Source organism: Tabrizicola sp., from assembly GCF_041913445.1.
Lineage (GTDB): Bacteria > Pseudomonadota > Alphaproteobacteria > Rhodobacterales > Rhodobacteraceae > Tabrizicola.
The window spans coordinates 1-53,912 of sequence record NZ_JAYSFG010000013.1; the positions used below are offsets into that span (position 1 = coordinate 1).

Here is a 53,912-nt window from a genome sequence, read left to right on the forward strand (position 1 = left end):
CATAGCGAGCGGGGTGGGGTGGGAAGCGCTACGTTCTGCAAGGTCGGCGCTACCCCCCCCCCCCCCCGCGGGAGGGCGGCCCACCCCCCCCACGTGGGGTTGTGGGGGTGTGGTGTGTGGGGGGGGGCCCCGACGCCTGCCCAAAAGCCTAACGATTCGTCAACGGCCGCGCACAACCTGTTGATTTCAAACGGCCTGAAAATCTGTCCACCGTGGACAGCCTTCAGTGCCCCGCCAGAAACTTCTCGGCATCCAGCGCCGCCATGCAGCCCATCCCGGCGCTGGTCACCGCCTGCCGGTAGATGTGGTCCGTCAGGTCCCCCGCCGCGAAGACCCCAGGGATCGCGGTCCGGGTCGATCCCGGCTCGACCACCACATAGCCCCCCGAATGCAGCGGCAGCTGGTCCTTCACCAGCTCCGACGCCGGCGCATGCCCGATCGCCACGAAGAACCCGTCGCAGGGTATCACCCCTTCCGCGCCCGTCTTCACGTTCTGGACCCGCACGCCCGTGACGCCCAGCGGCGCCTCGGTCCCCAGAATCTCGGTCACCGCGGTGTCCCAGACCACCTCGATCTTCGGGTTCTTGAACAGCCGGTCCTGCATGATCTTCTCGGCCCGGAAGCTGTCGCGGCGGTGGATCACCGTCACCTTCGAGGCGAAGTTGGTCAGAAACAGCGCCTCTTCGACGGCGGTGTTCCCGCCGCCGATCACCACGACCTCTTTCCCGCGATAGAAGAACCCGTCACAGGTCGCGCAGGCCGACACCCCGAACCCCTTGAACTTCTCCTCACTGGGCAGCCCCAGCCACTTCGCCTGCGCGCCCGTCGCCAGGATCACCGCATCCGCCGTATAGGTCGTCCCGCTGTCCGCCGTCGCGGTGAAGGGCCGCTTCGACAGGTCCAGCGCGGTGATGTAGTCCGAGATCACCTCGGCGCCCATCGCCTTGGCATGTTCCTCCATCCGCACCATCAGGTCCGGCCCCTGCACCGAATGGTCGCCGGGCCAGTTCTCGACCTCGGTCGTGATGGTCAGCTGGCCGCCGGGCTGCAGGCCCTGCACCAGGATCGGGTTCAGCATGGCCCGCGCCGAATAGACCGCCGCAGTATAACCCGCCGGGCCGGAGCCGATGATCAGAACCTTTGTATGCCGCGTCTCGCCCATGTCGTCCCCCGATAGTCAGGCCCCCGATATATCCATGCGGCGCGGCACCGGAAAGCCCCCGCATTCCGGCCATGCAGCAAACGAATGGCATCGTTTTCTTGCGCGCCGTTGAAATATTATTGCGCAAACACCGGCTCATGCTTAAGTAAGGCGCCAGAATGGAGGCACCATGGCCGCGCACAAGCTTGATCCCATCGACCGTCAGATCCTGGCCGAGCTTCAGGCCGACGGACGCATGACGAACGTCGAGCTGGCAAGCCGCGTGGGCATCTCGGCCCCGCCCTGCCTGCGCCGCGTCCGGGGGCTGGAGGAGCAGGGCTTCATCCGTGGCTACCACGCCGACATCAACGCGCGGGAACTGGGCTTCGAGGTCCAGGTCTTCGCAATGGTCCGTCTGAACTCCCAGGCCGAGGCAGACCTCGCGGCCTTCGAGGCGCGCTGCCGGGCCTGGCCGCTCGTCCGCGAATGTCACATGCTGAACGGCGAGATCGACTTCATTTTGAAATGCGTCTCGCCCGATCTTTCGACCTTCCAAAGCTTCCTGACCGAGGAACTCCTCAAGGCCGACCACGTCGCAAACGTGAAGACCAGCCTCGTCATCCGCTGTGCGAAGGACGAGCCCGGTCTGCCGTTCGATGTCCTGGAAGCGCGGCTTGCGAAGAACGCCTGAAGCTTAGCGCGAAGCGTCCGAAACCTGGCGGGTCGCGGTCTTGAGCCGCATGGCGAAGCCCTTCTGGCCGGCGGCCATCGCAGTGCGACCCGAGGTCTGGCGCGCGGTGGCGCGGGCGACGATGCGGGTGTCTTCCCCGTCGCCAACCGTTTCGAGGATCGACAGGATCCATCGGCGCTTGGTCTTCATCTGGATGATCATCGGATCCCCCGTCGCAATACAACCTTGTGGAGTATGCTTGACGGTCGATTGCGGCAAGTCTGGGGAAGCGCGGTGCAGCAATCAGGGCTTTTTCGCGCCTCTCCTAGCCAATTCAAAGCCTTATTGTTGAAATAAGCCGCCCATAATCCGCCTCTCCGGCATGCGTTGTTCTTCGGAAAGAATAAAACCGGGCCGGATCGCGGTAGGTGCAGTGTCCGGTCCATTCGGCCTGTTTCACCCCTGCGTTGCGCAGCCGGTAAAGCCCGTAGCCGGGCAGGTCGAACAGCATCCGGTCTCCCGGACCATTGGCGAAGAAGCGGGTGCTGTCCTCGTCTTCGGCGCGGAAGCGGTCGAGGAATTCCGGCCCGACTTCGTAAGCCGCCTGGCTGATCGTCGGGCCGATGACGGCGGTGATGTTCGATCGCCGCGCACCAAGCGCCTCCATCGCGTCGATGGTCGCTTCCAGCACCCCGTCCACCGCCCCGCGCCAACCGGCATGGGCGGCGCCGACGACCTTCGCGTCAGGGTCGGCGAAAAGGACGGGCTGGCAGTCGGCGGTCAGGACGGCGAGCAGGACGCCCGGCCGGTCGGTGACCAGCGCATCCGCCTCGGGCCGGATCGAGAGCGGCCCGGTCACCGGCAGCGCCTTCGCCGAATGGACCTGGTGGACGGTCACCAGCATCTCTGGCGCAACCCCCATCGCCTCGGCCACCCGGGCGCGGTTGATCGCGACGATCTCGGTCTGGTCCGAGGACCCGGTGCCGCAGTTCAGCCCCGCGAAGATGCCTGAAGACGCCCCACCCTTCCGGGTGAAGAACCCATGCCGCGCGTCAAGCGCGTCCGAGGTGATGATTTCCAGCGTCGTGGGCATCAGGCGAATCCGGGGGGCGGAGGGGCACTGGCCGAGGTCACGGCCAGCACCTTGAACAACGAACCCATGTCCGAAGGATGGGTCAAGCGGTGATGCGCCGCCCGGTGGCTTTCCAGCGCGGCACCGGAGAGGCTACGCGCCAACCTCTCGGCCCGCGCATCGATGCCAAGGCGAGCCAGAACGGCCCCCTGCTCGTCATAGGCGAAGGCGGGTGCCAGCGCGGCCAGCGGCTCGAAATCGACATGGGCGGTCAGATCGGCCTCGCCGGGATGGGCGAGCGGATCGTCCGGCGCGTGCCGGCGCAGCGCCTGAAGCGTGTCGCCCTTGGACCGCCAGCCGCCGTAGTCGATCCAGTAGGCCACGCCGCCATGCCGGGCGATCCGCGCGGAAACCTCGGCCACGGAGATCCGGGCGGGCAGGTTGTCCTCGACCAGTGCGCCCTCGGGGGCGTTGCGGAAGGCGGGGGTGTCGGGGACCTGCGACAGGGGGGCCGAAAGACCGAAGGTCAGCGCCTCGTCCCGCAGGCCGACCAGACGCTCCTGCCAGCCCTGGGGGCCGTGCTGAAACTGGCGGATGGGCAGCGCGTCCAGGAATTCGTTGGCGATCAGGAACAGCGGACCATTGGGAAGCTCGTCGATCCGGTCGGCCCAGTTGGGGGCGTGACCAGAGAGCGTGGCCGCCTGCACCTCGCGAAGCCGGGGGGATGCCTCCACCAGCACCAGCCGCGCCGCCGCATGGAAGCCGGGCACGCCACGCGTCGCGCGCAGGATGTCGGCCATCAGTGTGCCGCGACCGGGGCCAAGCTCGGCCAGGGTGAACGGCGCAGGCGCGCCACGGTCCAGCCAGGCCTGGGCGAGGGCCAGGCCCAGAAGCTCGCCGAACATCTGGCTGATCTCGGGCGCGGTGGTGAAGTCCCCGGCCGCCCCGAAGGGCTCGCGCGTGGAGTAGTAGCCATGAACGGGGTGCAGCAGGCACTCGGCCATGTAGTCGGCCACCGTGATCGGCCCGGTCTCGCGGATGCGCTCGGCCAGAAGGCGGGCGAGCGGCGTCATGCCTTCCGGGCGCGCAGGACGAACCATACCCCCGCCGCGATCATCGGCAGCGACAGAAGCTGGCCCATCGTCAGGCCGAAGTTGCCGACCTGGACCGCCCAGCCAATCGGATTGCCGGGCGAGACGAACTGCGCGTCGGGCTGGCGCACGAACTCCACCAGGAAGCGAGCGATCCCGTAGCCGGTCAGGAACACCCCCATCAGTGCGCCGGGACGCTTGAACCAGCCGCGACGGAAGGCCAACCACAGAAGCACGGCCAGCAGCAGGAAACCCTCCAGCGCGGCCTGGTAAAGCTGGCTTGGGTGGCGGGCGCAAACGCCGGCGATCCCTTCGCAGGTCTGCGCGGCGGCACCGGGGAAGATCACGCCCCAGGGCAGGTCGGTCGGCCGGCCCCAAAGCTCGGCATTGACGAAGTTCGACAGGCGCCCCAAGGCAAGGCCCAGCGGCGTCGCGACGGCCAGAAGGTCGCCCATCGACAGCATCGGGATCCCCTCGCGCCGGCAGAAGAGGATCGCGGCCACCACCACCCCGGCAAAGCCACCGTGGAAAGACATGCCGCCCTCCCAGACGAAGGGAATGCGCCAGGGTTCGGCCAGGTAGGTGCCGGGTTCGTAGAAGAGCACATAGCCCAGCCGCCCGCCCAGGATCACGCCGACCACGACCCAGGTGAAGAAGCGCTCGACCTGTTCCGAAGTGACCGGCGGCTCGCCCGCCCAGAGCGACGGGTTGCGGATGGCGCGCAGGATGATCCACCAGCCGAACAGAAGCCCGGCGATATAGGCCAGCGCGTACCAGCGCAGCGCGATCTCGCGGCCGAAGAGTTCGAACGCGAACAGGTTGGGCGAGATGTCGGGAAACGGGATCATGCGGGCCCTCGGCAGCTACGGGACCGCTTGTCGCGGGCAGGCCGCGGGATGTCAACCGCGCCTTGCCCTGACGCCGGGGCGGGGCCATATAGGGTCAAACGCCAGGAGGCCCCCATGCAGACCCGCAACAAGTTCTTCGACGACATGAGCCAGCTCATGACCAATGCGATGGGCGTGGCCCAGGGTGCCAAGACCGAGGCCGAGACGGCAATGAAAAGCTGGATCGACCGCTGGATGGCCGACCGCGACTTCGTCACGCGTGAGGAATTCGACGCCGCCCGAGCGATGGCGCAGAAGGCGCGCGAGGAGAACGCGACGCTGGAAGCCCGGATCGCAGCTCTGGAAGCGGCGCTGGCCAAGAAGAAGTGACCCGGCGCACCGCACGCCGGTGACCTGTAGCGTTCCGTCGTCAGACCCGGATCAGCCGGAACGCCGCCGAGGCGCCCCATCCCGCCAGCGCGGCCAGGACCAGCGAGACAAGCCCGTAGATCAGCGGCTGCTCGCGTGAGAGGTTGAAGACGAAGCGCTCCAGCCCCTCCTTCCGCACGCCGATCACCCGCTCCTGGCTGTCGATCACGCGCTTGTCGCGCAGCAGGAACAGCCGCACCTTGTATTCGCCCTCGGTCAGGTTCGCCGGCAGTACGACGTCGGTGCGAAAGAGCGTCTCCTCGGTCAGCTCGACCTTGCCCTCCAGCACCCGGTAGCGCCCCTCGTTCGTCCGCACCCGCAGAAGCGCCAGCACGAACTCCCCGGCCTGGTCGGCCTCGTCGGCGATGCCGATGGCGCGGATCACGCGTTCGATGGTGATGCCGTAGCGCAGGTTTTCGACGTCTGACAGGATGTGCTTCAACGGCCCCGTCGTCGCGACCGCATAGAAGCTCGGCGCGCTGTCGACCCGTACCGAGGCGTTGTTGACCCAGATCCCCGCCACCCGGTCCTTGCGCCGTACCGCCACCGGGGTCGACGGCCCCTCGACGGTGACGATGACCTCCAGCGGTCCGCCTTCGGGCGCGGGGGCGTCGCGCTTGACCGCACCATAGATCAGGATCTCGGACCCGTCGAAATCCGCCGTGATCGAGACGCGGTTCTGGCTCATCCCGGCGACGATCACCTCCTGCGCGGCGGCGGGCAGGGCGAGAGCCAGCAGGAGGGCCAGCGCGCGGATCATGGCAGCACCCCCGCGACCGAGTAAAGCTCGGACGGCCGCACCAGAAGGTCCACCGCGATGCGGATCGAAACCGTCAGGACCAGAAGCGACAACAGGATCCGCAGCTGTTCCGCCTTCAGCCTGACGCCCACCCGGGTACCAAGCTGCGCGCCGACGACCCCCCCCAGGATAAGGAGCAGCGCCAGCATCATGTCGACGGTCTGGCTGTTCACTGCATGCATCACCGTGGTGAAGCCAGTGACGAAGATGATCTGGAACAGCGAGGTCCCGATCACGACCTTCGTGGGCATCCCCAGAAGATAGATCATCGCCGGCACCAGGATGAAGCCGCCGCCGACGCCCATGATCGCCGACAGAAAGCCCACCGACGCCCCGATCAGGGCCGGGGGGATGACACTGATGTAAAGCCCGCTCGCCCGGAACTTCATCTTGAACGGAAGCCCGTGGACCCAGGAATGCACATGCGCCCGCCGGATCGGGGCACCGCCGGGTTTCCGCGCCCGCAAGAGGCTCCGCAGGCTTTCCTGGAACATCATCGCGCCGATCAGGCCCAGGAAGATCACGTAGGACAGCTGGACGAAAAGGTCGATCTGCCCGAGCCGCGTCATCAGGGCAAAGACCCAGACGCCAATGGCCGACCCCACAAGCCCGCCCACCAGAAGGACGCTGCCCATCGTGAAATCGACGCCCTTGCGCTTGAGCTGTGCCAGCACGCCCGAGATCGACGAGGCGACGACCTGGTTCGCTCCGGTCGCCACCGCGACGGCTGGTGGGACGCCGATGAAGAACAGAAGCGGCGTGATCAGGAACCCGCCGCCCACTCCGAACATGCCGGACAGGAAGCCCACGATCCCGCCCAGCCCCAGGATGAGGAAGGCATTGACCGACACCTCGGCGATGGGAAGGTAAAGCTGCATCGAGGCGGCCAGTCAGGAAGCGAAAGCGCAGGAGTCTTCAAACGGTTGCGCGCCTTTGCCAGGGATGTCAAATCCCGATTCGCTTACCGTCGCTGTCGCAGGAATTCCCTTAGGATCCGTTCCAGTTTTGCCGCACCCAGGGGGGCCATCGCCTTGGTGTGCTCGTGGCTGATCTTCTCGTCCGACATCCCCGCGGCCATGTTGGTAATGGTCGAGATGGCGGCGACTTTCAGCCCCAGGAATCGCGCGAGGATCACCTCGGGCACGGTGGACATGCCCACGGCGTCGCCGCCCAGAAGCTTCAGCATCCGGATTTCCGCCGGGGTCTCAAAAGACGGGCCGGAATACCAGCAGTAGACGCCTTCGGGCAGGTCGATCCCCTCGGCCTGGGCAGCGGCCTTCAGCGCGGCGCGCAAGCTGGGGTCGTGGGCATCGGTCATCGGGACGAACCGCGCATCCGTCTTCTCGCCGATCAGCGGGTTCAGTCCGGAATAGTTGATGTGGTCCGACAGCAGCATCACGTTGCCCGGGGGAATGTCCGGCCGCATGGACCCCGCCGCGTTGGTCAGGATCAGGCTTTCGGCCCCCAGCGCCTTCAGCACCTGCAGGGGCAAAAGCATCGCCCGGGGATTGCCGGATTCGTAATAGTGCTCGCGTGCTCCGAAGACGGCCACGCGGACGCCCTCCAGCGTGCCGATATGCAGGTTAGGATTGTGGCCTGAAACGCCGACATGCGGGAAGCCGGGCAGGTCGGCATAGGGGATCGCCACGCCATCGACCGCATGGGCGAGATGGCCGAGGCCAGACCCCAGGATCAGCCCCACGGCCACCGGCGCGTCCCCGGCGCGGGCTCGGATCAGGGCGGACAGTTGGGTTGCATCGGTCATGGTGTCACTTCAAAGGGGCTGGAGGATCGATGCGGGAGACTTCGTACACGATCAGGCGCAGCCGGGAGCCGTCGAGTTCTACCTCCGCCTTCCCGTCCATCGCGCACGGGGATCCGCCGCCGAACATGGCGAAAACGCAGCCCTCCAGCGCCTTTCTGGCCGTGCGGCCCGCGTCGAAGATCACCGGATAGACGTTCCCTTCGGCATTCCGGAAGGACAGGGCCTCGTCACCGCCAATGTCGAGACCGGACCCGATGTGACCGGTGATTCCGACCTCGCGCCCGGTCAGACCCGTGCGAAGTTCGCCCAGCGTTTCGGCACCGACTGGGGCGCCGTTCAGAGCGAGGAGAAATGCGAGAAATCTTGTTGGCACCTCTCACCGCTCCTTCACGTAAGGCTCGCCGCCCGCGCGGGGCGGGATGGCCTTGCCGATGAAGCCAGCCAGCACGATCACGGTCAGGATGTAGGGCAGGGCGTCCAGGAATGGCACCGGAACCTTGACCTGCACCACTGCCTCGACCACGTCGGGCCGCAGGGCAAGCGCCTGGAAGAAGCCGAACAGCAGGCAGGCATACATCGCCTGGACAGGCCGCCATTTGGCGAAGATCAGCGCCGCCAGCGCGATATAGCCGCGCCCGGCCGTCATCTCCTTGCCAAAGCCCGCCTGCAGCGCCGTCGCCATGTAGGCCCCGGCAAGGCCGCAGAGGATCCCGGTAATCATCACCGCCGAGAACCTCAGCCCCTTCACGCTGACCCCTGCCGTATCCACGGCCGCCGGGTTCTCGCCCACCGCCCTCAGCCGCAGGCCATAGCGGGTGCGGTAAAGCACCCACCAGGTCAGGGCCACGATGGCGAAGGCCGCGTAGACCAGGATCGAATGGCCCGAGATGACCTCGTGGTAGAATGGCCCGATGATAGGCACTTCCCGCAGCGCGTCCGCAAAGGGCAGGTCGATCGGGTTGAAGCGGGCGGCACCCTCCAGCGGCGGGGTGCGGCCGCCTTGGCCGAACAGCGACTGCGCCACCAGCACCGTCATCCCCGAGGCGAGGAAGTTCAGCGCCACCCCGGCGATCAGCTGGTTGCCGCGGAAGGTGATCGAGGTCACCCCGTGGATCAGGGCGAAGATCAGCGACCCCGCGATGCCGGCAATCGCGCCGACCCAGGCGTTGCCGGTGTAGAAGGCCACCGCGCCCGCGCACATCGCGGCGGTCAGCATCTTGCCCTCAAGCCCGATGTCAAAGACGCCCGAGCGTTCGGAGTAGAGGCCCGCAAGGCAGGCCAGCAGCAGCGGCGTCGCGAGCCGCAGCGTGGAGTCGAGGATCTGCAGAAGCGTGCCGTAATCCATCACGCGGCCTCCAGTCTGCGGGCGCGGAAAACCGCGAAAATGCGCACCAAGAGCATCCGAACCATCATGTCCAGCGCGCCGGTGAACAGGATCACCAGCCCCTGCACCACGGTCCGCAGCTCAATCGGGATCTTCGTCCAGAGACCAAGCTCCGCCCCGCCCTGGAACAGGAAGCCAAACAGCAGCGCCGCCAGCACCACGCCCACCGGATGGTTCCGCCCCATCAGCGCCACGGCGATGCCGATGAACCCCGCGCCGGAGGCGGAGTTCCCCAGAAGCCGTTCCGCCTCACCCATCACGTTGTTGATCGCCATCAGGCCCGCAAGGCCCCCGGAAATCAGCATCGCGATCATGATGATCTTCGTCGGGTTGATCCCGGCATAGCGCGCGGCGGGTTCCGACTTGCCGAAAGCGCGGATCTGGTAGCCCAGCCGCGTCTGCCAGAGGAGGAGCCACACCACCACCGCCATCGCCAGCGCGATGAAGAAGGTGACGTTGGCGGGCACTCCGCTGGTGAAGATCAGGTTCAGGCCCGGGATTTCGTTGAAACTCGGCAGATGTGTAGCTTCGGGGAAGTTGGCCGTGGCCGGGTCCATCTTGCCCGGCGGGCGCAGCACATCGACCAGCATGAAGATCATCAGGCTGGCGGCGATGTAGTTGAACATGATCGTGGTGATCACGATATGGCTGCCGCGCTTCGCCTGCAGATAGGCCGGGATCGCCGCCCAGGCCGCCCCGAACAGCGCCGCCCCGCAGGCTGCCGCGACCAGCGCAATCGTCCAGTGCGGCCAGGGGATGAACAGAAGCGCCAGCGCGACGCCCAGGCCCCCCAATTGCGCCTGCCCCTCACCGCCGATGTTGAAGAGGCCCGCATGGAAGGCCACCGTCACGGCCAACCCGGTGAAGATGAAGCTCGTGGCATAATACAGCGTATAGCCCCAGCCATAGGCGTTCATCACGCTGCCCTGGACCATCACCGTGATCGCCTCCCACGGGTCTTGCCCGATGGCGATGATGACCAGCGCCGAGATGATCGCGGCGAGCGTCAGCGAGACAAGGGGCACAAGGGCCACATCGGCCCAGCGTGGCAAGCGGTCCATCAGGCGGCCCTCCCAATTCCTTCGGGGTTTGCCCCCCCACCCCAGCCCTCCCCCACGCCGGGGGGAGGGAGGTACCCGGCCGGCCCGTCGGACTTTCCACGCAACGGTGCGGAAATAGCGCCTCCCCTCCCCCGACGTGGGGAGGGGATGGGGGTGGGGGGCTGGTCCAGGCTCATGCCGCTTCCCCTTTCCCGGTCACCCCGGCCATCATCAGGCCAAGCTCACGCTCGTCGGTCTTTTCCGGGTCGCGGAAGCCCATGATCTTGCCGTCGAACATCACCGCGATGCGGTCGGACAGGCTCATGATCTCGTCCAGTTCGACGCTGACCAGCAGGATCGCCGCGCCCGCATCGCGCAGCGCGATGATCTGGTTGTGGATGAACTCGATCGCGCCGATGTCCACGCCGCGCGTCGGCTGGCCGACAAGCAGCAGCGCCGGGTTCTGCTCCATCTCGCGCGCCACCACGATCTTCTGCTGGTTCCCGCCCGAGAACGACTTGGCCGCCAGCGTCGGGATCGGAGGCCGCACGTCGAACTTGGCCATCTTCTTCTCGGTGTCGGCGCGGATCGCGTCGTTGTCCATGAACAGCGCGTTCTTCTGGTAGTCCGGATCGTTGAAATAGCCGAAGGCCACGTTTTCCCAGGCCGTGAAGTCCAGGATCAGGCCATAGTGGTGCCGGTCCTCGGGCACATGGGCAATGCCGGAAGCGCGGCGGCTCTGACCGTCCGACCCCGCGCCGGACAGCGGCAAGGGTGCGCCCTTCAGCGTGGCCGTCCCGGTGGCCGGCTGCATCCCTCCCAGCGCGGCCAGAAGTTCGGACTGGCCGTTCCCCGCGACGCCGGCGATCCCCAGGATCTCGCCCGCGCGGATGTCGAAACTGACGCCCTTCAGCCGTTCCACCTTGTGCTCGTCGCGGACCCGCAGATCCTTGACCGACAGGACCACGTCACCTGGCTTGGCCGGGGCCTTCTCGACCTCCAGGAGCACCTTGCGGCCCACCATCAGCTCGGCCAGCTGCTCCGGGCTGGTCTCGGCGGTCTTGACCGTGGCGACCATCGTGCCACGACGCATGACGCTGACGTTGTCGGTGGCCTCCATGATCTCGCGCAGCTTGTGGGTGATCAGGATGACCGTCTTCCCCTGCTCCTTCAGCCCCTTCAGGATGCGGAACAGGTGGTCGGCCTCATCGGGGGTCAGAACGCCCGTGGGTTCGTCCAGGATCAGGATGTCGGCCTGCCGGTAAAGTGCCTTCAGGATTTCCACCCGCTGCTGGTGACCGACCGAGAGGTCCTCGATCAGCGCGTCGGGGTCGACCTCCAGGTCATAGTCCCGCGCCAGCCGCTCAAGCTCCTTCCGCGCCTTGGACAAGGAGGTGTTCAGCATCTGGCCTTCCTCGGCGCCAAGGATGATGTTCTCCAGCACGGTGAAGTTCTGCACCAGTTTGAAATGCTGGAAGACCATCCCGATGCCGGCGCGGATCGCGCTCTGGCTGTCAGGGATCGCAGTCAGCCGGCCGTCGACCAGGATCTCGCCCGCATCGGCCTTGTAGAACCCGTACAGGATCGACATCAGGGTGGACTTGCCCGCGCCGTTCTCGCCGATGATCCCGTGGATCGTGCCCTTCGGCACCGCGATGTTGATGTCCTTGTTCGCCTGGACCGGACCGAAGGCCTTTGAAATGCCTTTCAGCTCGATGGCGTAGGCCGCATCAGCCCCGTTCTGGATTGCCATGTCTACCCCCTGTCGCGGGACCCTGCCGCTTGTCACGCGGCTTCTGGACCCACCCCTTGCAAAGATGCCGCGCCAAGCGATTGGCGCGGCATCATCCCTATCAGGTTGTCAGCCGATCAGAACGTGGCGGCCGGGCAGGTGTTGTCCGACATGTAGTCGTGGACCACGAGCTCGCCCGACTTGATCTTGGCGGCGGCCTCGTCGACCTTGGCCTGCATTTCGGGCGTGACGAGCGAGGCGTTGTTCTCGTCCATCGCATAGCCCACGCCGTCGTTCGCCAGACCCATGACGTTGATGCCGGGGGTCAGGTTCTCGCCTTCCTTGAAGGCCTCGTAGACGGCATTGTCCACGCGCTTCAGCATCGAGGTCAGCACGGAGCCGGGGTGCAAATGGTTCTGGTTCTTGTCGACGCCAATGGACAAAATGCCCTCATCTGCTGCGGCTTGCAGCACGCCAACTCCCGTGTTTCCGGCAGCGGCATAGATCACGTCTGCGCCCTGTGCCTTCTGTCCCTTAGCGAGTTCCGCACCCTTTACAGGGTCATTCCAAGCGGCAGGGGTTGAACCGGTGAAATTGTTGATGATGGTTGCATCGGGTTTAACCGCCTTCACTCCTTGGGCGTAACCACAGCCAAACTTGCGGATCAGCGGGATGTCCATGCCGCCGATGAAGCCGACAGTGCCGGTCTTGGTGGCAAGACCCGCCATCATGCCAACCAGATAGGACCCTTCATGCTCGCTATAGACGACCGACTTCACGTTCGGCTGTTCCACGACCATGTCGATGATCGCGAACTTGGTATCCGGAAAGTCGGGAGCGACTTTGTTCAGCACGTCGCCGAAGGCGAAGCCGGTCATGACGACGGGGTTGGCGCCCGCTTCGGCCAGGCGACGCAGCGCCTGCTCACGCTGGGCCTCGTCCTGCATTTCCAGTTCCTTGAACGTCCCGCCGGTTTCCTCGGCCCAACGGGTCGCACCGTTGAAGGCGGCCTCGTTGAAGGATTTGTCGAACTTGCCGCCAAGGTCGAAGATGATCGCAGGTTCCGCCGACGCGACGCCCGCGAAAAGGGCAAATGCGCAGGTGGCCCCGGCAAGGGATTTCATAAGAGTCATGGGTTATCTCCCGGTTGATAAAGACCCTGCCGCCCTGTCCGCCGGTCATCCCGGTCGCGGGCGGTTACATGACCTGATTAGTGGCGAAGGCCGCATGGGGGTCAAGCCGGATTCTGTTCCGCCCTTGCGGCAACTTGACCCTTTGGTCAAACTTTTTCACTGCGACGGTGCGGCTGCCAGTTCCCGCGCCAGAACCAGCGCATCGGTGCGGCTGCCGTCCTGCCCAAGGTAGTAGCCCCGCCTGCGACCGGCCGCGGCAAAGCCCGCTGATTCGTAAAGTGCAATGGCCGGGTCATTGTCCGCGCGGACCTCCAGGAAGGCCCGAACGGCCCCCCGAAGCTGCGCCTGGTAAAGAAACCGGGCGACCAGCTTGCGCCCAAGACCCAGCCGACGCGCCTCGGGGGCGACGGCAAGGGTCAGAAGCTCCGCCTCCCCGGCAACGGCGCGGCCCAGAAGGAACCCGGCATCGCCCTCGACCAGCAGGAAGACCAGTGGATCGGACAGGAGGCCGGCGAAGTCCGCAGCGCTCCACGGTGGCGGCGCGCGGAAGCATCGGGCGTGGAGCGCGGCAAGCGCCTCGGGCGTCACGGCAGGATCACCGGCGGCGGATCCGAGGGCGGGGCGGCATCTGCCCCGCGCAGGTAGAACGGGGCCGGGCGGGGCTGCGGCGTTCCCGCCCGGTCCGCGCCGATGCGCGCGATGGCTTCGGCGAGCGGCACGGCCGGGGGCAGGGCCGCATCGCCCGCGGCCGAGCCGGTGGCCGCGCAGGCCGGGACGACGCGATCCGCCAGATGCGCCGTACCGGGACCCTGGTGCGTGAAAAGCTGGACATAGACCTGCCCGCGCTTGGCGTCCTCGATCACCACCAGGGGCCGTGGCAACCCGTAGGCCAGGGCCTCAAGCCGCGTGACACCCACCGCCGGGATGCCCAGGCCCAAGGCCAGCCCCCGCGCTGCCGCCACCGAGATCCGGACGCCGGTGAAGTTCCCCGGCCCCGTCCCCACCGCCAGCGCCTTCAGATCAGCCCAGCCGATGCCGCCCTCGGCGAGCAGCTCTTCCAGAAGCGGGATCAGTCGCTCGGCCTGGCCCTTCTCCATCTGCTCGACCCGCTGGATCACGCGGCCGGGCAGAAGCAAAGCGGCCGCGCAATGCGCGGCCGAAGTGTCGAAGGCCAGGATCGGCAGCAGCACGAAAGATCAGGCCGCGACGGGCCGGACTTCCAGCACTTCCGGGATGTAGTGCCGCAGAAGGTTCTCGATCCCCATCTTCAAGGTCAGGGTCGAGGACGGGCAGCCCGCGCAGGCGCCCTGCATGTGCAGGTAGACGACCCCACGGTCGAAACCGTGGAACGTGATGTCGCCGCCATCCTGAGCCACGGCGGGCCGGACGCGGGTGTCCAGAAGCTCCTTTATCTGGCGGACGATGTCGCCATCTTCGCCGGTGTGCTCGGCATGGCCGCCACCCGTTGCGCCCTCGCCCTCGATCACCGGCGCGCCCGACTGGTAATGCTCCATGATCGCGCCCAGGATCTGCGGCTTGATATGGGCCCAGTCGACGTCGTCGGCCTTGGTGACGGTGACGAAATCGGTGCCGAAGAAGACGCCGGTCACGCCGCCCGCCGCGAAGATGCGCTTGGCCAGCGGCGACTTGGCCGCGGCCTCGGCCGAGGGGAAATCGGCGGTGCCAAGCTCCAGCACGGTCTGGCCGGGCAGGAATTTCAGCGTCGCGGGGTTCGGCGTGGATTCGGTCTGGATGAACATCTGAAGTCTCCGACTATTCCACTCGGATATGCGCCTTCGGGGCGACGACGTCAAGTCTGGAACGGTTCTAAACTGGGCGCGGAAGGAGGGTGGGCGAAACCGCCCACCTTACGGTCAGGCGCGGTCGGACCCCCAGTAGGCGTACATCTGCTCCAGCGCCGTCAGCGGACGCAGACGCGGGGCAGGGGAGGCCGGCTCGGCCTGGAAATAGGGCTCGATCGGGCCGGAAGATTGCGGCTTGCGGTTCAGGAACGGATGCACGGACATGGATCTGGGGCCTTTCGGAAGAAGTCCTCCCGACCCCCAAGATAGAGGCGACCGCAGCCCGCCCCAACGCCTATAGCCGCATGGCGGCAATGCAGCCGCAGCATGGGCTACCAGATCAGGACGACGGCCGCATAGGTCAAGAGGACCCCGATGGTGCAGGCCACCGCCAGCGAACCAAGGTCCTTGGCTTCCTTGGCAAACTGCGACCACCCCGGCGACAGATGATCGACCAGCACCTCGAGCGCGGTGTTCAGCGCCTCGACCGCGATCAGCGCCAGACCCAGCGCCAGCAGCCCCAGAAGCTCGGGGACCGAAGCCCCGAAAACCACCAGCACGACCAGTAGCCCCGCGATCAGCGCCAACTCCTGCCGGAAAGCGCTTTCCCGCGACAGGCGCTGCAATCCGCCCAGCGAATAGCCCGCGGCGGCGAAGAAATGCGCTACCCCCGACTTGCGCGGCGGTTTTTCCTGCACCGTCATCCTCAGCCCGTCGCCGTCTGACGGCAGGTCCCCGCCAGGTCCAGCGTCGCATCCACCGCCGTCGTCGTCACATCCACCATTCCCAGCACCGTCGAGAACATGTTGTCATGGCTGACCGGGTCTGCCGCCCTGGCTCTCAGGCAGTCCCGGTCAAGGCCCAGACTGGCACGGAACCGCTCCGACATCCAGAACAGCATCGGGACATGCGTCTGCTCGCGCGGGGCCATGAAGTCCGGGGCGCCGTGCAGGTAGATGCCGTTCTCGCCAAGGCTTTCGCCATGGTCCGAGGCGTAGAACATCGCCGGGATCACCCGGTCCTGCGCGTCGAGCCGGTCGATGATCGTGGCCAGCATGAGATCGGTGAACGCGATGGTATTGTCATAGGCGTTGACGATCTCTTCGTCGGAGCAGTCGCCCAGCTGCGGGGTCTTGCAGGCCGGCGCGAAAACCTCGCGCTCCGCCGGGTAACGCAGATAGTAGCTTGGTCCGTGGCTGCCGATCTGGTGCAGCACGATCACGGTGTTGCGGGTGATCGTCGCGGCCTTTTCCTCCAGTCCCTTCAGGAAGACCTCGTCGGTGCATTCCGGATCGCAGAACTCTGGCCCGTCCGCCGCGACCATCTTGCGCGCAGTAAGCCGCGTGGCGATGTCCTTGTCGCCGGTGTTGTTGTCCCACCATTCGACGTCGAAGCCAGCGCGGGCCAGCACATCCAGCAGGTTCTCGTTCTCGAGCCCGCCCTGATAGGAGTATTCGGCCTTCGTCAGCGGCGAGAACATGCAGGGCAGCGAGGTCGCCGTGGCCGTGCCGCAGCTTGTGGTGTCGGTGAAATAGACGATGTCCCGCTTGGCCAGCTCGGGGTTCGTCGGGCGCGCGTAGCCGCCCAGCGACCAGTTCGCCGCGCGCGAGGTCTCGCCCGCGACGATCACCATCAGCACCGGCTTGTCCACGGCGGCAAGGAACCTGCCCGGCGCAGCGTCGGTGCCGGTCGGGGTCACGACGATCGTCGTCGATTTCAGCATCATCTTCGCATAGCGCAGCCCGCCCGCGATCGGTGCCAGCGGCTGGACCGAGGCCAGAAGCTCTTTCTGCTCACGGAAGACCGGCATGAAGGTCTGCAGGTCGATGTAAAGAAGGCCGACCACCAGCGCGACGGAACCGACGATGGACAGGGCCCAGACGCCGATGCCCCGCAAGAGGCTCTGCCGGCGAACCCGCACCCAAAGCACCAGCACCGAGGGCAGAAGGCCGTAGAGCCCCATATGCGTCAGGAAATCGGCGGTGATCAGGTGACGCGATTCCGCGAAGGTCGTCGTCATCGCGTTCTGGATCATCTCGCGGTCGACGATCACGCCCAGCTTGTCGGCATAGTACGAGCTTGCGGCCGCGATCATCAGAAGGGCGACCAGCGCCGGCTTTTGCACCCATCGCACCGCAAGCAGCGAGACCACCAGGAACAGAAGCGCAAAGATCGCCCCGGCGCAGACGATGCCCAGAAGCATACGGCCTTCGAAGATGCGCAGAAGGTGCCCCCAGAAGGTGGCGTTGCACAGCGCGAAGAGGAAGGTCGTCACCGCCAGGTTCAGCACCAGAGGGGTCAGGCCCGGGCGGCTGCTGCTCGGCGGGGTGGTCGGTGTGTCGGTCATGAGAAGGTCCGTGTCGCACCGGACGGGCGCGGCCCGGCCCCGCCCACATATACGTGCGGCACAGGTCTGGCTGTAAGCAGCGGCTTAATGCGGTCAGGCTCAGCCTGCGCGTGCCGGCACCCGGGCCGGGCTTGCGGCGATCAGGTAATGCTCTCCAGCCGTTCCTTGGACATGTCGCCGGGGACGATCGTGATCGGGATCGGCAGGTTGCCCGAGTTCCGGCTCAGCGCCGTAACCAGGGGTCCTGGGCCGGACTTGTCGGTGCCCGCGCCCAGGACGAGGACGCCGATCTCCGGATCCTGGTTCACCTGGGCCAGGATCTCGACCACCGGGTCGCCCTCGCGGATCACGAGTTCCGGGTTCACCCCCTGCTTGTCGCGCATCCATTTGGCGAAGACCTCGAAATGCGCCTCGATCCGTTCGCGCGCCTCGGCCCGCATCAGGTCGGCCACGCCCACCCAGGTCTGGAACTCGTCCGGCGGGACGATGGACAGGATCGTGACCCCGCCCCCGGTATGGGCCGCCCGCAGCGCCGCGAAGCGCATCGCGTTCAGGCATTCGCGGCTGTCGTCCAGCACGACCAGGAATTTCCGCATGTCTCTCCCCTTTGGTCGCGCAATATCGCCCGGCCCGCACCGGGAAGGCAAGCCTCACGCAAGCGCTGCGACCTTCGGACTGTTCCGGTGCATCAGCACGCTTCGCACGGCGAAGAGGACCATCATCGCCGCCCAAAGCCCGTGGTTTCCCAAGGGCCAGGTGACCCCCAGCGCCACCACGTAGGCCCCCGCCGCGATCAGCATCAGCCGCCGCATCTCCTGCGTCAGAAGCGCGCCGATATAGATGCCGTCATAGGCCCAGGCCAGCGCGCCGAAGATCGGGGCCGCGACGATCCAGGGCAGGTAATGCCGCGCCTCGGCCCTCACGTCGGGGGCCGTCGCCATCAGGTCGATCAGCCAGGGCCCCGCCAGCCAGAAGCCAAGCCCCAGGACCACCCCGCTCCAGAACGTCCACATCAGCGCCAGCCGCACCGCCTGCCGCACCTCCCGCGCGGCCTTCGCCCCGATGGCCTGGCCGACCAGAGTCTCGGCGGCGAAGGCGAACCCGTCCAGCGCATAGGACAGGATCCCCAGGAACTGCAGCAGCACCTGGTTCGCCGCCAGCGTGACGTCCCCGTGCCGCGCGCCCAGGAAGACGAAGGCGGTGAAGCACAGCTGCAAGGCCACGGACCGGATCATGATGTCCCGGTTCACCGCGAACATCCTGACCAGCGCCACCCGGTCCCCCAGTCGCCCCCAGGCCGCCGCCAGCACCGGGCCGAAGGCGTCGCGGCAGAACCACAGGCCAAAGGCCAGCCCCGTCCACTCGGCAATCAGCGTCGCCGCCGCCACCCCCGGGACCCCCCACCCAAGGCCCAGCACGAACCACAGGTCAAGAAGGATGTTCACGCCGTTGATCCAGAGCTGCAGCAGGAAAACCGCCCGCGTCCGCTCTACCCCCACCAGCCAGCCGGTGACGGCATACAGCGCGATGGTCGCAGGCGCGCCCCAGATGCGGATCGCGAGATACTGCCGGGTCAGGCTCTCGACCTCCGCACTCGCCGGGGCCAGCGTGAAGGCCCCCGCCACCAGCGCCAGCTGCAAGAGGATCAGCGCCAACCCCGCGCCAAGCCCCACGATCAGCGCCCGCATCAGGACCGCCGCCCGTTCCGCCCCGTCGCCCGCGCCTTGCGCCTGTGCGGCCAGCCCGCTCGTCCCCATCCGCAGGAAGCCGAAGACCCAGTAGACCGTCGCCAGGATCACCGCGCCCAGGCCCACCGCCCCAATGGGAGCCGCCTGCCCAAGCTGTCCCACCACGCCCGTATCCACCGCGCCCAGAAGCGGCACCGTGGCATTCGACAAGACGATCGGCCCGGCGATCCGCCACATCCGGGCGTGGGTGACCTCGGTCATTCCGCCTTGACCGGCGGCATCAGGAAATGGCCCGTCGCCTGCGCGAAAAGCCGCGCGCGGTTGTCCTGCCAGGCCTCGACATGCACCGACGCATAGCGCCGCCCCGACCGGTTCACCCGCGCCCGGGCATAGGCGTCCCGCGGCAACCCTGCGCGCAGGTAGTCCACGGTGAAATCGATGGTCTTCGGCAACTTCAAGGGACCTTCGGGTAGCGCCCCCTCGCTTTCCACCCCGTCCCAGAGCGTCGACCACGACAACTCGATCAGCGCTGCGATCTCCAGGAAGGCCGCCGTCGCCCCGCCGTGCAGCGCGGGCAGCCGGGGGTTCCCGATCAGGTCGTCGCGGAACGGCAGAACCGCCGTCAGCTCATCCCCCCGCCGGTCGAACTGGACACCCAGGAACTGGATGTAGGGCACGCCCTCGACCAGGCTCCGCAACAGCGCCTCGCGCCGCCGCTTGATGACATGCACGGGTTCCGGCGCCTTCATCCCTTGCGCTCCACCGTGAAGGCGCCGGTCGCCATCGCCACCGGACGGCTTTCGTCGTCGTCCGTGGCAACAGCCCGCACAAAGGCCACCGACCGGGTGACATGGTGACACTCGGCCCGAGCCCGGATCGTCTGCCCCGCCGTCGCAGGCCGCATGTAGTCGATCCGAAGATCCAGCGTCGCCGTGGAAAACCCCGCCTGCGGATGGCTCATCACCGCCGCGCCGCAGGCCGTGTCCATCAGCGCCGAGACCGCGCCCCCGTGGATCACCCCGGTCGACGGATCCCCGATCAGCCGGACGTCATAGGGCATCGAGATCGTGGCCACGCCCACGTGGATCGATTCCAGCCGCATTCCAAGGGCATGGCTGTGCGGCAGGGCCTGGATGAACTGTCGGGCGATGGTCTCGATATCGGGCATGGGGCCTCCGGACCTGCATCAAACCGCCGGTGCCGGGGGAAGGCAACCCCCGACCCTGTTGCACCAATCCCGGCTCAACCCTAGTCTGCCCGCGGGAGGTGCCGCGCATGACCGAGACCCGCCTCAGCTTCAAGGAGATGTGCGCCAGGTTCGACGTGACCCCGCGCACGCTGCGCTATTACGAATACATCGAGCTTCTGGCGCCCGAGCGGGAAGGCCGGTCCCGCTTCTACGGCCCGCGCGAGGTGGCGCGGATGAAGCTGATCCTGCGTGGGCGCAGGTTCGGCTTCTCGCTCGAGGAGATCCGCCAGTGGCTGCTGATTTATGGCAAGAAGGGCGAACGACCGCAGCTTGAGGCCTGGCTGCAGCTTGCCGACCGCCAGCTTGTCGCGCTGGACAAGCAGAAGGCCGAACTTGACGCCTCGATCGCGGACCTCCGCGCGCTGCGCGAGACGGCGGTGGCCGAGCTGGACAAGCTTTAGCGGACGGCCCGCTGGGGTCGGGCCGTCCACCTTGGGTCAGTGCGCCAGGAAAACCGGCACTTCCGACTTTTCCAGCATGTCGCGGGTCGCTCCGCCCAGGATCGCCTCGCGGAACCGGCTGTGGCCGTAGGCGCCCATGACCAGCATGTCCGCATCGACATCCCGTGCCTGGCGCGCAAGGACGTCCGAGATGCGGGGCAGGGTGCGGGCCAGGACCGAGACCTCGGCCTTCACGCCGTGGCGGACCAGAAGCTGGCAGAGAAGCCCGCCGGGGTCCGACCGTTCCGGCCCGTGGGACGGCGGGTCGATGACCACGATCTGCACCATGTCGGCGCGCTTCAGGAAGGGCATTGCCCGGCGCGCGGCGACCAGCGACTCTCGGCTCTGGTTCCAGGCCAGGATGATCCGCTTCGGCTGCGGCGTGCGCATCCCCGACGATGGAACGATCAGGACCGGGGCCATTCCCTCGAAAAGCGCGGCTTCGGTCACCGCCTCATCCTCGACACCGCGCGACTTGCCATAGGGCAAGGGCAGGACCACCAGGTCGGAATACCGGGCGCGCGCTGCGACGACATCGGTCAGTGCGCCTAGCTGCGTCACCACCGATTCCACCGACGACCGCAAGGCCGAGGTCTGGGCACCGATGGCCGCGTTCAGCGCCGCTTCGGCCTCGCGGGCCTCGGCTTCGGCGCGGTCCATCGCGGCGGCGATCACCACCGCGCCCGAGCCCACATAGGAATAGCCGATCTGGGTGCGATCCACTCCAAGGGCCAGCGCGTCCAGATGCGCGTCCATCGCCTGCGCGATTCCGGCGGCCGCAGTGACGGTCTCAAGCACGCCCTCGGTCGAGGCGGCAACGGTCAATAGGGATTTGTAGGCCATGGGGGTCTCCCTTGAAGCTGATGGCCCATCATGCGCCCCCGGCACTCCCGCGCCTTGACCGAGGTCAAAGCCCCCCTGGACAACGGTTGACCCAGATCAAGGCGGGAAAGCCCGCTGCGCCGCAGAAGTCACCCTGTCGAAAGCTGCGGCTGTCCCCCCGAATCGTCCTGGGGGCCTGACCGCCAAGACAGGACGAAGGGACGCTAACCATGTGGGATTACCTTAAACTGGCAGGGCTTGGCCTCGTCGCGGTCTGTGCCGCGATCGCGGCCAACTACGCCCATGACCTGGCGTATCAGGTCAACGCGATTACCGTGATGCTTGCCGCGGGCATCGCCTTTCTCTGGGTGGTTCGGACGGCGGGAGATCCGAAGCCGAACCTTCAGCATGAATATTTCGACGGCGTGGTGCGCGCCGGCGCGATTGCCACCGCCTTCTGGGGGGCCGTTGGCTTCCTCGTCGGGGTCGTCATCGCGCTGCAGCTTGCCTTCCCGCAGCTGAACTTCGAATTCCTGCAGGGCTACGGCAACTTCGGTCGCCTGCGTCCCCTGCACACCAGCGCGGTGATCTTCGCCTTTGGCGGCAACGCGCTGATCATGTCGTCCTTCTACATCGTCCAGCGCACCAGCGCGGCACGCCTTTTCGGCGGCTCCTTGGGCTGGTTCGTGTTCTGGGGCTGGCAGCTGGTGATCGTGCTGGCCGCGACCGGCTATGTCCTCGGCGCAAGCCAGGGCAAGGAATATGCCGAACCCGTCTGGTACGTCGACATCCTGATCACCGTGGTCTGGGTCGCCTTCCTGATCGCCTTCATGGGCACCCTCTTCAAGCGGAAAGAGCCCCACATCTACGTGGCGAACTGGTTCCTTCTCTCGATGATCCTGACCGTGGCGATGCTTCACCTGGTGAACAACGCCGCGATCCCGGTGTCGATCTTCGGCTCGGCCCAGGTCCAGCTCTACTCGGGCGTGCAGGACGCGATGGTGCAGTGGTGGTACGGCCACAACGCCGTGGGCTTCTTCCTGACCGCAGGCTTCCTGGGGATGATGTACTACTTCGTCCCGAAACAGGCAGAACGTCCCGTCTTCAGCTACAAGCTGTCGATCATCCACTTCTGGGCGCTGATCTTCCTCTACATCTGGGCGGGTCCGCACCACCTGCACTACACCGCGCTGCCGGACTGGGCCTCGACCCTGGGCATGGTCTTCTCGGTGATCCTGTGGATGCCTTCCTGGGGCGGGATGATCAACGGTCTGATGACCCTGTCCGGCGCCTGGGACAAGCTGAGGACCGACCCGATCATCCGGATGATGGTCGTCTCCATCGGCTTCTACGGCATGTCGACCTTCGAAGGCCCGATGATGTCGATCAAGGCCGTCAACTCGCTGAGCCACTACACCGACTGGACCATCGGCCACGTCCACTCCGGCGCCTTGGGCTGGAACGGCATGATCACCTTCGGCGTCCTCTACTACCTGGTCCCGCGCCTTTGGAACCGCGAGGGGCTCTACTCCCTCAAACTCGTCAGCTGGCACTTCTGGCTCGCGACCATCGGGATCGTCCTCTACGCCTCGGCCATGTGGGTCACGGGCATCATGGAAGGCCTGATGTGGCGTGAAGTCGACGCGAACGGCTTCCTCGTGAACGCCTTCGCCGACACGGTGGCCGCGAAGTTCCCGATGTACGTGGTGCGGGCTGCCGGTGGCGGGCTGTTCCTGACGGGCGCGCTGATCATGTGCTGGAACCTCTGGATGACCGTCCGGGCGCAACCCGCCCGGGCCACCCAGAACTCTGCCGTTCCGGCTGAATAAGGACCAAGACAATGGCTTTTCTCGACAAGCACAAGGTCATCGAGACCAACGCGACGCTGCTGATGATCCTCAGCCTCCTCGTCGTGACCATCGGCGGGATCGTGCAGATCGTTCCCCTGTTCTACCTGGAAAACACCATCGAGAAGGTGGAGGGCGTCCGCCCCTACACCCCCCTCGAACTCGCCGGCCGGAACATCTACATCCGCGAAGGCTGCTACGGCTGCCATAGCCAGATGATCCGCCCGATGCGGGACGAGGTCGAACGCTACGGCCACTACTCCCTCGCGGCGGAATCCATGTACGACCGGCCCTTCCAGTGGGGCTCCAAGCGCACCGGCCCGGACCTCGCCCGCGTCGGCGGCCGCTACTCGGACGAATGGCACCAGGACCACTTCACCAACGCCAAGTCCGTCGTCCCGGAATCGGTGATGCCGCCCTACGGCTTCCTTGCGAACAACATCATCGACGGGAAGTACATCCAGGACGTCGTCGCGACGAACCGGATGACCGGCGTGCCCTACACCGACGAGATGGTGGAAAGCGCCCTTGCCGACTTCACCGCGCAGGCCGACCCGCTGGGAGACGCCTCGGGACTTGAAGAACGCTACGGCGAGACCGCCTTCGGCACCCCGGTCAACGTCCGCAACTTCGACGGCCAGCCCGAACTGACCGAGATGGACGCGCTCATCGCCTACATGCAGGTCCTGGGCACGATGGTCGACTTCTCGACCTACACCCCCGTGGCGAACCGCTAAGGAGACAAAGATGGAAACCTATTCCTTCCTCCGGCACATCGCGGACAGCTGGTTCCTCCTGGCCATGACGCTTGGGTTCCTCGGGCTCTGCCTCTGGGCCTTCCGTCCGGGCTCGCGCGCCGAGCACCAGGAAATCGCCACCTCGATCTTCCGCAACGACGACCGTCCTGCGGCAGATCGCCCTGCCCACTCGCGCAAGGAGGCCTGAGTCATGGCCAAGCCAATCAAGAAAGAACAGCGGCAGGTGGAAACGACCGGCCATTCCTGGGACGGGATCGAGGAATACAACAACCCGCTCCCGCGCTGGTGGGTCTGGGTGTTCTACGCCACCATCGTCTGGGGCATCGGCTACACCATCGCCTACCCGGCCTGGCCGCTGATCACCCAGGCGACGCCCGGCCTTCTGGCCGCCTCGACCCGCGCCGACGTCGCGGTCGAGATCGCGGCGGTGGATGCGGCCAATGCTCCGATCAAGGAAAAGCTCGTGGCCGCCGACCTGACGGCCATCGGCGCCGACCCGGATCTGGCGAACTATGCCGAGCGCGCCGGGGCCGCCGTCTTCAAGACCAACTGCGCGCAATGCCACGGCTCGGGCGCGGCGGGGGTTGAAGGCAAGGGCTACCCGAACCTTCTCGACGACGACTGGCTCTGGGGTGGCACGATGGAGGACATCCATCTGACCATCACCCATGGCATCCGCAACACCACCGATCCGGACGCCCGCTATTCGCAGATGCCGGCCTTCGGGACGGACGGTATCTTGGACGAAACCCAGATCGCCCAGGTGGCGGAACATGTCCTGGCCATCTCGGGGCAAGAGCACGACGCAGCGCTGGCGGCAGACGGGGCAACCCTCTTCGCCGACAACTGCGCCGCCTGTCACATGGAAGACGGCTCGGGCGACCGCACGCAGGGCGCGCCCAAGCTGACCGACGCGATCTGGCTTTATGGCGGGTCGCGCGAAAAGATCATCGAGACGGTGACCAAGGCCCGCTTCGGCGTCATGCCGAACTGGAACGAACGCCTGTCCGAAGACGAAATCCGCGCTGTGGCCTACTACGTCCACAGTCGCGGCGGCGGGGAATGACGTCCCCGGTTCCCTTGAACCTGAAAGGGGCCTTCGGGCCCCTTCTTTTTTGTCGGCTGCGGGTCCGTGGCATCTGCTGGAACCCGCTTTTCCTGCCCGCGTTGCTCCCGGCCCGTGGAGCATCAGATGGATCAGATAACTCCCTTCGACCTTGAACGCATGATCTTCGGGACTCACCCGGCGCTCTTCTACCTCGAGATCGCGGTCCGGGTGGTCATCATCTGGCTCTGGACCGTCGTGCTCTTGCGCTGGGTCGGTGGTCGCGGCATCTCGCAGATGTCCGTTGTCGAGTTCCTTCTGGTCATCGCCCTGGGCTCGGCGGTGGGCGACGCGATGTTCTATCCGGACGTGCCGCTCCTCCAGGCAATGCTGGTGATCCTGTTGGTCGTCCTTGCGGACAAGGGCATCGACATCGCCTTCCGCAAGTGGAGCCGGGCCAAGCGTCTCGTCGACGGCACGCCGACCGAGGTGCTGCGGGACGGACACCTTCGACAGGCGGGCCTTGCATCGCAGGGCATCGGTCCAACCGAGGTCAAGGAACACCTGCGGATGAAGGGGATCCGGAACCTCGGCCAGGTCGAATATGCCTTCATGGAGCCGTCCGGGGAGCTGTCGGTCTTCCCCTTTCCCCAAGCCCGCCCGGGCCTTCCCATCGTTCCTCCGCAGGAACTTGCCCCTCCTGCGGCATTGAATGCGGCTTCGGTGACCTGCTGCGCAAACTGTGGCCTGATCCGCGACCCGTCAGAGCGCACATGCCCGGAATGCCACGCCACCGAACTGGCGGCCGCCCGAAAGGAAGATGACGGCGCACCACCCGAACAGTGACCCAGGCACCTAGCCCATTGCGCTGCCGCGGACCGCGCGATCCTTGGCGCGGCGGCGGTCCACGCCATTGACCCAGACCACAAGCGCAATGCCCGCGCTGATGTAGACGGCCCCCGCGATCAGCACCACCTCGCCCGGCAGGGGGCCGATGTCTGCCCGGTTGACGAACTCCGAAAAGGACGGGACCGCGACGGGATGCACGATCAGCTTCCCCGCATAGGCCAGGCTCTGGATCAGCAGAATCCACAGGTAATTCGCCCTGACCCGCCGCGCGACGGCGATGGGCAGGCTGATGTGATACTTCGGATTGCGATAGTCCTCGGCCAGGGTCGAGCGCCATTCCTGCCCGATCTCGACCTCGCTGTCTGTCAGCATCGGGACGTAGAAATGCCGCTCGATCCACCGCGCCCGCGCGCGCCAGACATTGAAGAACCGGTAGCGCCGTGCCTCCAGCGTCAGGAACAGCAGGATCAGCACGCCCACAAGAAGAAGCGGCAGGGGAGAGGCATCGGGCGCGGAATAGGTCAGCGACAGCGCCACCCCCAGTGTGACCACGGCCCAATTCGTCGTGGTGTCCAGCCGAGTGCGCCAGACCGTGCTGCGATAGACCTCGCCCCGGTAAAGATGCGCCAGAGCGCCCAGTTCTGCCGCCGACAGCTCTTCGACCTTGCGCGGTTGGGTCGGTGTCTCCTCCATCCGCTGCAAACCCCGGTCGAAGGGCACGGTTCCACGCTGTGGATGGTGCCGCGCGGGCGGTGCATGTGATGGGTTTCTAGAAGGCCAACGCCAGCCAGTGCAATCAGCGGACCGACGCGAACCGTGCTGGCCGCTTGAATCTGGCCCCGCTCCCGATCACGAAACAGCGAGTTCGCGCTGCAATGCCGCATTCAACCTGTCAGGCGCTGCGCGGTATTGATGCAGGTCAAGGCCCTGACCGCGCAAATGCCCGATTGCAGGACCAGCCCCAGCGCCCAAGGAGCCTTCGTTGGATACCCCCGATTCCCCGCCCAGCCTTTATGCCGCGCGCGAGCCCGTCTTCCCGCGCCGGGTGAAGGGCACGTTCCGCACGCTGAAGTGGTGGATCATGGGGATCACCCTCGGCATCTACTACATCACCCCCTGGCTGCGCTGGGACCGGGGTCCCTCGCTGCCCGACCAGGCCGTTCTCGTAGACCTCGCCAACCGCCGCTTCTTCTTCTTCATGATCGAGATCTGGCCCCACGAATTCTACTTCGTCGCGGGCCTTCTCATCATGGCGGGCCTCGGCCTCTTCCTCTTCACCAGCGCGGCGGGAAGGGTCTGGTGCGGCTACGCCTGCCCGCAGACCGTCTGGACCGATCTCTTCATCCTTGTGGAACGTTGGATCGAGGGCGACCGCAACGCCCGCGTCCGGCTGCACAAGCAGGCTTGGAACGGCGAAAAGATCCGCAAGCGCGCGATCAAGTGGACGGTCTGGTTCCTCATCGGCCTCGCGACCGGCGGCGCCTGGATTTTCTACTTCACCGACGCACCCACGCTTCTGGGCGACCTCGTCACCGGCGAGGCCCACCCCATCGCCTACATCACCATGCTGATCCTCACGCTCACCACCTTCTTCTTCGGTGGCTTCGCGCGTGAGCAGATCTGCATCTACGCCTGCCCCTGGCCCCGCATCCAGGCCGCGATGATGGACGAGGACACGCTGACCATCGCCTACCGCGACTGGCGGGGCGAACCTCGCGGCAAGCAGAACGTCGAAGGGAACGGCGACTGCATCGATTGCATGGCCTGCGTCAACGTCTGCCCGATGGGCATCGACATCCGCAACGGCCAGCAGATGGCCTGCATCACCTGCGGCCTCTGCATCGACGCCTGCAACGACGTGATGGACAAGATCGGCAAGCCCCGCGACCTGATCGGCTATCTCGCGCTGACGGACGAGACCCGCGAGCGCGCCGGCCAGCCGCCGAAATCCGTCTGGTCCCACGTCTTCCGCGTCCGGACCATGCTCTACACCGTCCTCTGGGCCGGCATCGGCATCGGCCTCATCGTCGCGCTCTTCCTGCGCTCGCCCATCGACCTGAACGTCACCCCGGTCCGCAACCCGACCTTCGTCACCCTCTCCGACGGCTCGATCCGCAACGCCTACGACATCCGCCTGCGCAACATGCACGGCGAAGACGCCCAGTTCACCATCGCCGTGACCTCCGACGCCTTCGTCACCCTGGCGCTTGAAGGCCGCGACGGCCTTACCGTGACCGTCCCCGCGAACGAGACCATGTCCCAGCGCGTCTACCTGACCGCCGCCCCCGGCACCCGCGCCGCGGTCGAGGACCGGACCGACGTCCGCCTCTGGGTCGAGGAGTTGGGGACGACGAACCGCGTGCACCATGATACGATCTTCAACGGCAAGGAAGAGGAAGACGACGATGACTGAACTGACCGGCAAGCACGTCCTGGCCATCACCGTCTCGGCCTTCGCCGTCATCATCGGGGTCAACGTCGTTCTGGCCGTGAAGGCCGTCAGCACCTTCCCGGGGCTGGAGGTCGACAACTCCTACGTCGCCTCCCAGGGCTTCAACGCCCGCAAGGCCGCGCAAGAGGCCTTGGGCTGGTCGCTCACCCCGGCCTATGAAAACGGCCGCATGACGCTTGCGTTCCATGGTGCCGACGGTCTGCCGGTCGAAGTCAACGACCTGCAGGTCCTTGTCGGCCGCACCACCGAGACGAAGTTCGACACCTACCCCGTCTTCCAGCGCCAGGGCGACCTTTACGCAGTCGACCTGCCGCTTGGCAAAGGCAAGTGGATGGTGAAGGTCACCGCCACCGCCGCCGACGGCACTCTTTTCGAACAGCGGTCCGAGCTCTTCGTGAAAGGTTGACATGACCCTCGCCGACGACTTCGCCAACCGCAGCGCCCCGGCCTCCGCCTGCCCGGCCTGCGTCGTCGTGCCCGCCGCCGAGCGCATCGCCGCGCTCCGCGCCGAACGGGCAGGCCGCATCGTCCTGTCGCTGCCCAATGCCGGCGGCGCGCAGTCGATCTCCACCGTCGAGGCCGCCCTCCAGGCGATCCCCGGCGTCCAGTCCGCCCGCGTCAACCTCACCCTCAAGCGCGTCTCAGTCGAAGCCGACGGCCACGTCACCGCCGCGCAACTGATCGAGGTCCTCGGCGCCCAGGGCCAGGAAGCCCACGAACTCGACCCAGGCCTCCTCTCGGTCACCGAGACCGACCGTCAGGGCCGCGAGCTTCTCATGCGCCTCGGCGTCGCCTTCTTCAGCATGATGAACGTCATGCTCCTCTCCGTCGCCGTCTGGTCCGGGGCCGAGGACGCCACAAGGGACCTCTTCCACTGGATCTCCGGCGCCATCGCGCTCCCCACCGTCATCTTCGCGGGCCAACCCTTCTTCAAATCCGCCTGGGCCTCGCTGCGGCAGGGCAAGCTCGGCATGGATGTCCCGATCAGCCTCGCCCTGATCCTCGCCTCCTCGATTTCGGTCTTCGAGACCTGGAACTCCGGCCATCACGCCTATTTCGACGCCGCCGTGATGCTGGCCTTCTTCCTTCTCCTCGGCCGCTACCTCGACCACCGCACCCGCGCTATCGCCCGCTCGGCGGCTGAGGAACTGGCCGCCCTCGAAGTCGCCCGCGCGATCCTTCTGATCGACGGGCAGGAAGTCGAAACCCCCATCGCCGCCGTCGCTGCCGGGGACATCGTCCTCGTCCGCCCCGGCGCGCGGATGCCCGTCGACGGCATCGTCCTCCACGGCGCCTCCGAACTCGACCGCAGCCTCCTCACCGGCGAAAGCCTGCCCGTCCCGGCAGGGCAGGGCACCGTGGTCAGCGCGGGCGAGGTCAACCTGACCGGCCCCCTGACCGTGCAAGTCACCGCCGCGGGGAAAGAGTCCAGCCTCCACCGCATGGCCGACCTCGTCGCAGTCGCCGAAGGCACCAAGACCCGCTACACCAGCCTCGCCGACCGCGCCTCGCGCCTCTACTCGCCCCTCGTCCACATCCTCTCGTTCAGCGCCTTCGGCTACTGGATGTGGGCCACCGGCGGCGACGTGCGCTATGCGATCAACATCTCTGCCGCCGTCCTGATCATCACCTGCCCCTGCGCCCTTGGTCTGGCCGTTCCGGCGGTCATCACCTCCGCCTCCGGTCGCCTCTTCCGCAAGGGGCTCCTCATCAAGCACGGCACCGCACTGGAGCGTCTGGCCGAGGTCGACACCGTCGTCTTCGACAAGACCGGCACCCTGACCCTCGGCACCCCCGAACCCGTCGCCCTGACCGACCACCCGACGGAAGCCGTGGCCCTCGCCGCTGCCCTCGCCGCTGGTTCCTCCCACCCCCTCGCTCGCGCACTGGCCGACGGGGCGAAAGCCGCAGGCATCGCCCCCGCGCAAGTCACCGACATCCGCGAAGTCCCCGGCCACGGCATCGAGGGCGAATACCACGGCACCCGCGTCCGCCTCGGCCGCGCCGGCTGGTGCGGAGCCGATCCCCTGCCGATGACCGCCACCTACCTCTCCATCGCCGGGACCCCCGCGCCCGGCCTCCAGTCCCGCGCACCCGCAACCCCAAGCGCCTCCCCTCCCCCCCGTGGGGAGGGGATGGGGGTGGGGGGCACCCGGCCCGACACGCAGACTCACGCCTTCGCCTTCACCGACCGCCTGCGCCCCGGCGCCGACAAGGCCGTGGCCGCGCTCAAGGCCGCCGGGATGCAGGTCGAACTCCTGTCGGGAGACGCCGAGGCCCCCGTCCGCGACCTGGCCGACCGTCTTGGCATCCCAAGCTGGCAGGCCGGGGTCCTCCCGGCCGAGAAAGCCGCCCGCGTCGCCCAACTCTCCTCCGAGGGCCGCAAGGTCCTCATGGTCGGCGACGGCCTCAACGACACCGCCGCGCTTGCCGCTGCCCATGTCTCGATCTCCCCCGCCTCGGCGCTCGACGCCGCCCGCGTCGCCTCGGACATCGTGCTCCTGGGCCAGGACATCGCCCCCATCGCCGATGCCGCCCGTATCAGCCGTCAGGCCACCCGCCGCATGATCGAGAACTTCCTGATCTCCGGCGGCTACAACATCATCGCCGTGCCGCTGGCGCTGATCGGCCACGCCACGCCGCTCGCCGCCGCGCTCGCCATGTCCCTCTCGTCGATCACCGTCTCCCTCAACGCGATGAGATTAAAGTGACGGGGAGGCTGAAGTAATGGAGATCTTGGCGATCCTCATCCCGGTCTCGCTGTTCCTTGGTGGGATCGGCCTTGCGGCCTTCTTCTGGGCCATGCGCACGAAGCAGTTCGACGACCCCGAGGGCGACGCGAACCGCATCCTGATCAAGGACTGGGACGACCGTCCAAGGCCCTGAAATCAAAAGTTAACACCAGCCTAACGGAAATCGCCAAGGCCTTGATTTCATTGCTTTCGCGGCGCTTGTCCACCGTGGACACGCTCAGGCAATCGTCACCGTCGCCGACTGCAGCCCCTCGATTTCCACCTTGCAGGTGTCCCCGCGACCCAGCGGCCCGACCCCCGCAGGGGTCCCCGTGAAGATCAGGTCCCCCGGCGACAGGCTGACCATCTGGGACAGCGCCGCGATGATCGCCGCCGGAGACCAGACCATCTCCGACAGCATCGCCTCCTGCCGCACCGCCCCGTTTACGAGGCAGCGCAGCTTCCCGTCAGCCAGCGGACCGGGCTTCACCGGCCCCACCACCGCGGACTTGTCGAACCCCTTCGCCATGTCCCAGGGCCGCCGCCGTTCCTTCGCCTCGGCCTGCAGGTCGCGCCGGGTCAGGTCATTCCCCGCGGCGTGCCCCCAGATCATCGCGGCCGCCGCCTCTTCCGAGACCATCGCGCCCCCCTTGCCGATGGCCACCACCAGCTCTCCCTCGTGGTGGAGATTGCTGGTCGCGGGAGGGTAGGGGATGCGGGACCCGCTCTCGACCACCGCATCGGCGGGCTTCGTGAAGAAGAACGGCGCCTCCTTCTCGGGATCGCCCCCCATCTCGCGGGTGTGCTCGGCATAGTTCCGGCCCACGCAGAAGATGCGGCGGACCGGGAAGCGTTCGGCGCGGCCGGTGACAGGCAGGGTCACCGTGGGCAGCGCGGGGAAGACCAGAGCAACCATGTCAGCCTCCCACCGTCTCGCAGGGGATCGCGCGGGCCGTGAGGCGGCGGCAGGCAAGCTCCGCCTGCTCTTCGGTCAGCCCCATGAAGCTCGCCCGCCAGGCCCCGCCCGACTGGGTCGTCTTGCGCAGTCCCTCGTTCAGGGTCGCGCTCTCGGCCAGCGCGGTCTTCAGAAGCGCCTTCTCGGCATCGTAACGCGAGGCGAACTCGCCCACGTTCACCCCGAAGTGCCGGCCGCCGGAGGTCGACATCACCACGACGACCTCCTGGCTTTCTTCGGCGGCGACCTCTTCTTCCGTCTCGGTCACCGCGTCGAAGATCGGGGCCTGCCGCTTCGGGGCGGCAGTGATCGTCGCGGCGGCAAGTTCCGTCGGAGCCGGCGCAACCATGGCCGCGCCCGAGACCGTCTCGACCTCGGTAACCTCGGCCAGAAGCGGGGCCGCGTCGTCCGCAGGCATCGCCTCGGTTCCCGGATCGGTCACCACGAGCTCCGGCTCGGCGACCGCCTCGGCGACCACAACCTCTTCGACGGGAAGGGCGGTCTCTGCTTCGGCAAGGGCAACCTCGGTTGCGGCAAGCTCTTCGGGGCGAGATTTCGGCTTCAGATCGGCCAGGGCCGGGTCCGCCGGGACCTCGGGCAGGGCCTCGGCCTCGGGCAGCGCGGCAAGTGCTGTCTCGGCCGGGGCGGCGCCAGTCTCAAGCGCGACGGCCTGCGCCTCGAGCGTTCCGGGTTCCACCGGCGCAGCGGTGGCCGCGTCCGCCGCAGCCAAGGTGACGTCCTCGGCAACCGGAGCCGCTTCAGCGGCGGCAGCCAGTTCCGTCTCTGACACGGCGGGGGCTTCGCCTTCGACCATTGCCTCGGCCTGGAATTCCAGCGTGCCCTCGGGGGCAGGCTCCGCCGTGGCCTGCGCCAGCGCGTCTGCGATCCCCTCGTTCATCGCGACCACGACCTCGTCCGGGACGGCCGGAATCGTCGGCCGGGCCCTGGGACGCGGCGATACCTTCACTTCGCCCGAGACGCGGACGACCTTGCCGGCACCGCCCTCGGCGTCGATCTCGTCGATGCCGGTCTCAAGGGCGGCGACCAGCGCATCCTCGACCGCTGCGGCGACCGGGGGCTGTTCCTTCACGTTGTTCTTCGAGCGGTCGAAGCCGATGTCCATCAGCTCGCGCATCTTGGCGTTGCGGTTGGCGGTCGAGGTCCCGCCGAAGACCGTGGCGATGACGTGCTTGTTGCCGCGGTGGGCCGAGGCGGTCAGGTTGAAGCCTGCAGCCACGGTGTAGCCGGTCTTGATCCCGTCGGCGCCTTCGTAGGCGTCCAGGAAGCGGGTGTTGGTGTTGTTCACCTGGGCGACCCCGGCGTCTGCCGTCCGGCGCGAGAAGATGTGATAATACTGCGGGAAGTCGTAGAAGAGGTGCCGCCCCAGAATGTTCATGTCCCGCGCGGTCGACAGGTGGCCCTCGGCGGTCAGGCCGTTGGCGTTCTTGAACGTCGTGTTGTGCATCCCCAGCTGCCGGGCCGTCCGGGTCATCCGCTTCGCGAAGGTCGCGGCATCCCCACCGATGTGGTCACCCAGCGCCGAGGCCGCGTCGTTCGCGGATTTGATGGCGGCAGCGCGAATCAGATAACGCACGGCGATCTTCTGGCCCGGCTTCAGACCCAGGCGCGAGGGCGGTTGCGAGGCCGCGTATTTCGTCACGGTGACCTTGGTGTCCAGCGTCAGGCGACCTGCCTCGATCTCCTGGAAGGTGATGTAGAGCGTCATCATCTTGGTCAGCGACGCCGGATGCAGCCTTGTATCGGCATTCTTTTCGTACAGGACTTCGCCGGTTCGGCCGTCCATGACGATGGCCGCGAAGGGCGCGGCCTGCAGCGGAGAGGTGATGACCACCGCGCTGACAACAAATGCCAAGAATATAGCGTGATAAATCCGCCCGAGAAGCGATGCCACGTCGCCCACCCTTTGCCTGCTGGCCCGGATTTTCCGGTGCCTTTTTCTGCCTCGAGACGAACGCTAGCACAGGTGTACGAAACCGAAAACCCAAAAATTCCAATGGCTTTCAAGGATTAGTTCATTCAGTTGCAGTCTGGCAGCACAAACTTGCCGATGAGGGCACATATTGGGGGTGATGCCGCCTGCGCCGCAAAGTGTGGGGGTCAGATTGCCAGCGTCCGCACCAGGTCGGGCAATTCCCCCAGATGGCTCAGCAAATGGAACCGATGGTGGTCGGTCGGGGCCGCAGCAGCCTCGAACGCCCATTCATGTTCATGGGGGACATGCACGCCCCATGCCCCGGCCTGCAACGCCGGAATGACGTCGGACTTCAGCGAATTGCCGACCATCAGGGCCTGGTCCGCGCCGGTCCCATGCCGGGCGAAGATCGTGCGATAGGTGGCCTCGGTCTTGTCCGACACGATCTCGACCCCGTCGAAGAGGTCTCCCAAACCCGACTGCGCCAGCTTGCGTTCCTGGTGAAGGAGGTCTCCCTTCGTGATCAGGACCAGCCGGTAGTCATCGGCCAGCGCCGTGACCGTGGCGCGGGCGTGGGGCAGAAGTTCCATCGGGTGTTCCAGCAGGTCCCGCCCCATCGCCACGAGGTCCCCGATCACCGCAGCAGGGACGCGACCCTCGGTCACCTCGACCGCGGTCTCGATCATCGACAGGGTGAAGCCCTTCACGCCGAAGCCATAGTAGTCGAGGTTCCGCCGCTCGGCCGCCTCCAGCCGCGCGCGCAGGTCTTGCGGGTCGGCATGGTCGCGCAGGACCTGCAGAAACCGGTCCTGGGTCAGGCGGAAGAACGTTTCGTTCTGCCACAATGTGTCGTCCGCATCGAAGCCGATGGTGGTCAGCATGCCCGCCCCTTTTCGTTCCGGCAAAAGAGGCTATATTTCCAACGTCAGTTGCAACCCCGAATCCAAGTCTCCGGAGCCCGCATCCCGTGTCAGTCCGCCCATTGACCATGTCCGACAAGACGGATGGCCCGGGGAATGACACCTCGATCCTGACCAAGACCAAGTCGAAGACCCAGCGCCCGCCCTTGTACAAGGTGCTGCTCCTGAACGACGACTACACGCCGATGGAGTTCGTGGTCCATGTGCTGGAGCGTTTCTTCGGCCTGAACCATGCCCAGGCGTTCGAGATCATGCTGACGGTCCACAAGAAGGGCCTTGCGGTCGTGGGCGTGTTCAGCTTCGAGGTGGCCGAGACGAAGGTGGCACAGGTGATGGACTTCTCGCGCCGGCACCAGCATCCGCTGCAATGCACGATGGAAAAGGAATGATCCGTCGCGCCCTCAGATGGGGACCAGGGGCCTGACGGCCCCGCCCATGCGATCCGCCCGACTGTCCCTGGCGCTGGAGACCGGCGCGCTGGACCTGCCGTCCGAAGGCAGGATCGCGGTCTATCGCCCGCGGATCGGCGACGATCTCTCGGACCTGCCGCGCGACCGCGTAACGGTGCTCACCGGGTTCAAGCCCGACCACGACCATTTCGCAGCGCGCTATTCCGTAACTTCCGAACCGCCCTATGCGGCGGCAATCGTCTGCCTGCCACGGTCGCGCGAGGCGGCGAGGGGGTTGATCGCTCGGGCAGCAGCGGAGGTGGCGCCGGGTGGCTGGATTGCGGTGGATGGACAGAAGACGGACGGGATCGACACGGCGCTGAAGGATCTGCGGGGCCGGGTGGACTTGTCGGAGAGCCTCTCGAAGGCCCATGGCAAGCTGGCCTCCTTCGTCGCGGGTCCGGACCTATCCGACTGGGCAGCGACCCCGCATCAGGTGGAGGGGTTCCAGACGGTGCCGGGCATCTTCTCGGCCGATGGTCCGGACCGTGGCTCTGTCCTGCTCGCGGCTGCGCTGCCGGCGAAGCTGGGCGGCAAGGTTGCCGATCTGGGGGCCGGCTGGGGGTTCCTTGCGGCCGAGGTGCTGAAGCGACCCGGAGTGAAGCGGCTTGACCTGGTGGAGGCCGAAGCCGATGCCCTGGACTGCGCCCACATCAATGTCACCGACCCCCGCGCGCGGTTCCACTGGGCGGATGCGACGACCTGGCGGCCCGAGGCGCTTCTCGACGTCGTGGTGATGAACCCGCCCTTCCACACCGGGCGCGAGGCCGATCCGGCCCTTGGCGCCGCCTTCATCCGCGCGGCCCGGCGGATGCTGGCCCCAAGTGGCGAGCTGTGGCTCGTCGCGAACCGGCACCTGCCTTACGATGCGGTCCTGGCGGAGTGCTTCCTGGAAGCCAGGGACGTGGCGGGGGACAGTGCCTTCCGCGTGATCCATGCCATCAAGCCCCGTCGTGACCCGCTTCGGGCAAAACCCTAGAGGTTCTTCATGTCCTTTTCCGTCTCCGGCAAGACCGCCATCGTCACCGGCTCGGCCTCGGGCATCGGGCTCGCCATCGCGCGGCACCTGGTGGACAAGGGCGCGAACGTGATGTTCGCCGATGTCGATGAGGACCGGCTGGAAGCCGAGGTTGGCGAGGAAGCCCGGGCCGAGGGACCGATCCGCATGTTTTCGGGCGACCTGACCGAGAAGCTGACGATCGCGAACCTTCTGTCCGCAACCGTCGATGCCTTTGAACGGGTGGACATCCTGGTCAACGCCAACCGCCGCACCGCCGTCTCGGAGATCCTGAACCCCGAAGCCGACGGGGTCGAGGAGCTGTGGCGGCACAACGTGCTGTCGGCGTTGCGGATTTCGCAGATGACGGCGAAGCGTATGATCCAGCACGCCCAACGGGCCGAGGTCGAACCAGGGACGATGCTGGGCTCGATCATCAACCTGTCGTCCATCGCCTCGCAGGCGACCAGGCCCGAGCTTCTGGCCTATTCGATGGCCTCGGCTGCGATGGACCAGATGACCCGGTCCTTGGCGGTGGCGCTTGCGCCGAAGGGGATCCGGGTCAACGCGGTCGCCTTCGGCAGCGTGATGAGCGCCAGCCTGCAGGCTGCGCTGAAGGAAAACCCGGACTTCCGCGACGAGATCACCGAGGCCACGCCGCTGGGCCGCATCGCCGCCCCGGCGGAACTGGCCGAGGCGGTGCAGTTCCTCGCCTCGGACGCATCCGGCTTCATCACCGGGCAGGTGCTGACGGTGGACGGCGGGCGGGGGCTCCTGGACGTGGTCTGCGCCCCGGCGCATTGATCATTCGGGATACTGCGCCTTGCAGGCCGCGATCACCTTTTCGGCCTGACGGGCCAGGCTTTTCCGCTTTTCCTTCAGGCTTGCCAGCTTCCGCGCCTCTTCGTTCAGGTCGATGGCCTTGGGTCGCCGTTCGGTCACCGGGCGTTCGTCGAGGCAAAGCCGCGGTGGCGGCACGGGCTGGCCCTCGGCCACGGGGGGTTGCGGGCAGTAGACCCATTCATCCTCGTAGACGGTGACCGTCTCGAACGCATACCCGCGGGCGAGGTTGCCCTCCGACTCCTTGATCAGCCTGTCGACGGTGCGCAGGTCCCGCGTGTTCTGGCTGATGCACTGTTCCTGCGGGGTGCCGCAGGCCGCGAGGGTGGCAAGTGTCAGAAAAACCAGCCGTCTCATGGGTCCCTCCTCAAACAGTGGAAAGCGGCGCGCGGGGGTGCTAGGCATTCGGCTGTCAACATCGAAGGACACCAGCATGACCGATCCCATTGACAGTCGCAACGCCGTCGCAGCCGCGTGGTTCCGGACGTTGCGCGACCGGATCGTCGCCGCGTTCGAGGGGTTGGAAGACAAGTACGCCAAGGGCAAACCCGGCCGGTTCGAGGTGACGCCCACCTCCCGCGCGGATGGCGGCGGCGGCATCATGAGCGTGATGCGCGGCGGCGAGGTCTTCGAGAAGGTCGGCGTCAACTGGTCCGAAGTGCACGGGCAGCTGGGCGAGAAGGCGCAGCGCGCGATGGCCGCGCGGGGCGTGCCGGGGATGGACAAGGACCCGCGGTTCTGGGCTTCGGGCATTTCCCTCGTCGCCCACATGGTCAACCCGCATGCGCCGGCGGTCCACATGAATACCCGCATGTTCTGGACCCCCGGCGCCTGGTGGTTCGGGGGCGGGTCGGACCTCAATCCCTGCATCGAATATGCCGAGGACACCGCCCATTTCCACGGCGAGATGCAAAAGGCCTGCGACGCGCACAACCCGGACTACTACGCGAAGTTCAAGGCCTGGGCCGACGAGTATTTCTTCGTTCCCCATCGCGGCCGCGCGCGGGGTGTGGGGGGGATCTTCTACGACGACCTGAACACCGGCGACTGGCACCGCGACTTCGCCTTCACCCGGTCGGTGGGCGAGCATTTCCTGCCGGCCTTCCTGCCCGTCACCGAACGCCGGGTTGAGACGCCCTGGACCGAGGCCGACCGCGAGACCCAGTTGCAGCACCGGGGTCTCTACGCCGAGTACAACCTGGTCTACGACCGGGGCACGAAGTTCGGGCTGGAGACCGGGCACGACGCCAACGCCGTGCTGATGAGCCTGCCGCCTGTGGCCAAGTGGTACTGAGCCTATGGCCGATATCACGGTGAAGGCGGCTTACGGGTCCGTTGTCGAGGATGAGGGGAACCTCTTCGTCGGTTTCGCCGAGGGTGAGGACGAGGCGGACGGCTATGTCCTCTTCCGGCAACCCGTGGGCGGCGGCCCGGTCTGGTTCGAGGCGAGCGATGAGACCTTCGGGGCCGAGGATGCGATTGAAAGCGTCGTCGCCGGGCCGAAGGGGTTTGAGGTGACCATCCGCCCGGACAAGTGCGCGGCCTTGGGGTTCGCGGCGACGGTGGCGGTGCGGGTCGGGCCTTCCTGTGAGGATGGGACGGAGGCGCTTGAGGCGCTCAAGGGGATGCTGGGCGATCTCTGGCGGTAGGCTCGTCGTGCGTCTTCGACTTCTCCTCGCGAGGCGCAGCGACGAGTGACGAAGTCATCGAGGAGCGTTGGCGTGGCTCCACACCGCGTGGCGGATGCGGGCGGTCTTGTAGGCGTCGAGAATCGCCATCGCCCAGACGAAGAGGCCCCCGGCCATCTTGCCGACGAAGGACACATCCGGGGCGGCGGTCTTCAGGGTGAACCCGCCCAGAAGGATCGCGAAGCAGACGAAGATCAGGCCCCGCACCGGCTGGCGGTTCAGGACCTGGCCGACCCCAGGCAGGATCACGGCGACGGCGAGGACGAGGTAGGGGTTCAGCGGCTGTTTCATGGCATGTCCTTCAGGGCCAGCACATCCTTTCGGATCGCCGCCAGTCTGTCGAGCAGCGGCTCCAGCCGGGATGGGGGCAGCGGGGTCCTGCCCATCTCGGCATCGCGGAAGATCAGGTAGCGGCCACGGTCGGCTTCCTCGGCCAGGATCACGATGCGGAGGCCTTTGGGGGAGAGGACGAGCTCCTTGACGCGGGGATCCTGGAACAGGTCGGCATGGGCGGCGATCAGGTCCGGCGGCGGGATGCGGGTGGCATCGTCCGTGCGCACCGCGATCTCTTTCGGCAGGTCCGGCGGGGTGGGCAGCGACTGGGGCAGGGTGGCGAACCGGGTGAAGGGCTCGTTGCCCGAGGGGCGGGCCATGAGGTCGAGCGTCGCGTCAAGCGGCAGGGGTTCGGGCAGGGTGACAAGGACCCAAAGCGCCGGCAGCTTGCGGAAGGTCAGGGTATCGGGGATGGCCTGAAGGTCGAAGGTCAAGCCATCGCGGCGGCCCGTCATGCGGGGGAAGCCGGTGGGTTGCAGGCGCGTCTCGCCGCCTTGGAACAGGGGTTTCACCGCGTTGAAGTAAGCGGCGCGGCTGTTTGCGCGACGGCGGGATTCGTGGAAAAGCAGGTAGCCCAGCCAAAGGCCAAGGGCAGCGACGGCAATGCCAAGGGGAACGAGGGGTGACATGGGAAAAGGCCCGCCCTTCGGGGGGCGGGCCGCTGGTCCTCAGTAGCCCCGGGGTTTCGGCCAGGGCATGGTGAACTGCGCCCCCCGGTTCACGAAGCGGTAGCGCCAGAAGTGGAACCACAAGGACACGACGATGTAGAAGCCGATCATCGCGACAAGCTGGGTCCCGTAGCCCAGGAACACCGCGAAGAAGGTCACCGAGCAGATGGTCAGCAGGGTGATCGCCGGAACCGGGTGGAACGGGTGTTCATAGCCGCGCTTGATCGTATCCAGCGGCCACTTGCGCCGGAAGAGGATGATGTTCAGCGGCATGAAGGTATAGCCCAGAAGGCCCGAGAGGATCGAGAAGGTGATCACCTGGTCCAGGGGCGCGCCAAGGGCGAAGATCAGCGCGATCGGGACCAGAAAGACGATCGACCGGTAGGGGGTGCGGTAGCGGGGATGCACCGCGCCGAACCAGCCGGGCAGATACTTGTCGCGGCCCATCGCGAACCAGGCGCGGGACGCGTCGTTGATGCAGCCGTTGGCGGAGGCGAGCGTGGCGAACAGCGTTCCGAAGCCCAGGAGCCACAGAAGACCCGTCGACCCGGACAGTCGCGCCGTGTCGAACAGCGGTGCCACCGACCCGCTTACCCCGTCGCCCAGGTATTCCCAGGGCAGCACGCCACTGCACATGTACCAGGTCAGCGTCGCCGCGATGAGCAGCGTCATGATCCCGGCCAGCGTGCCAAAGGGCAGCGACCGCGCGGGCGAGCGGACTTCCTCGGCCGCCTGCGTCGTGCCCTCGATGCCAAGAAAGTACCAGAGGCCGAAGTGCATGGCGGCAAGGACGCCGATCCAGCCGTAGGGCAGCTCATGCCCCTCGAACAGCGCCGCGTGCTCCATGATCCCGCCGCCGAAGATGCCGGAGGTCGACAGGAACAGGATGATGATGGCGCAGAAGGCGATGGCGGTGATGACCAGGTTGAAGGTCAGCGTCGCCAGCACGCCGCGGTAGTTGAGCCAGGCCAGGAACATGATGACCAGAATGATGAACGGGCGCTGGTCCAGTTCTCCGGTGTGGCCGGTCATCTGCGCCACGACCGAGAAGAGGTAGCCCGCCGTGATCGCGTTGGCGGCCTCCAGCATCGTGTAGGCGAAGACGAGGTAGAGGCCGACGTTGAAGGCCATCAGGGGCCCGATGATATGCTTGGCCTGGGTGTACTGGCCGCCCGCCGAGGCGACCGTGGAGGTGACCTCGGAATCGATCATGGCGACGCAGGAATAGAGGATCCCCGCGAACCAGCAGGCGATCAGCGCGGCATAGGCCCCGCCTTTGCCCACGGCGAAGTTCCAGCCCATGTATTCGCCGACCAGAACGATGCCGACGCCAAGCGCCCAGACGTGGGCCGGGCCAAGGACGCGGAGGAGGCCGACCTTGGTGCCATGCGGCCCCATGCCGTCCATCGTTTGCGAAGTGATGTCTACGTCGGCCATGTCAGTGCGCCTTGTGCTCTTCGGCCATCGCCTCGAGCTCGCCTTCGCGAGAAGAGGTCAGGACGTCTTCGGAATAGGTCGAGTCGGTCTTCAGCCAGTCGACCAGCATGTGCAGCCCAAGGAGGGCCGAAAGCCCCCAGGCGCCATATTCAAGCCAGTTCCACAGATCCATGTCGGTCACTCCCCGAACTTTTCAGAAATGACCTCGCGGTATTCCACTTCGGAAAACCGCAGGATCAGGAAGTAATACAGCAGGATGACCGCGATCATCGTTAGAAGCGCAGTGATCGAGAAGCTGTAGTCGAACCGTGCGAGGATGAGGTCGTGCGCGGTCTCGGGCGTGTAGCCAAGCGCTTCGTACTTGGCGGCCTGCGCCGCGTTCTGTCCCAGCGCTTCCCAGGTCGGTTCGGTCACCGGCGCCGCAACGGTCTTTGCGGCGCCAGCCATCCCCAGCCACAGCGGAACGAACAGCGCGCCGACGGTCAGGACGACCAGCACGACCACGTCGAACAGCTGGCTGGCCTTGCCCTGCTTCGGAGGTACGTAATGTGCCATCGTCAGCCCTTCCTGCCCTTGGCTTCGTCGAGGAACTTGATGTCGATGCCGTACATGAAGTCGCGGTCCTCGCGGTAATGGCGCAGCATCGCCAGGATGGCCGCCGTGTTGAACAGCAGTACCACCGCTCCGCCGATCAGAAGCAGCAGGCGGGCCGTGCTGTTCGGGGCCAGGTTCCAGGTTGCCAGCGCGACGAAGATGACGGCGAACCACAGGCCGATGACGAACGCCCATGCCACCATGACATCGCGTCGATGCATCGCCTCAATCCGCTGATTAAGGTCAGTCACAGGTTTCCTCCCTAGGGCTGTGGTTCACCGCTCCCTAGACGCAGCCCGTCGTCTTTCCCCGTGCGGCAACTTTGTTTTCCTCAGGGAAAGCCACCTGCGACACTCTGTCAAGGAAAACCGCAGATGCCTGCAGTTTAAGCAGTGATTTTCCCGACAGGTGAAAAATGTTTCTTACCAGTTGACAGGCGCAACCGGAGTGCTAGCGTCATCGCAATCACGTGAAGGAGACGAATCCATGTGTGGCATCGTTGGACTTTTTCTGAAGGACCCGAAGCTGGAACCGCAGCTCGGCGCCATGCTGACGGACATGCTCATCACCATGACCGACCGCGGCCCCGACAGCGCGGGGATCGCGATCTATGGCGGGGCCAAGGACGGTCTGGGCAAGATCACCATCCAGTCGGCAACCCCCGACAAGGATTTCAAGAATCTCGACGGCGACCTGCATGACGCCATCGGTCAGCCGGTGACCATGAAGATCAAGTCGACCCATGCGGTGCTGGAAGTGCCGCTGGCGCAGATGGACGCCGCACGCTCGGCGCTGTCGCACCTGCGCCCCGGCGTCAAGGTAATGAGCGCGGGCGACTCGATCGAGATCTTCAAGGAAGTGGGCTTGCCCAAGGACGTGGCCGCCCGCTTCGAGGTGTCGAAGATGAAGGGCACCCACGGCATCGGCCACACCCGGATGGCCACCGAATCCGCCGTCACCACGATGGGCGCGCACCCGTTCTCGACCGGGGCGGACCAGTGCCTGGTGCACAACGGGTCGCTCTCGAACCACAACGGCGTCCGGCGCGAGCTGATCCGCCAGGGCATGACCTTCGAGACCCAGAACGACACCGAGGTCGGCGCCGCCTTCATCAGCCACAAGCTGAAGACCGGCGAGACGCTGGGCAACGCGCTTGAGGCGACGCTCACGGACCTCGACGGGTTCTTCACCTTCGTCGTCGGCACCAAGAACGGCTTCGGCGTCGTCCGCGACCCCATCGCCTGCAAACCGGCCGTCATGGCCGAAACCGACCAGTACGTCGCCTTCGGGTCGGAATACCGGGCGCTCGTCAACCTGCCGGGCATCGAGGACGCCCGCGTCTGGGAACCCGAGCCCGCAACTGTGTACTTCTGGGAGCGTTGAGAGAATGCAGACCTTCGACCTGGGGAAAGAGGGCCTCCGCGCGCTCAATTCCTCGCTTCACGCCCTGAAGGGCCAGACCAACATGACGGCCTGGGAAGTCATCAACCCGAAAGGCGCGCATGCAATCGCCGCCGGGGTGGATGCGCCGGTGGATATCACGGTGCGGGGCTCGACCGGCTACTACTGCGCCGGCATGAACAAGCAGGCGACGATCCGCATCAAGGGCTCGGCCGGGCCGGGCGTGGCCGAGAACATGATGTCGGGCACGGTGATCATCGACGGCAACGCCAGCCAGTATGCCGGGGCCACGGGCCGCGGCGGTCTTCTGGTGATCAAGGGCAATGCTTCGTCCCGCTGCGGCGTGTCGATGAAGGGCATCGACATCGTCGTCCACGGCTCCATCGGCCACATGTCGGCCTTCATGGCGCAGTCCGGGAACCTGGTGGTGCTGGGCGATGCCGGGGATGCGCTGGGCGACTCGCTTTACGAAGCGCGGCTTTTCGTGCGCGGCAACGTGAAGTCGCTGGGCGCGGACTGCATCGAGAAAGAGATGCGGCCGGAACACCTGGCACTCCTCGCCGACCTGCTGAAGCGCGGCGAAGCGGATGGCAAGGCGAAGCCGGAAGAGTTCAAGCGCTACGGCTCGGCTCGCAAACTGTACAATTTCAACATCGACAACGCGTCGTCGTACTGAGGCAGCAATGACCGATCTTCCCCGTACCCCGCCCCGTTTCTCGGCAACCTTCACCCCCGCGGTGAACGCCGAAATCCGCCGCGCGGCCGCCTCTGGCATCTACGACATCCGCGGCGGCGGCACGAAGCGGCACCTGCCGCACTTCGATGACCTGTTGTTCCTCGGCGCCTCGATTTCCCGCTACCCGCTGGAAGGCTACCGCGAGAAGTGCTCGACCGACGTCTGGCTGGGCACCCGCTTCGCCAAGAAGCCGATCCACCTGGATATCCCGATCACCATCGCTGGCATGTCCTTCGGTGCGCTGTCCGGCCCGGCCAAGGAAGCCTTGGGCCGTGGCGCTTCGGCCGCCGGGACCTCGACCACCACCGGCGACGGCGGGATGACCGAGGAAGAGCGCGGGCATTCCAAGACGCTGGTCTACCAGTACCTGCCCAGCCGCTATGGCATGAACCCCGACGACCTGCGCCGCTGCGATGCGATCGAGGTCGTGGTCGGTCAGGGTGCGAAGCCCGGCGGCGGTGGGATGCTCTTGGGTCAGAAGATCAGCGACCGCGTGGCCAACATGCGGAACCTGCCCAAGGGGATCGACCAGCGCTCGGCCTGCCGTCACCCGGACTGGACCGGCCCGGACGACCTGGAGATCAAGATCCACGAACTGCGCGAGATCACCGATTGGGAAAAGCCGATCTACGTCAAGGTCGGCGGCGCGCGGCCCTACTATGACACTGCTCTGGCGGTGAAGGCGGGCGCGGACGTGGTGGTGCTGGACGGCATGCAGGGCGGCACGGCGGCGACGCAGGACGTGTTCATCGAGCATGTCGGCATGCCGATCCTTGCTTGCATCCCGCAGGCGGTGAAGGCGCTGCAGGACCTGGGCATGCACCGCAAGGTGCAGCTGATCGTCTCGGGCGGTATCCGGTCGGGTGCGGACGTGGCCAAGGCGATGGCGCTCGGCGCCGACGCGGTGGCCATCGGGACGGCGGCGCTGATCGCGCTGGGCGACAACGATCCGAAGTGGGAAGAGGAATACCAGAAGCTCGGCACCACGGCGGATGCCTACGACGACTGGCACGAAGGCCGCGACCCGGCCGGGATCACCACGCAGGACCCCGAGCTCTTCAAGCGCTTCGACCCGGTGCTGGGTGGCCGTCGCCTGAAGAACTACCTGAAGGTGATGACGCTGGAAGCGCAGACCATCGCGCGGGCCTGCGGCAAGAACCACCTGCACAACCTGGAACCCGAGGACCTGTGTTCGCTGACCATCGAAGCAGCGGCGATGGCGGGGGTTCCGCTGGCGGGCACCAACTGGATACCGGGACGGAACGGCGGCTTCTAAGCCGCCGTTTCCCCTTCAGCAAACAAAGAAAAGACTTAGGGAGTTACAGTGATGGCTAAGGACCTTGCCAAGTGGGCAAAGGATAAAGGCGTCAAGTATTTCATGGTTTCCTACACCGATTTGTTCGGTGGACAGCGCGCGAAACTGGTGCCGACGCAGGCGATCAACGACATGGCGGTCGACGGGGCGGGCTTTGCCGGCTTTGCCACCTGGCTGGACCTGACGCCCGCGCACCCCGACATGATGGCGGTGCCTGACCCGGAAGCCGCGATCCAACTGCCCTGGAAGAAGGAAGTCGCCTGGGTCGCCTCGAACTGCGTGATGGAAGAAAAGCCCCTCGCCCAGGCCCCGCGCAACGTGCTGCGGCGCCTGATCGACGAGGCGGCGAAGGAAGGCCTGCGGGTCAAGACCGGGGTCGAGCCGGAATTCTTCCTGCTGTCCCCCGAAGGCGACAAGATCGCGGACCCCTACGACACCGCCGAGAAGCCCTGCTATGACCAGCAGGCCGTGATGCGCCAGTACGACTGCATCGCCGAGGTCTGCGACTACATGCTGGAGCTGGGCTGGGAGGCCTACCAGAACGACCACGAGGACGCGACCGGCCAGTTCGAGATGAACTGGAAATACGACGACGTCCTGCAGACCGCGGACAAGCACAGCTTCTTCAAGTTCATGATGAAGTCGGTCGCCGAAAAGCACGGCTTGCGCTGCACCTTCATGCCGAAGCCGTTCAAGGGCCTCACCGGGTCGGGCTGCCATGCCCATATCTCGGTCTGGAGCCTCGACGGCACGAAGAACGCCTTCGCGGACAAGTCGAAGGAGCTGGGGCTGTCGGACCAGGGCCGCAACTTCCTGGGCGGGATCATGAAGCACGCCTCGGCGCTGGCGGCGATCTGCAACCCGACGGTGAACAGCTACAAGCGGATCAACGCCCCCCGCACCTCCTCGGGCGCGACCTGGGCGCCGAACACGGTCACCTGGACCGGCAACAACCGGACCCACATGGTGCGCGTGCCGGGGCCGGGGCGGTTCGAACTCCGCCTGCCCGACGGCGCGGCGAACCCCTACCTGATGCAGGCGGTGATCCTGGCCGCCGGTCTGGACGGCGTCCGCACCAAGGCCGATCCGGGCCGTCGCTACGACATCGACATGTACCAGATGGGGCACACGGTGAAGAACGCGCCGAAGCTGCCGCTGAACCTGCTGGATGCGCTGCGGGAGTACGACAAGGACAAGACCCTGAAGTCGATGATGGGCGACGAGTTCAGTGCCGCCTTCCTGAAGCTGAAGCACAAGGAATGGAACGACTACTGCAGCCACTTCTCGGCCTGGGAGACGCAGAACACTCTGGATATCTGATTTCTGTCCACGGTGGACAAAAACGGGAAGCCGAGCGATTCCAATATGTTGCGGCTTTCCGTTCGGGAAATCTTAACCAATCGGGAGCCGGGCGGATTGCAGCCTGTCCGGCCCTGACGGGCGGTTTCGCCCTTTCTTGCCTACCCTGAACCCCCAACTGGCCCCGGAGCGATCCGGGGCTTTTGTTCCTTCGGCTCACTCCACCGGCGTTTCCGGCGCCGCGATGTGGACGGCCAGCAGGCAGCCATTCGGCGTGAACGAGTTGTGCTCGGTCCCGTCGCGGTAGAAGACCATGTCGCCCGCACGCAGGATGGTGCCGTCGCTTTCGTGCAGCTCGCCTTCCAGGATCAGGAACTGTTCGTGGCCGTTGTGGCGATGCCCGCGCGTCGTCATGCCGGGGGGCATCCGGTAGACATGGAAGCCCACGCCCAGTGGAGGCCCGTCGTCGAGCTGCAGGACAGCGTCGCCGAGTGCGATCCCGTCGGGGTAGACGAAGGGCGTGAAGGTGGCGCTGTGGATGTTGGCGATCCGGCGGTCCTTGGGGCTGATGGGCTGCATTGGGCGCTCCGCTTCCGTTGCCTGAAGGTAAACTTTCTTGACGCAGGTCAAGGCGGATTGTGGGGTTTGGTGGTTGGTGGTGTCCAGTAACCGAGAAGGGAATGCACATCATGACAAGCAAGATTCTCTGCCCAACTGACGGGACTGACCACGCCACTGTCGGCGTGCTCCTTGCGGCAGAGGTGGCGAAGGCCACCGGCGGCCACCTGACGATCTGCGCGGTCAACATCGCGCATGGCGGGGTCCGCGGGCCGACCATCAGCCACTGGAGACCGGAAGAGGTCCAGAAGGTGCTTGCAGACGCCGAGGCGCTGGCGAAGAGCGAGGGTGCCGCGGATATCGGCACGGTCGAGGTCGTGGCCCGTGAAGCGGCCCCCGCCATCATCGCCTATGCCGAGCAGAACGGCTACACCCACATCGTGATGGGCACCGGCGACAAGCGAGGACTGCAGCGGCTGGTCCTGGGCTCCGTCGCCAGCGAAGTCGCCACGCGGGCGCATTGCACGGTGACCATTGCCCGTTAAGTGGACTTGCGCCTAGAATTCACGCAAAAGTTGCATCTCGGACCCCGGAGCGCCCCGCTTTCGGGGTCCGACCTTGTTTACCGTGAGTAAGATTATTTGACACAGGCGCAACTTTGTCTCTAGGCTGCGCGAAAACAAGCGCGCCCGAAGCGTAAAAAAGACTCACCATCCGGAGGTTGACCCATGAAGAAGAGAGTAGCCGTCATTGGAGCGGGGCCGTCGGGCCTTGCGCAGCTGCGCGCGTTCCAGTCGGCAAAGGCGAAGGGCGAGGATATCCCCGAGATCGTCTGCTTCGAGAAGCAGTCGAACTGGGGTGGCCTGTGGAATTACACCTGGCGCACGGGGTTGGATGAACACGGCGAGCCCGTCCATTGCAGCATGTACCGCTACCTCTGGTCGAACGGCCCGAAGGAGGGCCTGGAGTTCGCCGATTATTCCTTCGAGGAGCATTTCGGCAAGCAGATCGCCAGCTACCCGCCGCGCGCGGTGCTATTCGACTACATCGAGGGCCGGGTGAAGAAGGCGGGCGTCCGCGACTGGATCCGCTTCTGCACCACGGTTCGGATGGTCAACTACAACAAGGACAAGGGCAACTTCACCGTCACGGTGCATGACCTGAAGGCCGACCGGATGTATTCCGAGGACTTCGACAACGTCATCGTCTGCTCGGGCCACTTCTCGGTGCCGAACGTGCCGGAATACCCGGGCTTCGACAAGTTCAACGGCCGCGTGCTGCACGCCCACGACTTCCGCGACGCGCGCGAGTTTGCGGGCAAGGACCTGCTGCTGCTGGGCTCCAGCTACTCGGCCGAAGACATCGGGTCGCAGTGCTGGAAGTATGGCGCGAAGTCGATCACGGTGGCCTACCGGAATGCGCCCATGGGCTTCAAGTGGCCGGACAACTGGAAGGAAGTCCCGAAGCTGGAGCGGGTGGACGAGACCACGGCCTATTTCGCGGACGGCACGTCCAAGAAGGTGGACGCGATCATCCTGTGCACCGGGTACAAGCACCACTTCCCGTTCCTGCCGGATGACCTGCGGCTGAAGACGGCGAACCGGCTGGCGACGGCGGACCTGTATAAAGGCGTGGCCTGGGTCCACAACCCGAAGCTCTTCTACGTCGGCATGCAGGACCAGTGGTTCACCTTCAACATGTTCGACGCGCAGGCCTGGTGGGTGCGCGATGCGATCATGGGCAAGATCAAGATCCCGACGGACAAGGCGGTCCTGTTGAAGGACGTCGAGGACCGGGTGGCGGGCGAGGACGCGGGCAAGGATGCCCATGACGCGATCCACTACCAGGGCGACTATGTGAAGGAGCTGATCGCCGAGACGGACTATCCGTCCTTCGACGTGGACGGCGCCTGCGAGGCCTTCTTCGAGTGGAAGGAGCACAAGAAGCAGGACATCATGGCCTTCCGCAACAACGCCTACAAATCGGTCATCACCGGCACGATGGCCCCGGTTCACCACACGCCCTGGAAGGACGCGCTGGAGGATTCGATGGAGAGCTACCTCCGGAACTGACCTCTTCGACAGATCGCGAAGGCCCCGGCAGTGTCCGGGGCCTTTTGCTTTCCGACTCACTTCTGCCGGTTTTCCGGGCAGGCGCTTCCTTTCTGTGCCTTCGGCTTGGTCAATTGCCGCCGCGCCCGCGAATCCCCGGCCCGGTTGGGGCACAAAAGCCGGAACTCTTCCGGGCGGACATTACCTCACTCCCGCCAGCTGCTCGGCACGTATCGGAGCGGCAGCACCAACCGGGAGACGATCATGGAAGAACAGATCGCGGCCTTGACCGCAGAGCTTGCCGCCATGAAGGACAGCATGGCCGGATTGAACAAGACGACGGCAGAGACCTTCTACTGGCTGACCATTCCGTTGATGGTCCTGATCCACGCGGGGTTCCTGTCCTATGAGATGGGGGCGAGCCGCGCGAAGAACGCGCTGGCTTCCGGGATCAAGAACATCCTCGCCTTCGCCTTCATCATCCCGACCTTCTACTACGCGGGCTGGTTCATCTACTGGGCCTTCCCGACGGGCTTCAGCATGGAGCCGGGGCCGATCGGCACCTCGGGCTGGGACTATGCGGTGGGGGCTGCGAATCCGGTGGGGTCGGTCATGGGGCCGAACGTGGCGGACAGCGCGACGGGGGTGTTCTTCGGGGCCTTCGCGATGTTCGCGGCCACGACGGCCAGCATCATGTCGGGCAGCCTGATCGAGCGCATTCAGATCGTGGGCTTCACCATCCTGGCCATTGTGCTGGGGAGTTTCGTCTGGATCCTGGGCGCGGCCTGGGGCTGGCATGCGGACGGCTGGCTGGTGACGAGCCTGGGCTACCATGACTTCGGTGCCTCGGGTGTCGTCCATGCCATCGCGGGGTTCTTCACGCTGGGGGTGCTGATCAACCTGGGCGCGCGGATCGGGAAGTTCAACCCGGACGGAAGCGCCAACGCCATCGCGGGCCATTCGATGCCGGCGGCGCTGGTGGGGCTGATGCTGATCATCGCGGGCTTCTGGGGGTTCCTCATGGGCTGCGTGATCTTCCCGGGCGAGCCGTGGAGCTGGGGGTCGGGCATCTTCCATTCGATCTACGGCACGCCGGTTACCCTGTCGGGGATGACCTTCAACATCCTGATGGGCTTTGCCGGGGGCGCAATTGCCGCCTGGGTGATGACGCATGACCCGTTCTGGATGATGTCCGGCGCGCTGGGCGGGATCATCTCGGTCGCGGCGGGGCTGGACCTCTACTGGCCGCCGATGGCCTTCGTCATCGCGATGATCGGCGGGGCGATCATGCCGCTGGTCGCGGGCTATGTGGAAAAGCTGCGGATCGACGACGCGGTAGGCGCGGTGGCGCTGCATGGCGTGGTGGGTCTGTGGGGCGTCGTGGCCGTGGGCATTTTTGCCAGCGGCTATCCGGCGCTGACGGCCGAGGGGGCTCCGACGATCACGCTGTATGGTCAGGTGGTCGGCGCGCTGGTGATGGCCGCGCTGGGCTTCATCCCGGGCTACTTCGTCTCGCTCGCGCTGAAGAAGCTGGGTCTGCTGCGCGTCCCGTCCTCGGCCGAGATCCTGGGTCTCGACAAGGTCAAGGTCCCGGTCGAGGCCTACCCCGAGTTCCTGGGCGCGAAACCCGCGCCTGCAACCCCTGCCGAATGAGAGGAGCACTGCAATGCTGATTGGAACCAACATCACCGACTGGGCCACCGTGGAAGGCGCCTATTACGCCGGACAGGGGACCGAGGGCATCTGGCTGGCCCTGTCGATGCTGCTTTGCGTCGTCGCCCTGGTGGCGGGTGCGCGGCACGAGAAGGCCGCCTACCGGAAGGCCGGCTGAGTCTCTGGACTTCGCGCCGGAATGACGACAGGTTCGGACCCGGGGGAATATCCTCCGGGTCCGCACAGTTTTTGACCCCATGCCCCGCCGATCGGGTCCGCTGACTGATCCTACGGGAAACAAATATTCGTCCAGATAAATTTTCTCTCGCTTTGAGTGCGAGGCCGTGCTTTTCTCGCGCCATCGGGAGTCTGGGGGGCTCTCTGATATGAGCGAGCGCCGGATGGCGACAGGTCGAGGAGCGACGAACACCTCACGACGGATCCAGTGCGCTTTTACCAAGGGCTTCCGGCAAGAAGGGCAGCGATAAGCCCAAGGTCGGTTTGCCCTTTCCAACAGGAGAGAGGGAATGACTACTGAAATCGGAATCGCCCGGGCAGAGCCCGGGTCGGGCCAGATGGTCCGGGCGCTCAGCTGGAAGGGGGCCTTCTGGGTCGCCGCCGGCGTGCCGCCGCTGGTGCTTTTCTCGATCGGCGGGATCGCCGGGACGACGGGGAAACTGGCGTTCCTCGTCTGGATGATCTCGATGGTGATGGGCTTCCTGCAAAGCTTCACCTATGCCGAGATGGCCGGGATGTTCGGCAACAAATCCGGGGGCACCTCGGTCTATGGCGCGACGGCGTGGCTGCGCTATTCCAAGCTGATCGCGCCCCTGTCGGTCTGGTGCAACTGGTTCGCCTGGTCGCCGGTGCTGTCGCTCGGCTGCGCCATCGCGGCGGGCTACATCCTGAACGCGCTCTTCCCGATCCCCCTGGCTGACAGCCAGCCCGTGATCGACTGGGTGGCCGCGAACATCGCCAACTACACGGCCGAGACGCAGTCGGTCATCGACTACATGGCCGCCAACGCGGGCACGGGTGTCGAGGACGCGATCAAGGCCGTCGCGGCCGCCGACGGGGTTTCGGCGCTGACGCCGTGGTTCCGCACCTGGGAGGCCTTCCAGATCACCATCCCGGGCCTTGGCAACCTGCACTTCAACTCGACCTTCGTGATCGGCGTGATCCTGATGCTGATCATCCTGTTCATCCAGGAACGCGGCATCGCCTCGACCGCGTCAGCGCAGAAGTATCTGGCGATCATCGTGCTTATCCCGCTGCTGCTGGTCGGCCTGGTGCCGATCCTGACCGGCTCGATCAACTGGATGAACGTGACCAACCTGGTGCCGCCCACCGCCGCCTACTCGGGCGTGGACGGCGAGTGGAACGTGGGCGGCTGGACCCTGTTCCTGGGCGGCCTCTACATCGCGGCCTGGTCGACCTACGGCTTCGAGACCGCGGTCTGCTATACCCGCGAGCTGAAGGACCCCAAGACAGACACCTTCCGGGCGATCTTCTATTCGGGCCTTCTGTGCGTGGTGTTCTTCTTCCTCATCCCCTTCTCGTTCCAGGGGGTCTACGGGGTGGAAGGGATGCTCGCGACCGGCATCGTCGACGGCACCGGCGTGGGCGAGGCCATGGGCAACATGATCGGCGGCGGGCCGGTCATCACCCAGATCTTCGTCATCCTGATGATCATGGCGCTGTTCCTGGCGATCATGACCGCGATGGCCGGGTCGTCGCGGACGCTGTACCAGGGCGCGCGGGACGGCTGGCTGCCGAAGTACCTGGGCGAGGTCAACAGCCACGGCGCACCGCGCAACGCGATGTGGACGGACTTCACCTTCAACGTGATCCTGCTGGCGCTGGCCTCGGACGTGGCGGGGTACTTCTACGTCCTCGCCATCTCGAACGTCGGCTACATCATGTTCAACTTCCTGAACCTGAACGCAGGCTGGATCCACCGCATCGACAGCGCGCACATGGAGCGTCCGTGGAAAGCGCCGACCTGGCTGATCGGACTGAACACGATCCTGGCTTTCGTCAACGCCCTGTTCCTGGGCGCGGGCGCCAAGGTCTGGGGTTACGAGAACGCGCTGTGGTCGGGGCTGATCTTCGCCTCGTTCATCCTGCCGGTGTTCTGGTTCCGCCACTACTACCAGGACGGCGGCAAGTTCCCGAAAGAAGCCTACGATGATCTCGGCCTGCCCTACGGCGAGCTGGGTGAGCGGAAGGCTGGCGTCCTGCCCTACCTGGCGCTGATCCTGGGGGCGGGCGTGGTGCTTTGGGCCAACTGGTTCTTCGTTCTGCCCGCCTGACGCAACCGCAACCGCTTTGAGAAGGCCGCCCACCATCGGGCGGCCTTTTTCTTGGGCGAATGTTTTCTGCCAAGAAAGATTTTTGCACTTCATTATTGATTTCCGTCGGGAATCGCCTAACACTCGGCGAAAATCAAGACCACAAGGGGAGGGTAACAGATGACGAATTCCTGGCGTTTCTCGGCACTGATGGACCGGCACCGGGCTTTGGGCTCGAACCTGGAAGACTGGAGCGGGATGGGCACGGCCTGGTCCTATTCCAAGGGCGATCCGAACGCCGAATACATGGCGATCCGCACCAAGGCGGGGCTGATGGACGTGTCGGGCCTGAAGAAGGTCCACATCACCGGCCATGCCGCCACCCACGTGATCGATCGCGCCACCACCCGCGACCCGGAAAAGGTCGCCCCCGGCAAGTCGGTCTATGCCTGCATGCTGAACGACGCCGGCAAGTTCATCGACGACTGCATCATCTATCGGATGGGGCCGAACAGCTACACGGTCGTCCACGGCTCGGGTCAGGGGTTCGAGCAGCTGACGATGGCCGCCACGGGGCGCGACGTCTCGATCCGCTTCGACGACAACCTGCACGACCTGTCGCTGCAGGGGCCGCTGGCGGTCGACTACCTTGAGAAGCACATCCCCGGCGTCCGCCAGCT

63 protein-coding genes (1 of these 63 running past the window's edge) are annotated in these 53,912 nt (G+C 66.1%); 27 read left to right on the forward strand and 36 right to left on the reverse strand.

Annotated features, from left to right (window positions below; genetic code table 11):
- Positions 1–223: 223 nt before the first annotated feature.
- Positions 224–1,162, reverse strand: a complete 939-nt coding sequence (gene trxB / locus ACE3Q6_RS14570) for a thioredoxin-disulfide reductase (RefSeq protein ID WP_374433783.1) — start codon at positions 1,160–1,162, stop codon at positions 224–226.
- A gap of 169 nt (positions 1,163–1,331) precedes the next feature.
- Between trxB and ACE3Q6_RS14575 the strand changes: the two genes are divergently transcribed.
- On the forward strand, positions 1,332–1,832 hold the full coding sequence (locus ACE3Q6_RS14575; RefSeq protein WP_374433786.1) for an Lrp/AsnC family transcriptional regulator: 501 nt from the start codon (positions 1,332–1,334) through the stop codon (positions 1,830–1,832).
- A gap of 3 nt (positions 1,833–1,835) precedes the next feature.
- Here ACE3Q6_RS14575 and ACE3Q6_RS14580 read toward each other — a convergent pair whose 3' ends face one another.
- From ACE3Q6_RS14580 to lgt, 4 genes are all read right to left on the reverse strand, one after another.
- Entirely contained in the window at positions 1,836–2,033 is a 198-nt protein-coding gene (locus ACE3Q6_RS14580) for a hypothetical protein (protein WP_374433788.1), read from the reverse strand.
- 112 nt (positions 2,034–2,145) lie between these two features.
- On the reverse strand, positions 2,146–2,904 hold the full coding sequence (pgeF, locus tag ACE3Q6_RS14585) for a peptidoglycan editing factor PgeF (RefSeq protein ID WP_374433791.1): 759 nt from the start codon (positions 2,902–2,904) through the stop codon (positions 2,146–2,148).
- Positions 2,904–3,956 (reverse strand): class I SAM-dependent methyltransferase, encoded by a 1,053-nt coding sequence (locus tag ACE3Q6_RS14590; RefSeq protein ID WP_374433793.1) that lies wholly within the window; start codon positions 3,954–3,956, stop codon positions 2,904–2,906. The genes pgeF and ACE3Q6_RS14590 overlap by 1 nt, the downstream gene beginning before the upstream one ends.
- On the reverse strand, positions 3,953–4,822 hold the full coding sequence (gene lgt / locus ACE3Q6_RS14595) for a prolipoprotein diacylglyceryl transferase (protein ID WP_374433796.1): 870 nt from the start codon (positions 4,820–4,822) through the stop codon (positions 3,953–3,955). The genes ACE3Q6_RS14590 and lgt overlap by 4 nt, the downstream gene beginning before the upstream one ends.
- Positions 4,823–4,936: 114 nt before the next feature.
- Between lgt and ACE3Q6_RS14600 the strand changes: the two genes are divergently transcribed.
- A complete protein-coding gene (locus tag ACE3Q6_RS14600; RefSeq protein ID WP_374433798.1) occupies positions 4,937–5,191 on the forward strand; it encodes an accessory factor UbiK family protein in 255 nt (84 codons plus the stop codon).
- Between the two features lie 40 nt (positions 5,192–5,231).
- Here the strand turns inward: ACE3Q6_RS14600 and ACE3Q6_RS14605 are convergent, their stop codons facing one another.
- The 18 genes from ACE3Q6_RS14605 to ACE3Q6_RS14690 all read right to left on the reverse strand — a co-directional run bounded on the left by ACE3Q6_RS14605 (position 5,232) and on the right by ACE3Q6_RS14690 (position 20,088).
- Positions 5,232–5,990 (reverse strand): TIGR02186 family protein, encoded by a 759-nt coding sequence (locus tag ACE3Q6_RS14605; RefSeq protein WP_374433800.1) that lies wholly within the window; start codon positions 5,988–5,990, stop codon positions 5,232–5,234.
- Positions 5,987–6,907: a sulfite exporter TauE/SafE family protein gene (locus ACE3Q6_RS14610; protein ID WP_374433802.1), complete on the reverse strand. Its 921-nt coding sequence runs from the start codon at positions 6,905–6,907 to the stop codon at positions 5,987–5,989. Before ACE3Q6_RS14610 ends, ACE3Q6_RS14605 begins: the two co-directional genes overlap by 4 nt.
- Positions 6,908–6,990: 83 nt before the next feature.
- Positions 6,991–7,794 (reverse strand): purine-nucleoside phosphorylase, encoded by an 804-nt coding sequence (locus tag ACE3Q6_RS14615; protein WP_374433804.1) that lies wholly within the window; start codon positions 7,792–7,794, stop codon positions 6,991–6,993.
- Positions 7,795–7,798: 4 nt separating this feature from the next.
- Positions 7,799–8,167 (reverse strand): hypothetical protein, encoded by a 369-nt coding sequence (locus tag ACE3Q6_RS14620; protein ID WP_374433806.1) that lies wholly within the window; start codon positions 8,165–8,167, stop codon positions 7,799–7,801.
- Between the two features lie 3 nt (positions 8,168–8,170).
- On the reverse strand, positions 8,171–9,139 hold the full coding sequence (locus ACE3Q6_RS14625; protein WP_374433809.1) for an ABC transporter permease: 969 nt from the start codon (positions 9,137–9,139) through the stop codon (positions 8,171–8,173).
- On the reverse strand, positions 9,139–10,239 hold the full coding sequence (locus ACE3Q6_RS14630; protein WP_374433811.1) for an ABC transporter permease: 1,101 nt from the start codon (positions 10,237–10,239) through the stop codon (positions 9,139–9,141). Before ACE3Q6_RS14630 ends, ACE3Q6_RS14625 begins: the two co-directional genes overlap by 1 nt.
- Before the next feature lie 172 nt (positions 10,240–10,411).
- Complete coding sequence (locus tag ACE3Q6_RS14635) at positions 10,412–11,971, reverse strand: ABC transporter ATP-binding protein (protein ID WP_374433813.1); 1,560 nt, start codon at positions 11,969–11,971, stop codon at positions 10,412–10,414.
- Between the two features lie 116 nt (positions 11,972–12,087).
- A complete protein-coding gene (locus tag ACE3Q6_RS14640; protein WP_374433815.1) occupies positions 12,088–13,083 on the reverse strand; it encodes a BMP family protein in 996 nt (331 codons plus the stop codon).
- A gap of 156 nt (positions 13,084–13,239) precedes the next feature.
- Positions 13,240–13,671 (reverse strand): GNAT family N-acetyltransferase, encoded by a 432-nt coding sequence (locus tag ACE3Q6_RS14645; RefSeq protein ID WP_374433818.1) that lies wholly within the window; start codon positions 13,669–13,671, stop codon positions 13,240–13,242.
- Positions 13,668–14,270, reverse strand: coding sequence for a tRNA (adenosine(37)-N6)-threonylcarbamoyltransferase complex dimerization subunit type 1 TsaB (tsaB, locus tag ACE3Q6_RS14650; protein WP_374434069.1), 603 nt, complete (start codon positions 14,268–14,270; stop codon positions 13,668–13,670). Before tsaB ends, ACE3Q6_RS14645 begins: the two co-directional genes overlap by 4 nt.
- A 9-nt stretch (positions 14,271–14,279) precedes the next feature.
- Positions 14,280–14,843, reverse strand: coding sequence for a NifU family protein (locus ACE3Q6_RS14655; protein WP_374433820.1), 564 nt, complete (start codon positions 14,841–14,843; stop codon positions 14,280–14,282).
- 114 nt (positions 14,844–14,957) lie between these two features.
- Entirely contained in the window at positions 14,958–15,110 is a 153-nt protein-coding gene (locus ACE3Q6_RS14660) for a hypothetical protein (protein WP_374433822.1), read from the reverse strand.
- Positions 15,111–15,217: 107 nt separating this feature from the next.
- Positions 15,218–15,589: a diacylglycerol kinase gene (locus ACE3Q6_RS14665; RefSeq protein ID WP_374433824.1), complete on the reverse strand. Its 372-nt coding sequence runs from the start codon at positions 15,587–15,589 to the stop codon at positions 15,218–15,220.
- A gap of 2 nt (positions 15,590–15,591) precedes the next feature.
- A complete protein-coding gene (locus tag ACE3Q6_RS14670) occupies positions 15,592–17,232 on the reverse strand; it encodes a phosphoethanolamine transferase (RefSeq protein WP_374433826.1) in 1,641 nt (546 codons plus the stop codon).
- Between the two features lie 140 nt (positions 17,233–17,372).
- The gene (locus tag ACE3Q6_RS14675) at positions 17,373–17,828 is read right to left on the reverse strand and encodes a universal stress protein (RefSeq protein WP_374433828.1); all 456 of its coding nucleotides are present in this window, start codon (positions 17,826–17,828) and stop codon (positions 17,373–17,375) included.
- A 54-nt stretch (positions 17,829–17,882) separates the two neighbouring features.
- Entirely contained in the window at positions 17,883–19,181 is a 1,299-nt protein-coding gene (locus ACE3Q6_RS14680) for an MATE family efflux transporter (protein ID WP_374433831.1), read from the reverse strand.
- The gene (locus ACE3Q6_RS14685; protein WP_374433833.1) at positions 19,178–19,669 is read right to left on the reverse strand and encodes a PaaI family thioesterase; all 492 of its coding nucleotides are present in this window, start codon (positions 19,667–19,669) and stop codon (positions 19,178–19,180) included. The genes ACE3Q6_RS14680 and ACE3Q6_RS14685 overlap by 4 nt, the downstream gene beginning before the upstream one ends.
- A complete protein-coding gene (locus tag ACE3Q6_RS14690) occupies positions 19,666–20,088 on the reverse strand; it encodes a PaaI family thioesterase (protein ID WP_374433835.1) in 423 nt (140 codons plus the stop codon). Before ACE3Q6_RS14690 ends, ACE3Q6_RS14685 begins: the two co-directional genes overlap by 4 nt.
- A gap of 107 nt (positions 20,089–20,195) precedes the next feature.
- On the opposite strand from ACE3Q6_RS14690, the gene ACE3Q6_RS14695 reads away from it, so the two are divergent.
- Positions 20,196–20,570, forward strand: coding sequence for a MerR family DNA-binding transcriptional regulator (locus tag ACE3Q6_RS14695; protein WP_374433837.1), 375 nt, complete (start codon positions 20,196–20,198; stop codon positions 20,568–20,570).
- Positions 20,571–20,606: 36 nt separating this feature from the next.
- Here the strand turns inward: ACE3Q6_RS14695 and ACE3Q6_RS14700 are convergent, their stop codons facing one another.
- Complete coding sequence (locus tag ACE3Q6_RS14700) at positions 20,607–21,452, reverse strand: universal stress protein (protein ID WP_374433839.1); 846 nt, start codon at positions 21,450–21,452, stop codon at positions 20,607–20,609.
- A 209-nt stretch (positions 21,453–21,661) separates the two neighbouring features.
- Here ACE3Q6_RS14700 and ccoN point away from each other — a divergent pair, with 209 nt between their 5' ends.
- The 5 genes from ccoN (at position 21,662) to ACE3Q6_RS14725 (ending at position 25,927) form a co-directional block, all read left to right on the forward strand.
- The gene (ccoN, locus tag ACE3Q6_RS14705; RefSeq protein ID WP_374433842.1) at positions 21,662–23,260 is read left to right on the forward strand and encodes a cytochrome-c oxidase, cbb3-type subunit I; all 1,599 of its coding nucleotides are present in this window, start codon (positions 21,662–21,664) and stop codon (positions 23,258–23,260) included.
- An 11-nt stretch (positions 23,261–23,271) separates the two neighbouring features.
- A complete protein-coding gene (gene ccoO / locus ACE3Q6_RS14710; RefSeq protein ID WP_374433844.1) occupies positions 23,272–24,015 on the forward strand; it encodes a cytochrome-c oxidase, cbb3-type subunit II in 744 nt (247 codons plus the stop codon).
- Positions 24,016–24,025: 10 nt separating this feature from the next.
- Complete coding sequence (locus ACE3Q6_RS14715) at positions 24,026–24,223, forward strand: cbb3-type cytochrome c oxidase subunit 3 (RefSeq protein WP_374433846.1); 198 nt, start codon at positions 24,026–24,028, stop codon at positions 24,221–24,223.
- Positions 24,224–24,226: 3 nt separating this feature from the next.
- Positions 24,227–25,102 carry a cytochrome-c oxidase, cbb3-type subunit III gene (gene ccoP, locus ACE3Q6_RS14720; RefSeq protein WP_374433850.1) on the forward strand — a complete coding sequence of 292 codons (876 nt, stop codon included), beginning with the start codon at positions 24,227–24,229 and terminating at the stop codon, positions 25,100–25,102.
- Positions 25,103–25,228: 126 nt separating this feature from the next.
- Positions 25,229–25,927, forward strand: a complete 699-nt coding sequence (locus tag ACE3Q6_RS14725) for a DUF421 domain-containing protein (RefSeq protein WP_374433852.1) — start codon at positions 25,229–25,231, stop codon at positions 25,925–25,927.
- Positions 25,928–25,936: 9 nt separating this feature from the next.
- Here ACE3Q6_RS14725 and ACE3Q6_RS14730 read toward each other — a convergent pair whose 3' ends face one another.
- On the reverse strand, positions 25,937–26,623 hold the full coding sequence (locus ACE3Q6_RS14730) for a DUF2270 domain-containing protein (protein WP_374433855.1): 687 nt from the start codon (positions 26,621–26,623) through the stop codon (positions 25,937–25,939).
- A 289-nt stretch (positions 26,624–26,912) separates the two neighbouring features.
- Between ACE3Q6_RS14730 and ccoG the strand changes: the two genes are divergently transcribed.
- From ccoG to ccoS, 4 genes are read left to right on the forward strand one after another with little or no spacing between them, the layout of a single operon-like run.
- Positions 26,913–28,343 carry a cytochrome c oxidase accessory protein CcoG gene (ccoG, locus tag ACE3Q6_RS14735; protein ID WP_374433858.1) on the forward strand — a complete coding sequence of 477 codons (1,431 nt, stop codon included), beginning with the start codon at positions 26,913–26,915 and terminating at the stop codon, positions 28,341–28,343.
- Positions 28,336–28,788, forward strand: a complete 453-nt coding sequence (locus ACE3Q6_RS14740) for a FixH family protein (RefSeq protein ID WP_374433860.1) — start codon at positions 28,336–28,338, stop codon at positions 28,786–28,788. The genes ccoG and ACE3Q6_RS14740 overlap by 8 nt, the downstream gene beginning before the upstream one ends.
- A 1-nt stretch (position 28,789) precedes the next feature.
- On the forward strand, positions 28,790–31,093 hold the full coding sequence (locus ACE3Q6_RS14745) for a heavy metal translocating P-type ATPase (protein WP_374433862.1): 2,304 nt from the start codon (positions 28,790–28,792) through the stop codon (positions 31,091–31,093).
- 16 nt (positions 31,094–31,109) lie between these two features.
- Positions 31,110–31,268: a cbb3-type cytochrome oxidase assembly protein CcoS gene (gene ccoS, locus ACE3Q6_RS14750; RefSeq protein ID WP_374433864.1), complete on the forward strand. Its 159-nt coding sequence runs from the start codon at positions 31,110–31,112 to the stop codon at positions 31,266–31,268.
- Positions 31,269–31,352: 84 nt separating this feature from the next.
- Here ccoS and ACE3Q6_RS14755 read toward each other — a convergent pair whose 3' ends face one another.
- From ACE3Q6_RS14755 to ACE3Q6_RS14765, 3 genes are all read right to left on the reverse strand, one after another.
- Positions 31,353–32,030, reverse strand: a complete 678-nt coding sequence (locus ACE3Q6_RS14755) for a fumarylacetoacetate hydrolase family protein (RefSeq protein ID WP_374433866.1) — start codon at positions 32,028–32,030, stop codon at positions 31,353–31,355.
- A 1-nt stretch (position 32,031) separates the two neighbouring features.
- Complete coding sequence (locus tag ACE3Q6_RS14760) at positions 32,032–33,942, reverse strand: D-alanyl-D-alanine carboxypeptidase family protein (RefSeq protein ID WP_374433868.1); 1,911 nt, start codon at positions 33,940–33,942, stop codon at positions 32,032–32,034.
- Positions 33,943–34,187: 245 nt separating this feature from the next.
- Positions 34,188–34,883: an HAD family hydrolase gene (locus ACE3Q6_RS14765; RefSeq protein ID WP_374433870.1), complete on the reverse strand. Its 696-nt coding sequence runs from the start codon at positions 34,881–34,883 to the stop codon at positions 34,188–34,190.
- Positions 34,884–34,990: 107 nt separating this feature from the next.
- Here ACE3Q6_RS14765 and clpS point away from each other — a divergent pair, with 107 nt between their 5' ends.
- The 3 genes from clpS to ACE3Q6_RS14780 are packed head-to-tail and all read left to right on the forward strand — an operon-like array spanning position 34,991 to position 37,172.
- On the forward strand, positions 34,991–35,311 hold the full coding sequence (gene clpS / locus ACE3Q6_RS14770) for an ATP-dependent Clp protease adapter ClpS (RefSeq protein ID WP_374433873.1): 321 nt from the start codon (positions 34,991–34,993) through the stop codon (positions 35,309–35,311).
- A 46-nt stretch (positions 35,312–35,357) separates the two neighbouring features.
- Positions 35,358–36,350 (forward strand): class I SAM-dependent methyltransferase, encoded by a 993-nt coding sequence (locus tag ACE3Q6_RS14775; RefSeq protein WP_374433875.1) that lies wholly within the window; start codon positions 35,358–35,360, stop codon positions 36,348–36,350.
- 9 nt (positions 36,351–36,359) lie between these two features.
- Positions 36,360–37,172, forward strand: coding sequence for an SDR family NAD(P)-dependent oxidoreductase (locus tag ACE3Q6_RS14780; protein WP_374433879.1), 813 nt, complete (start codon positions 36,360–36,362; stop codon positions 37,170–37,172).
- On the opposite strand, the gene ACE3Q6_RS14785 is transcribed toward ACE3Q6_RS14780, so the two are convergent.
- Positions 37,173–37,565 carry a hypothetical protein gene (locus tag ACE3Q6_RS14785; RefSeq protein WP_374433881.1) on the reverse strand — a complete coding sequence of 131 codons (393 nt, stop codon included), beginning with the start codon at positions 37,563–37,565 and terminating at the stop codon, positions 37,173–37,175. It abuts the gene before it with no gap.
- A 76-nt stretch (positions 37,566–37,641) separates the two neighbouring features.
- Here ACE3Q6_RS14785 and hemF point away from each other — a divergent pair, with 76 nt between their 5' ends.
- Both hemF and ACE3Q6_RS14795 read left to right on the forward strand, forming a co-directional pair.
- The gene (gene hemF / locus ACE3Q6_RS14790; RefSeq protein WP_374433883.1) at positions 37,642–38,502 is read left to right on the forward strand and encodes an oxygen-dependent coproporphyrinogen oxidase; all 861 of its coding nucleotides are present in this window, start codon (positions 37,642–37,644) and stop codon (positions 38,500–38,502) included.
- A gap of 4 nt (positions 38,503–38,506) precedes the next feature.
- Positions 38,507–38,857, forward strand: a complete 351-nt coding sequence (locus ACE3Q6_RS14795) for a hypothetical protein (protein ID WP_374433885.1) — start codon at positions 38,507–38,509, stop codon at positions 38,855–38,857.
- Positions 38,858–38,911: 54 nt separating this feature from the next.
- On the opposite strand, the gene ACE3Q6_RS14800 is transcribed toward ACE3Q6_RS14795, so the two are convergent.
- The 6 genes from ACE3Q6_RS14800 to ACE3Q6_RS14825 are packed head-to-tail and all read right to left on the reverse strand — an operon-like array spanning position 38,912 to position 42,179.
- On the reverse strand, positions 38,912–39,187 hold the full coding sequence (locus ACE3Q6_RS14800) for a hypothetical protein (RefSeq protein ID WP_374433887.1): 276 nt from the start codon (positions 39,185–39,187) through the stop codon (positions 38,912–38,914).
- The gene (locus ACE3Q6_RS14805) at positions 39,184–39,858 is read right to left on the reverse strand and encodes a hypothetical protein (protein ID WP_374433891.1); all 675 of its coding nucleotides are present in this window, start codon (positions 39,856–39,858) and stop codon (positions 39,184–39,186) included. The genes ACE3Q6_RS14800 and ACE3Q6_RS14805 overlap by 4 nt, the downstream gene beginning before the upstream one ends.
- Positions 39,859–39,897: 39 nt before the next feature.
- Positions 39,898–41,334: an APC family permease gene (locus ACE3Q6_RS14810; RefSeq protein ID WP_374433894.1), complete on the reverse strand. Its 1,437-nt coding sequence runs from the start codon at positions 41,332–41,334 to the stop codon at positions 39,898–39,900.
- 1 nt (position 41,335) lies between these two features.
- Complete coding sequence (locus tag ACE3Q6_RS14815) at positions 41,336–41,515, reverse strand: hypothetical protein (protein WP_374434082.1); 180 nt, start codon at positions 41,513–41,515, stop codon at positions 41,336–41,338.
- A complete protein-coding gene (locus ACE3Q6_RS14820) occupies positions 41,512–41,889 on the reverse strand; it encodes a hypothetical protein (protein WP_374433896.1) in 378 nt (125 codons plus the stop codon). Before ACE3Q6_RS14820 ends, ACE3Q6_RS14815 begins: the two co-directional genes overlap by 4 nt.
- A gap of 2 nt (positions 41,890–41,891) precedes the next feature.
- Positions 41,892–42,179: a hypothetical protein gene (locus ACE3Q6_RS14825; RefSeq protein ID WP_374433898.1), complete on the reverse strand. Its 288-nt coding sequence runs from the start codon at positions 42,177–42,179 to the stop codon at positions 41,892–41,894.
- A 235-nt stretch (positions 42,180–42,414) separates the two neighbouring features.
- On the opposite strand from ACE3Q6_RS14825, the gene ACE3Q6_RS14830 reads away from it, so the two are divergent.
- Genes ACE3Q6_RS14830 through glnT form a run of 4 tightly spaced genes read left to right on the forward strand, consistent with a single transcriptional unit; the run spans position 42,415 to position 46,700 of the window.
- Complete coding sequence (locus tag ACE3Q6_RS14830; protein WP_374433900.1) at positions 42,415–43,311, forward strand: glutamine amidotransferase family protein; 897 nt, start codon at positions 42,415–42,417, stop codon at positions 43,309–43,311.
- Between the two features lie 4 nt (positions 43,312–43,315).
- Positions 43,316–44,005: a protein GlxC gene (locus ACE3Q6_RS14835; RefSeq protein ID WP_374433902.1), complete on the forward strand. Its 690-nt coding sequence runs from the start codon at positions 43,316–43,318 to the stop codon at positions 44,003–44,005.
- Positions 44,006–44,012: 7 nt separating this feature from the next.
- Positions 44,013–45,341 (forward strand): FMN-binding glutamate synthase family protein, encoded by a 1,329-nt coding sequence (locus tag ACE3Q6_RS14840; RefSeq protein ID WP_374433906.1) that lies wholly within the window; start codon positions 44,013–44,015, stop codon positions 45,339–45,341.
- A gap of 51 nt (positions 45,342–45,392) precedes the next feature.
- Positions 45,393–46,700, forward strand: coding sequence for a type III glutamate--ammonia ligase (gene glnT / locus ACE3Q6_RS14845; protein WP_374433908.1), 1,308 nt, complete (start codon positions 45,393–45,395; stop codon positions 46,698–46,700).
- 195 nt (positions 46,701–46,895) lie between these two features.
- On the opposite strand, the gene ACE3Q6_RS14850 is transcribed toward glnT, so the two are convergent.
- Positions 46,896–47,258, reverse strand: coding sequence for a cupin domain-containing protein (locus tag ACE3Q6_RS14850; RefSeq protein ID WP_374433911.1), 363 nt, complete (start codon positions 47,256–47,258; stop codon positions 46,896–46,898).
- A 110-nt stretch (positions 47,259–47,368) separates the two neighbouring features.
- On the opposite strand from ACE3Q6_RS14850, the gene ACE3Q6_RS14855 reads away from it, so the two are divergent.
- The 6 genes from ACE3Q6_RS14855 to ACE3Q6_RS14880 form a co-directional block, all read left to right on the forward strand.
- A complete protein-coding gene (locus tag ACE3Q6_RS14855) occupies positions 47,369–47,782 on the forward strand; it encodes a universal stress protein (protein ID WP_374433914.1) in 414 nt (137 codons plus the stop codon).
- 183 nt (positions 47,783–47,965) lie between these two features.
- Complete coding sequence (locus ACE3Q6_RS14860; protein ID WP_374433916.1) at positions 47,966–49,309, forward strand: NAD(P)-binding domain-containing protein; 1,344 nt, start codon at positions 47,966–47,968, stop codon at positions 49,307–49,309.
- Positions 49,310–49,552: 243 nt separating this feature from the next.
- On the forward strand, positions 49,553–50,941 hold the full coding sequence (locus tag ACE3Q6_RS14865; RefSeq protein ID WP_374433918.1) for an ammonium transporter: 1,389 nt from the start codon (positions 49,553–49,555) through the stop codon (positions 50,939–50,941).
- A 13-nt stretch (positions 50,942–50,954) separates the two neighbouring features.
- Entirely contained in the window at positions 50,955–51,119 is a 165-nt protein-coding gene (locus ACE3Q6_RS14870) for a hypothetical protein (protein WP_374433921.1), read from the forward strand.
- 349 nt (positions 51,120–51,468) lie between these two features.
- Positions 51,469–53,253 carry an APC family permease gene (locus tag ACE3Q6_RS14875; RefSeq protein WP_374433924.1) on the forward strand — a complete coding sequence of 595 codons (1,785 nt, stop codon included), beginning with the start codon at positions 51,469–51,471 and terminating at the stop codon, positions 53,251–53,253.
- A 159-nt stretch (positions 53,254–53,412) separates the two neighbouring features.
- Positions 53,413–53,912 carry the 5' portion of an aminomethyltransferase family protein gene (locus ACE3Q6_RS14880; RefSeq protein ID WP_374433926.1) on the forward strand. Its footprint extends 637 nt past the window's final position, so only the first 500 of its 1,137 coding nucleotides appear in the window; the start codon lies at positions 53,413–53,415; the stop codon falls past the right edge of the window.

Coding starts and splice junctions, on each gene's coding strand:
- ACE3Q6_RS14780 (WP_374433879.1), top strand. CDS start 36,360: ATGTCCTTTTCCGTCTCCGGCAAGACCGCCATCGTCACCGGCTCGGCC.
- ACE3Q6_RS14805 (WP_374433891.1), bottom strand. CDS start 39,858: ATGTCACCCCTCGTTCCCCTTGGCATTGCCGTCGCTGCCCTTGGCCTT.
- ACE3Q6_RS14685 (WP_374433833.1), bottom strand. CDS start 19,669: ATGAAGGCGCCGGAACCCGTGCATGTCATCAAGCGGCGGCGCGAGGCG.
- ACE3Q6_RS14740 (WP_374433860.1), top strand. CDS start 28,336: ATGACTGAACTGACCGGCAAGCACGTCCTGGCCATCACCGTCTCGGCC.
- ACE3Q6_RS14755 (WP_374433866.1), bottom strand. CDS start 32,030: ATGGTTGCTCTGGTCTTCCCCGCGCTGCCCACGGTGACCCTGCCTGTC.
- ACE3Q6_RS14835 (WP_374433902.1), top strand. CDS start 43,316: ATGCAGACCTTCGACCTGGGGAAAGAGGGCCTCCGCGCGCTCAATTCC.
- pgeF (WP_374433791.1), bottom strand. CDS start 2,904: ATGCCCACGACGCTGGAAATCATCACCTCGGACGCGCTTGACGCGCGG.
- glnT (WP_374433908.1), top strand. CDS start 45,393: ATGGCTAAGGACCTTGCCAAGTGGGCAAAGGATAAAGGCGTCAAGTAT.
- ACE3Q6_RS14810 (WP_374433894.1), bottom strand. CDS start 41,334: ATGGCCGACGTAGACATCACTTCGCAAACGATGGACGGCATGGGGCCG.
- ACE3Q6_RS14830 (WP_374433900.1), top strand. CDS start 42,415: ATGTGTGGCATCGTTGGACTTTTTCTGAAGGACCCGAAGCTGGAACCG.
- ACE3Q6_RS14725 (WP_374433852.1), top strand. CDS start 25,229: ATGGATCAGATAACTCCCTTCGACCTTGAACGCATGATCTTCGGGACT.
- ACE3Q6_RS14670 (WP_374433826.1), bottom strand. CDS start 17,232: ATGACCGACACACCGACCACCCCGCCGAGCAGCAGCCGCCCGGGCCTG.
- ACE3Q6_RS14850 (WP_374433911.1), bottom strand. CDS start 47,258: ATGCAGCCCATCAGCCCCAAGGACCGCCGGATCGCCAACATCCACAGC.
- ACE3Q6_RS14800 (WP_374433887.1), bottom strand. CDS start 39,187: ATGAAACAGCCGCTGAACCCCTACCTCGTCCTCGCCGTCGCCGTGATC.
- ACE3Q6_RS14840 (WP_374433906.1), top strand. CDS start 44,013: ATGACCGATCTTCCCCGTACCCCGCCCCGTTTCTCGGCAACCTTCACC.
- ACE3Q6_RS14765 (WP_374433870.1), bottom strand. CDS start 34,883: ATGCTGACCACCATCGGCTTCGATGCGGACGACACATTGTGGCAGAAC.
- ACE3Q6_RS14630 (WP_374433811.1), bottom strand. CDS start 10,239: ATGGACCGCTTGCCACGCTGGGCCGATGTGGCCCTTGTGCCCCTTGTC.
- ACE3Q6_RS14575 (WP_374433786.1), top strand. CDS start 1,332: ATGGCCGCGCACAAGCTTGATCCCATCGACCGTCAGATCCTGGCCGAG.
- trxB (WP_374433783.1), bottom strand. CDS start 1,162: ATGGGCGAGACGCGGCATACAAAGGTTCTGATCATCGGCTCCGGCCCG.
- ACE3Q6_RS14870 (WP_374433921.1), top strand. CDS start 50,955: ATGCTGATTGGAACCAACATCACCGACTGGGCCACCGTGGAAGGCGCC.
- ACE3Q6_RS14875 (WP_374433924.1), top strand. CDS start 51,469: ATGACTACTGAAATCGGAATCGCCCGGGCAGAGCCCGGGTCGGGCCAG.
- ACE3Q6_RS14580 (WP_374433788.1), bottom strand. CDS start 2,033: ATGATCATCCAGATGAAGACCAAGCGCCGATGGATCCTGTCGATCCTC.
- ccoP (WP_374433850.1), top strand. CDS start 24,227: ATGGCCAAGCCAATCAAGAAAGAACAGCGGCAGGTGGAAACGACCGGC.
- ACE3Q6_RS14785 (WP_374433881.1), bottom strand. CDS start 37,565: ATGAGACGGCTGGTTTTTCTGACACTTGCCACCCTCGCGGCCTGCGGC.
- ACE3Q6_RS14640 (WP_374433815.1), bottom strand. CDS start 13,083: ATGACTCTTATGAAATCCCTTGCCGGGGCCACCTGCGCATTTGCCCTT.
- ACE3Q6_RS14615 (WP_374433804.1), bottom strand. CDS start 7,794: ATGACCGATGCAACCCAACTGTCCGCCCTGATCCGAGCCCGCGCCGGG.
- ACE3Q6_RS14775 (WP_374433875.1), top strand. CDS start 35,358: ATGCGATCCGCCCGACTGTCCCTGGCGCTGGAGACCGGCGCGCTGGAC.
- ACE3Q6_RS14655 (WP_374433820.1), bottom strand. CDS start 14,843: ATGTTCATCCAGACCGAATCCACGCCGAACCCCGCGACGCTGAAATTC.
- clpS (WP_374433873.1), top strand. CDS start 34,991: ATGTCCGACAAGACGGATGGCCCGGGGAATGACACCTCGATCCTGACC.
- ACE3Q6_RS14730 (WP_374433855.1), bottom strand. CDS start 26,623: ATGGAGGAGACACCGACCCAACCGCGCAAGGTCGAAGAGCTGTCGGCG.
- ccoN (WP_374433842.1), top strand. CDS start 21,662: ATGTGGGATTACCTTAAACTGGCAGGGCTTGGCCTCGTCGCGGTCTGT.
- ccoO (WP_374433844.1), top strand. CDS start 23,272: ATGGCTTTTCTCGACAAGCACAAGGTCATCGAGACCAACGCGACGCTG.
- ACE3Q6_RS14625 (WP_374433809.1), bottom strand. CDS start 9,139: ATGGATTACGGCACGCTTCTGCAGATCCTCGACTCCACGCTGCGGCTC.
- ACE3Q6_RS14855 (WP_374433914.1), top strand. CDS start 47,369: ATGACAAGCAAGATTCTCTGCCCAACTGACGGGACTGACCACGCCACT.
- ACE3Q6_RS14660 (WP_374433822.1), bottom strand. CDS start 15,110: ATGTCCGTGCATCCGTTCCTGAACCGCAAGCCGCAATCTTCCGGCCCG.
- ACE3Q6_RS14635 (WP_374433813.1), bottom strand. CDS start 11,971: ATGGCAATCCAGAACGGGGCTGATGCGGCCTACGCCATCGAGCTGAAA.
- ACE3Q6_RS14860 (WP_374433916.1), top strand. CDS start 47,966: ATGAAGAAGAGAGTAGCCGTCATTGGAGCGGGGCCGTCGGGCCTTGCG.
- ACE3Q6_RS14745 (WP_374433862.1), top strand. CDS start 28,790: ATGACCCTCGCCGACGACTTCGCCAACCGCAGCGCCCCGGCCTCCGCC.
- ACE3Q6_RS14690 (WP_374433835.1), bottom strand. CDS start 20,088: ATGCCCGATATCGAGACCATCGCCCGACAGTTCATCCAGGCCCTGCCG.
- ACE3Q6_RS14865 (WP_374433918.1), top strand. CDS start 49,553: ATGGAAGAACAGATCGCGGCCTTGACCGCAGAGCTTGCCGCCATGAAG.
- lgt (WP_374433796.1), bottom strand. CDS start 4,822: ATGATCCCGTTTCCCGACATCTCGCCCAACCTGTTCGCGTTCGAACTC.
- ACE3Q6_RS14795 (WP_374433885.1), top strand. CDS start 38,507: ATGGCCGATATCACGGTGAAGGCGGCTTACGGGTCCGTTGTCGAGGAT.
- ACE3Q6_RS14600 (WP_374433798.1), top strand. CDS start 4,937: ATGCAGACCCGCAACAAGTTCTTCGACGACATGAGCCAGCTCATGACC.
- ACE3Q6_RS14680 (WP_374433831.1), bottom strand. CDS start 19,181: ATGACCGAGGTCACCCACGCCCGGATGTGGCGGATCGCCGGGCCGATC.
- ACE3Q6_RS14695 (WP_374433837.1), top strand. CDS start 20,196: ATGACCGAGACCCGCCTCAGCTTCAAGGAGATGTGCGCCAGGTTCGAC.
- ACE3Q6_RS14675 (WP_374433828.1), bottom strand. CDS start 17,828: ATGCGGAAATTCCTGGTCGTGCTGGACGACAGCCGCGAATGCCTGAAC.
- ccoS (WP_374433864.1), top strand. CDS start 31,110: ATGGAGATCTTGGCGATCCTCATCCCGGTCTCGCTGTTCCTTGGTGGG.
- ACE3Q6_RS14590 (WP_374433793.1), bottom strand. CDS start 3,956: ATGACGCCGCTCGCCCGCCTTCTGGCCGAGCGCATCCGCGAGACCGGG.
- ACE3Q6_RS14820 (WP_374433896.1), bottom strand. CDS start 41,889: ATGGCACATTACGTACCTCCGAAGCAGGGCAAGGCCAGCCAGCTGTTC.
- ACE3Q6_RS14610 (WP_374433802.1), bottom strand. CDS start 6,907: ATGCAGCTTTACCTTCCCATCGCCGAGGTGTCGGTCAATGCCTTCCTC.
- hemF (WP_374433883.1), top strand. CDS start 37,642: ATGACCGATCCCATTGACAGTCGCAACGCCGTCGCAGCCGCGTGGTTC.
- ACE3Q6_RS14605 (WP_374433800.1), bottom strand. CDS start 5,990: ATGATCCGCGCGCTGGCCCTCCTGCTGGCTCTCGCCCTGCCCGCCGCC.
- ACE3Q6_RS14715 (WP_374433846.1), top strand. CDS start 24,026: ATGGAAACCTATTCCTTCCTCCGGCACATCGCGGACAGCTGGTTCCTC.
- ACE3Q6_RS14665 (WP_374433824.1), bottom strand. CDS start 15,589: ATGACGGTGCAGGAAAAACCGCCGCGCAAGTCGGGGGTAGCGCATTTC.
- ACE3Q6_RS14700 (WP_374433839.1), bottom strand. CDS start 21,452: ATGGCCTACAAATCCCTATTGACCGTTGCCGCCTCGACCGAGGGCGTG.